The organism is Kribbella sp. NPDC056345, assembly GCF_042262745.1.
Lineage (GTDB): Bacteria > Actinomycetota > Actinomycetes > Propionibacteriales > Kribbellaceae > Kribbella.
This window is the reverse complement of sequence record NZ_JBHJQQ010000007.1, coordinates 1-56,767: the sequence shown is the minus strand read 5'-3', so window position 1 is coordinate 56,767 and position 56,767 is coordinate 1. Positions and strand designations below refer to the sequence as shown.

52 protein-coding genes and 1 tRNA gene (1 of these 53 cut by a window edge) are annotated in these 56,767 nt (G+C 68.0%); 34 read left to right on the top strand and 19 right to left on the bottom strand.

What is annotated here, in order from left to right; genetic code table 11:
* The 6 genes from pknB to ACFCV3_RS24445 all read right to left on the bottom strand — a co-directional run.
* A protein-coding gene (gene pknB, locus ACFCV3_RS24470) for a Stk1 family PASTA domain-containing Ser/Thr kinase (RefSeq protein ID WP_376033440.1) crosses the window boundary here: on the bottom strand, positions 1-65 show its 5' end (the start). It extends 1,771 nt beyond the left edge of the window; the window shows 65 of its 1,836 coding nt (coding positions 1-65); it begins with the start codon at positions 63-65; the stop codon falls past the left edge of the window.
* Between the two features lie 117 nt (positions 66-182).
* Entirely contained in the window at positions 183-1,631 is a 1,449-nt protein-coding gene (locus ACFCV3_RS24465) for a peptidoglycan D,D-transpeptidase FtsI family protein (protein ID WP_376033438.1), read from the bottom strand.
* Positions 1,628-3,013: an FtsW/RodA/SpoVE family cell cycle protein gene (locus ACFCV3_RS24460; protein ID WP_376033436.1), complete on the bottom strand. Its 1,386-nt coding sequence runs from the start codon at positions 3,011-3,013 to the stop codon at positions 1,628-1,630. The genes ACFCV3_RS24465 and ACFCV3_RS24460 overlap by 4 nt, the downstream gene beginning before the upstream one ends.
* Positions 3,010-4,392 carry a PP2C family protein-serine/threonine phosphatase gene (locus ACFCV3_RS24455; RefSeq protein ID WP_376033434.1) on the bottom strand — a complete coding sequence of 461 codons (1,383 nt, stop codon included), beginning with the start codon at positions 4,390-4,392 and terminating at the stop codon, positions 3,010-3,012. The genes ACFCV3_RS24460 and ACFCV3_RS24455 overlap by 4 nt, the downstream gene beginning before the upstream one ends.
* A gap of 10 nt (positions 4,393-4,402) precedes the next feature.
* Positions 4,403-4,885 (bottom strand): FHA domain-containing protein, encoded by a 483-nt coding sequence (locus ACFCV3_RS24450; RefSeq protein WP_132406816.1) that lies wholly within the window; start codon positions 4,883-4,885, stop codon positions 4,403-4,405.
* 10 nt (positions 4,886-4,895) lie between these two features.
* Positions 4,896-5,729 carry an FhaA domain-containing protein gene (locus tag ACFCV3_RS24445; protein WP_376033432.1) on the bottom strand — a complete coding sequence of 278 codons (834 nt, stop codon included), beginning with the start codon at positions 5,727-5,729 and terminating at the stop codon, positions 4,896-4,898.
* 169 nt (positions 5,730-5,898) lie between these two features.
* Between ACFCV3_RS24445 and ACFCV3_RS24440 the strand changes: the two genes are divergently transcribed.
* A tRNA-Leu gene (locus ACFCV3_RS24440) sits at positions 5,899-5,982 on the top strand.
* A 67-nt stretch (positions 5,983-6,049) separates the two neighbouring features.
* Here the strand turns inward: ACFCV3_RS24440 and ACFCV3_RS24435 are convergent.
* The gene (locus ACFCV3_RS24435; RefSeq protein WP_376033430.1) at positions 6,050-6,880 is read right to left on the bottom strand and encodes a carbon-nitrogen hydrolase family protein; all 831 of its coding nucleotides are present in this window, start codon (positions 6,878-6,880) and stop codon (positions 6,050-6,052) included.
* A gap of 204 nt (positions 6,881-7,084) precedes the next feature.
* Between ACFCV3_RS24435 and ACFCV3_RS24430 the strand changes: the two genes are divergently transcribed.
* The 3 genes from ACFCV3_RS24430 (at position 7,085) to ACFCV3_RS24420 (ending at position 10,812) form a co-directional block, all read left to right on the top strand.
* Positions 7,085-9,751: a BTAD domain-containing putative transcriptional regulator gene (locus tag ACFCV3_RS24430; RefSeq protein WP_376033428.1), complete on the top strand. Its 2,667-nt coding sequence runs from the start codon at positions 7,085-7,087 to the stop codon at positions 9,749-9,751.
* A 79-nt stretch (positions 9,752-9,830) separates the two neighbouring features.
* Positions 9,831-10,280: a helix-turn-helix domain-containing protein gene (locus ACFCV3_RS24425; RefSeq protein ID WP_376033426.1), complete on the top strand. Its 450-nt coding sequence runs from the start codon at positions 9,831-9,833 to the stop codon at positions 10,278-10,280.
* The gene (locus tag ACFCV3_RS24420; protein ID WP_376033424.1) at positions 10,267-10,812 is read left to right on the top strand and encodes a helix-turn-helix domain-containing protein; all 546 of its coding nucleotides are present in this window, start codon (positions 10,267-10,269) and stop codon (positions 10,810-10,812) included. Before ACFCV3_RS24425 ends, ACFCV3_RS24420 begins: the two co-directional genes overlap by 14 nt.
* A gap of 22 nt (positions 10,813-10,834) precedes the next feature.
* On the opposite strand, the gene ACFCV3_RS24415 is transcribed toward ACFCV3_RS24420, so the two are convergent.
* Entirely contained in the window at positions 10,835-14,431 is a 3,597-nt protein-coding gene (locus ACFCV3_RS24415) for a S8 family serine peptidase (protein WP_376033422.1), read from the bottom strand.
* A 153-nt stretch (positions 14,432-14,584) separates the two neighbouring features.
* Here ACFCV3_RS24415 and ACFCV3_RS24410 point away from each other — a divergent pair, with 153 nt between their 5' ends.
* The 7 genes from ACFCV3_RS24410 to ACFCV3_RS24380 all read left to right on the top strand — a co-directional run bounded on the left by ACFCV3_RS24410 (position 14,585) and on the right by ACFCV3_RS24380 (position 21,285).
* Positions 14,585-15,364, top strand: coding sequence for a PrsW family intramembrane metalloprotease (locus tag ACFCV3_RS24410; RefSeq protein WP_376033420.1), 780 nt, complete (start codon positions 14,585-14,587; stop codon positions 15,362-15,364).
* Between the two features lie 33 nt (positions 15,365-15,397).
* Positions 15,398-16,021, top strand: coding sequence for a transcriptional regulator (locus ACFCV3_RS24405; protein WP_376033418.1), 624 nt, complete (start codon positions 15,398-15,400; stop codon positions 16,019-16,021).
* Positions 16,005-17,132, top strand: a complete 1,128-nt coding sequence (locus ACFCV3_RS24400) for an aminotransferase class I/II-fold pyridoxal phosphate-dependent enzyme (protein WP_376033416.1) — start codon at positions 16,005-16,007, stop codon at positions 17,130-17,132. Before ACFCV3_RS24405 ends, ACFCV3_RS24400 begins: the two co-directional genes overlap by 17 nt.
* Entirely contained in the window at positions 17,129-18,028 is a 900-nt protein-coding gene (locus ACFCV3_RS24395; RefSeq protein WP_376033414.1) for an ornithine cyclodeaminase family protein, read from the top strand. Before ACFCV3_RS24400 ends, ACFCV3_RS24395 begins: the two co-directional genes overlap by 4 nt.
* A 210-nt stretch (positions 18,029-18,238) precedes the next feature.
* The gene (locus ACFCV3_RS24390) at positions 18,239-19,504 is read left to right on the top strand and encodes an extracellular solute-binding protein (protein WP_376033412.1); all 1,266 of its coding nucleotides are present in this window, start codon (positions 18,239-18,241) and stop codon (positions 19,502-19,504) included.
* A 3-nt stretch (positions 19,505-19,507) separates the two neighbouring features.
* A complete protein-coding gene (locus ACFCV3_RS24385) occupies positions 19,508-20,464 on the top strand; it encodes a carbohydrate ABC transporter permease (protein WP_376033410.1) in 957 nt (318 codons plus the stop codon).
* Entirely contained in the window at positions 20,461-21,285 is an 825-nt protein-coding gene (locus ACFCV3_RS24380) for a carbohydrate ABC transporter permease (RefSeq protein WP_376033407.1), read from the top strand. The genes ACFCV3_RS24385 and ACFCV3_RS24380 overlap by 4 nt, the downstream gene beginning before the upstream one ends.
* On the opposite strand, the gene ACFCV3_RS24375 is transcribed toward ACFCV3_RS24380, so the two are convergent.
* Positions 21,282-21,983 carry a GntR family transcriptional regulator gene (locus ACFCV3_RS24375; protein WP_376033405.1) on the bottom strand — a complete coding sequence of 234 codons (702 nt, stop codon included), beginning with the start codon at positions 21,981-21,983 and terminating at the stop codon, positions 21,282-21,284. The two genes, ACFCV3_RS24380 and ACFCV3_RS24375, sit on opposite strands and share 4 nt — an antisense overlap.
* 129 nt (positions 21,984-22,112) lie before the next feature.
* Here ACFCV3_RS24375 and ACFCV3_RS24370 point away from each other — a divergent pair, with 129 nt between their 5' ends.
* Entirely contained in the window at positions 22,113-23,045 is a 933-nt protein-coding gene (locus tag ACFCV3_RS24370; protein ID WP_376033403.1) for a glycoside hydrolase family 16 protein, read from the top strand.
* 258 nt (positions 23,046-23,303) lie between these two features.
* On the opposite strand, the gene cysS is transcribed toward ACFCV3_RS24370, so the two are convergent.
* Complete coding sequence (cysS, locus tag ACFCV3_RS24365; RefSeq protein ID WP_376033401.1) at positions 23,304-24,722, bottom strand: cysteine--tRNA ligase; 1,419 nt, start codon at positions 24,720-24,722, stop codon at positions 23,304-23,306.
* Positions 24,723-24,802: 80 nt separating this feature from the next.
* Between cysS and ACFCV3_RS24360 the strand changes: the two genes are divergently transcribed.
* The 5 genes from ACFCV3_RS24360 (at position 24,803) to ACFCV3_RS24340 (ending at position 28,100) form a co-directional block, all read left to right on the top strand.
* Positions 24,803-25,300 carry a SigE family RNA polymerase sigma factor gene (locus tag ACFCV3_RS24360; RefSeq protein ID WP_376033399.1) on the top strand — a complete coding sequence of 166 codons (498 nt, stop codon included), beginning with the start codon at positions 24,803-24,805 and terminating at the stop codon, positions 25,298-25,300.
* Complete coding sequence (locus tag ACFCV3_RS24355; RefSeq protein WP_376033397.1) at positions 25,297-25,968, top strand: hypothetical protein; 672 nt, start codon at positions 25,297-25,299, stop codon at positions 25,966-25,968. Before ACFCV3_RS24360 ends, ACFCV3_RS24355 begins: the two co-directional genes overlap by 4 nt.
* 112 nt (positions 25,969-26,080) lie before the next feature.
* Entirely contained in the window at positions 26,081-27,196 is a 1,116-nt protein-coding gene (locus ACFCV3_RS24350) for an endonuclease (RefSeq protein ID WP_376033395.1), read from the top strand.
* Positions 27,197-27,384: 188 nt separating this feature from the next.
* Positions 27,385-27,672 carry a type II toxin-antitoxin system Phd/YefM family antitoxin gene (locus tag ACFCV3_RS24345; RefSeq protein WP_376033394.1) on the top strand — a complete coding sequence of 96 codons (288 nt, stop codon included), beginning with the start codon at positions 27,385-27,387 and terminating at the stop codon, positions 27,670-27,672.
* On the top strand, positions 27,669-28,100 hold the full coding sequence (locus tag ACFCV3_RS24340) for a type II toxin-antitoxin system VapC family toxin (protein WP_376033392.1): 432 nt from the start codon (positions 27,669-27,671) through the stop codon (positions 28,098-28,100). The genes ACFCV3_RS24345 and ACFCV3_RS24340 overlap by 4 nt, the downstream gene beginning before the upstream one ends.
* Here ACFCV3_RS24340 and ACFCV3_RS24335 read toward each other — a convergent pair.
* Positions 28,097-30,547: an AAA family ATPase gene (locus tag ACFCV3_RS24335; RefSeq protein ID WP_376033390.1), complete on the bottom strand. Its 2,451-nt coding sequence runs from the start codon at positions 30,545-30,547 to the stop codon at positions 28,097-28,099. The genes ACFCV3_RS24340 and ACFCV3_RS24335 overlap by 4 nt on opposite strands.
* A 198-nt stretch (positions 30,548-30,745) precedes the next feature.
* Between ACFCV3_RS24335 and ACFCV3_RS24330 the strand changes: the two genes are divergently transcribed.
* From ACFCV3_RS24330 to ACFCV3_RS24285, 10 genes are all read left to right on the top strand, one after another.
* Positions 30,746-31,816: a hypothetical protein gene (locus ACFCV3_RS24330; protein ID WP_376033388.1), complete on the top strand. Its 1,071-nt coding sequence runs from the start codon at positions 30,746-30,748 to the stop codon at positions 31,814-31,816.
* 51 nt (positions 31,817-31,867) lie between these two features.
* The gene (locus tag ACFCV3_RS24325) at positions 31,868-32,911 is read left to right on the top strand and encodes a hypothetical protein (RefSeq protein ID WP_376033386.1); all 1,044 of its coding nucleotides are present in this window, start codon (positions 31,868-31,870) and stop codon (positions 32,909-32,911) included.
* Complete coding sequence (locus tag ACFCV3_RS24320; RefSeq protein ID WP_376033384.1) at positions 32,912-33,958, top strand: hypothetical protein; 1,047 nt, start codon at positions 32,912-32,914, stop codon at positions 33,956-33,958.
* A gap of 256 nt (positions 33,959-34,214) precedes the next feature.
* Entirely contained in the window at positions 34,215-35,276 is a 1,062-nt protein-coding gene (locus tag ACFCV3_RS24315) for a hypothetical protein (RefSeq protein ID WP_376033383.1), read from the top strand.
* Complete coding sequence (locus ACFCV3_RS24310; protein ID WP_376033381.1) at positions 35,276-36,334, top strand: hypothetical protein; 1,059 nt, start codon at positions 35,276-35,278, stop codon at positions 36,332-36,334. The genes ACFCV3_RS24315 and ACFCV3_RS24310 overlap by 1 nt, the downstream gene beginning before the upstream one ends.
* Positions 36,335-36,377: 43 nt before the next feature.
* Complete coding sequence (locus tag ACFCV3_RS24305; protein ID WP_376033379.1) at positions 36,378-37,412, top strand: hypothetical protein; 1,035 nt, start codon at positions 36,378-36,380, stop codon at positions 37,410-37,412.
* A complete protein-coding gene (locus ACFCV3_RS24300) occupies positions 37,412-38,434 on the top strand; it encodes a hypothetical protein (RefSeq protein ID WP_376033377.1) in 1,023 nt (340 codons plus the stop codon). Before ACFCV3_RS24305 ends, ACFCV3_RS24300 begins: the two co-directional genes overlap by 1 nt.
* Complete coding sequence (locus ACFCV3_RS24295) at positions 38,434-39,438, top strand: hypothetical protein (protein ID WP_376033375.1); 1,005 nt, start codon at positions 38,434-38,436, stop codon at positions 39,436-39,438. The genes ACFCV3_RS24300 and ACFCV3_RS24295 overlap by 1 nt, the downstream gene beginning before the upstream one ends.
* Positions 39,438-40,472, top strand: a complete 1,035-nt coding sequence (locus ACFCV3_RS24290; RefSeq protein ID WP_376033373.1) for a hypothetical protein — start codon at positions 39,438-39,440, stop codon at positions 40,470-40,472. The genes ACFCV3_RS24295 and ACFCV3_RS24290 overlap by 1 nt, the downstream gene beginning before the upstream one ends.
* A gap of 76 nt (positions 40,473-40,548) precedes the next feature.
* Positions 40,549-41,373, top strand: coding sequence for a siderophore-interacting protein (locus ACFCV3_RS24285; protein ID WP_376033371.1), 825 nt, complete (start codon positions 40,549-40,551; stop codon positions 41,371-41,373).
* On the opposite strand, the gene ACFCV3_RS24280 is transcribed toward ACFCV3_RS24285, so the two are convergent.
* Positions 41,370-42,086: a hypothetical protein gene (locus tag ACFCV3_RS24280; RefSeq protein ID WP_376033370.1), complete on the bottom strand. Its 717-nt coding sequence runs from the start codon at positions 42,084-42,086 to the stop codon at positions 41,370-41,372. The genes ACFCV3_RS24285 and ACFCV3_RS24280 overlap by 4 nt on opposite strands.
* 35 nt (positions 42,087-42,121) lie before the next feature.
* Between ACFCV3_RS24280 and ACFCV3_RS24275 the strand changes: the two genes are divergently transcribed.
* The 5 genes from ACFCV3_RS24275 (at position 42,122) to ACFCV3_RS24255 (ending at position 47,586) form a co-directional block, all read left to right on the top strand.
* Entirely contained in the window at positions 42,122-43,018 is an 897-nt protein-coding gene (locus tag ACFCV3_RS24275) for an aminoglycoside phosphotransferase family protein (RefSeq protein ID WP_376033368.1), read from the top strand.
* A gap of 12 nt (positions 43,019-43,030) precedes the next feature.
* Positions 43,031-43,489 (top strand): group II truncated hemoglobin, encoded by a 459-nt coding sequence (locus ACFCV3_RS24270; protein WP_376033367.1) that lies wholly within the window; start codon positions 43,031-43,033, stop codon positions 43,487-43,489.
* A 97-nt stretch (positions 43,490-43,586) separates the two neighbouring features.
* Positions 43,587-44,687 carry a glycine betaine/L-proline ABC transporter ATP-binding protein gene (locus ACFCV3_RS24265; protein ID WP_376033365.1) on the top strand — a complete coding sequence of 367 codons (1,101 nt, stop codon included), beginning with the start codon at positions 43,587-43,589 and terminating at the stop codon, positions 44,685-44,687.
* Positions 44,688-44,713: 26 nt separating this feature from the next.
* Entirely contained in the window at positions 44,714-46,630 is a 1,917-nt protein-coding gene (locus ACFCV3_RS24260; protein WP_376033363.1) for an ABC transporter permease subunit, read from the top strand.
* Positions 46,627-47,586, top strand: coding sequence for an ABC transporter substrate-binding protein (locus ACFCV3_RS24255; protein WP_376033361.1), 960 nt, complete (start codon positions 46,627-46,629; stop codon positions 47,584-47,586). Before ACFCV3_RS24260 ends, ACFCV3_RS24255 begins: the two co-directional genes overlap by 4 nt.
* 140 nt (positions 47,587-47,726) lie before the next feature.
* Here the strand turns inward: ACFCV3_RS24255 and ACFCV3_RS24250 are convergent, their stop codons facing one another.
* Together ACFCV3_RS24250 and ACFCV3_RS24245 are read right to left on the bottom strand one after the other, a co-directional pair.
* On the bottom strand, positions 47,727-49,178 hold the full coding sequence (locus ACFCV3_RS24250) for an FAD-binding protein (RefSeq protein WP_376033359.1): 1,452 nt from the start codon (positions 49,176-49,178) through the stop codon (positions 47,727-47,729).
* Between the two features lie 70 nt (positions 49,179-49,248).
* The gene (locus tag ACFCV3_RS24245; protein ID WP_376033357.1) at positions 49,249-49,536 is read right to left on the bottom strand and encodes a hypothetical protein; all 288 of its coding nucleotides are present in this window, start codon (positions 49,534-49,536) and stop codon (positions 49,249-49,251) included.
* Between the two features lie 131 nt (positions 49,537-49,667).
* Here ACFCV3_RS24245 and ACFCV3_RS24240 point away from each other — a divergent pair, with 131 nt between their 5' ends.
* Positions 49,668-50,264: a ParA family protein gene (locus tag ACFCV3_RS24240; protein ID WP_376033355.1), complete on the top strand. Its 597-nt coding sequence runs from the start codon at positions 49,668-49,670 to the stop codon at positions 50,262-50,264.
* Between the two features lie 24 nt (positions 50,265-50,288).
* Here the strand turns inward: ACFCV3_RS24240 and ACFCV3_RS24235 are convergent, their stop codons facing one another.
* Genes ACFCV3_RS24235 through ACFCV3_RS24215 form a run of 5 tightly spaced genes read right to left on the bottom strand, consistent with a single transcriptional unit; the run spans position 50,289 to position 55,983 of the window.
* Positions 50,289-51,500: an ROK family protein gene (locus tag ACFCV3_RS24235; RefSeq protein ID WP_376033353.1), complete on the bottom strand. Its 1,212-nt coding sequence runs from the start codon at positions 51,498-51,500 to the stop codon at positions 50,289-50,291.
* 19 nt (positions 51,501-51,519) lie between these two features.
* Positions 51,520-52,362 (bottom strand): oxygenase MpaB family protein, encoded by an 843-nt coding sequence (locus tag ACFCV3_RS24230; protein WP_376033352.1) that lies wholly within the window; start codon positions 52,360-52,362, stop codon positions 51,520-51,522.
* Positions 52,363-52,388: 26 nt separating this feature from the next.
* The gene (locus tag ACFCV3_RS24225) at positions 52,389-54,038 is read right to left on the bottom strand and encodes a PHP domain-containing protein (protein ID WP_376033350.1); all 1,650 of its coding nucleotides are present in this window, start codon (positions 54,036-54,038) and stop codon (positions 52,389-52,391) included.
* A 33-nt stretch (positions 54,039-54,071) separates the two neighbouring features.
* Positions 54,072-54,644, bottom strand: a complete 573-nt coding sequence (locus tag ACFCV3_RS24220) for a GNAT family N-acetyltransferase (protein WP_376033348.1) — start codon at positions 54,642-54,644, stop codon at positions 54,072-54,074.
* A 25-nt stretch (positions 54,645-54,669) separates the two neighbouring features.
* Positions 54,670-55,983 carry an XRE family transcriptional regulator gene (locus ACFCV3_RS24215; RefSeq protein ID WP_132401297.1) on the bottom strand — a complete coding sequence of 438 codons (1,314 nt, stop codon included), beginning with the start codon at positions 55,981-55,983 and terminating at the stop codon, positions 54,670-54,672.
* Between the two features lie 214 nt (positions 55,984-56,197).
* Here ACFCV3_RS24215 and ACFCV3_RS24210 point away from each other — a divergent pair, with 214 nt between their 5' ends.
* Positions 56,198-56,383 carry a hypothetical protein gene (locus ACFCV3_RS24210; protein ID WP_165952326.1) on the top strand — a complete coding sequence of 62 codons (186 nt, stop codon included), beginning with the start codon at positions 56,198-56,200 and terminating at the stop codon, positions 56,381-56,383.
* Positions 56,384-56,767 lie beyond the last annotated feature (384 nt).

Sequence of the window (56,767 nt, the reverse complement as noted above, 5' to 3'; positions counted from 1 at the left end):
CCGCCGCGGCCGAGCGGTTCGCCTTCTTCGTACCGGCCGCCGACGAGACGTGCCTGCGATGTCATGACCTCAGCCTTCCAACCTGTCCGGAAACACGTTCAATTTGCCCACGGTAGCTTCCGCCACCAGTGGATCCCCGTTGGAAAGACGCTCTGTGAGCGCATCATTCCGTATGGTGCTCGTCATCGGAGCACCGCCTCCATCACGGCTTTGGAGATCGGCGCGGCCAGTGCGCCACCGGCGATGTCGTTGCGTGCGACGTCGGCCGATTCGATCATCACCGCGACCGCGATCTGCGGGTCGTTGGCCGGTGCGAAGGCGGTGAACCAGGCGAACGGCGGGCGCTCCGGCGAGGTCTGCGCCGTCCCGGTCTTACCGGCCACCTCGATACCGTCGATCTGTCCCTTCTTGCCGGTGCCGTTCTTCACGACGTCGACCATCATGCCGGTCAGCTGGGCGGCCACCTCGGGGGTGACGGCCTGGTGCAGCGACTCCGGCTTGGTCTCGGAGACCGTCTTCAGGTTCGCGGTCTTCACGCTCTGGACCAGGTAGGGCTTCATCACTTCACCCTTGTTCGCGATCCCGGCGGCCACCATCGCCATCTGCAACGGGGTCGCGCGGACGTCGAACTGGCCGATCGCGGACTGCGCGGTCTGCGGCTCGTTCGGGTCGCCCGGGAAAGCGCTGGCGACACCGGACAGCTCCGGCAGGTGGCGCTCACCGAACCCGAACTTGGCGGCCTGCTCGCGCAAGGCGTCGGCCTTGAGCTCCAGGCCGACACTGCCGAAGGCGGTGTTGCACGAGTAGCGCAGCGCGATCGTCAGGGTCGCCTCGTTGCTGCCGCCGCAGTTCTTCCGGTCCTCGTTCACCAGCGGGGTGGTGGTCTGCGGGAGCGGCAGCTCGGCCGGCGAGTTGGTCTTCGTCTCCGGCGTGTACTTGCCACTGGAGAGCGCGGCCGCGGCGGTGACGAGCTTGAACGTCGAGCCGGGCGGGTAGGTCTCGCGGGCCGCGCGGTTCAGCGTCGGCTTGTCCGGGTCCGCCTCCAGCTTCTTCCAGGCGGCCGAGACCTTGCTCAGATCGTGGCTCGCCAGCTGGTTCGGGTCGTACGACGGAGTGGTCGCGAGGGCCAGGATCTTGCCGGTCTTCGGCTCGATCGCGACCACCGCGCCCTTCTTGTCGCCAAGACCCTTGTACGCCGCCTGCTGGGCCTTGGCATTCAGCGTCAAGGTGACACTCGCGCCCTGCTGCGGACGGTTGCTGATCACGTCGATGATCCGGCGGAACGCCAGCGACGGGTCGGAGCCGTTCAGCTCCGAGTTCTGGTTCAGCTCGATTCCGGCCCGGCCGAACAGGTAGGAGTAGTAGCCGGTGACGGGGGCGTAGACCGGTCCCTCCGGGTAGGTGCGCTGGTACTTGAACCGGTCGCTGGACGGATCGCTCTTCGCGATCGCCTTGTTGCCGATCAGGATCGCGCCCCGGTCGACCGAGAACTGCGAGTCCCGGACCCGCTTGTTGTCGTTGCGCCCGTTCAGCTCGTTGGACCGGAAGGCCTGCAGGTACGTCGAGTTCGCCATCAGGGCGAGCATCAGCACCATCGCCGCCACAGCCAGTCGTCGGATCGCCGAGTTCATGCCTTCTGCACCGCCATCGCGATCGTTTCGTCGGACACCGGGGCGGCAGGTGTCTGTGGTCTCCGGGCCTGGTCGCTGATCCGCAGCAGCAGCCCGATGATCGCCCAGTTCGCGACCAGCGACGTACCGCCCAGCGCCATGAACGGGGTGGCCAGACCGGTCAGCGGAATCAGGCCGGTCACACCGCCGACGATCACGAAGACCTGCAGCGAGAACGACATCGCCAGACCGGTCGCGATCAGCTTGCCGAAGATGTCCCGGCAGGCGAGCGCCGTCCGCAGGCCGCGCTCGATGATCAGGGTGTAGATCAGCAGGATCGCGATCAGCCCGGTCAGCCCGAGCTCCTCGGCGAACGAGGAGATGATCATGTCGCTGTTCGCGTACAGGGTCAGGTGGGGCTGGCCCTGGCCGAGGCCGCGCCCGAGGATGCCGCCCCAGGCCTGGCCCATCAGACCGACCGCGATCTGGCCGCCGTCGATCGAGAACGGGTCCAGCCAGTCGTTGATCCGCTTCGTGACGTGCCCGAAGGTCTGGTAGGCGAAGTACGCACCGGCGACGAACAGCAGGCCACCGATGATCAGCCAGCCGGCCCGCTCGGTCGCGACGTACAGCAGGAACAGGAACAGGCCGAAGAACAGCAGCGACGAGCCGAGGTCGCTCTCGAAGACCAGGACACCCAGGCTGACCAGCCAGGCGACCAGGATCGGGCCGAGGTCGCGGGCGCGGGGCAGGTCCAGACCGAGGAACCGGCGGCCGGCCAGCGTCAGCACGTCCCGCTTCACGACCAGGTAGCCGGCGAAGAAGATGACCAGGCAGACCTTGGCGAACTCACCGGGCTGGAACGACATCCCGGCGACCCGGATCCAGATCGAGGCGCCGTTGATGTTCACACCGAGGCCCGGGACGAGCGGCAGCACGAGCAGCACCAGACCGACCAGGCCGAGCGTGTAGGTGAAGGCCTGCAGCCGCCGGTGGTCGCGGACCACGATGACGACGGCCAGGAACAGTACGACGCCGACCGCGGTCCAGGTGATCTGCTGCGGTGCGAACGGGACGCCCTTGGTCCGGCCGATCGAGGTCAGGCCGAGGTCGATCCGGTGGATCATCGCGACGCCCAGACCGTTCAGCAGCACGGCACACGGCAGGATGACGGGATCGGCGTACGGGGCCCGGAAGCGGAGCGCGAGGTGCGCGATCAACGCGAGCAGACCGATGCCGGCGGCGTACAGGCCGGTGCTGGCCGGGACGCCGTCCTGCGCGGTGATGCCGATGTTGACGTAGGCGCCGACCGCGATACCGACGGCGATCACGAGCAGGAACAGCTCCACCCCGCGCCGGGTCCGCGGGATGATCTGGATGACCGAGGTGGAAGCGATGCTCATTTGACGCCGTCGCAGTCGTCCGGGTTGGCGGTGCCGCCCGGGGTGCTCGCCGTACCGGACGGGGTTTTCGTCGGCGCGGTCGTGGCCGGCGGCTTCGAGACCGGCGGATTGGAGGGCTTCACCGTCGGCGTCGGCGTCGGCGGCGTGAGCTTCTTCGCGCACTCCTCGGCCGTGCGCTGCAGCTCGCTGACGATCGCGCGGGCGCCGGCCAGGTCGTCAGCCTCGATGTTGCTCTCCACTTGCTGGCGGTTGTACGTCGGAAGTTTGTCCACCTGCAACTGCTGCTGCTTCTCGTAGACCTTGGTCAGGGTGACGCCGGGAATGTCCGCGTCCACACCCTGGAAGATCGCCACGAAGTCACCGTCGGTGCCGACGTAGTACTGGTCCTGGGTCCAGCGGTAGCCGTACCAGCCGGCTCCGACGATCAGACCGAGGATGATCAGCACGGCCAGGATGCGCCGGACCCACGGGAACCGCTTCGGCGGGCGGGGCGCGTAGCGCAGCTCCTCCGGGTCGAGGGGCGCGCCGCGGCCGCCGCTACCACCACCGCTGTTGCTGCCGCCGGGGACCAGCGTGGTCGCCTCACCGCGGCCGGTGCCGCCCTGGGCGAGCTCGGCCGCGGCCCCGACCAGCTGCGGGGTGCTCCCGCTGGCCGGCTCGGTCTCGACCACGTCGGCCACCACGCAGGTGATGTTGTCGTTGGAGCCTGCTTCGAGTGCGTGCGTGATCAGCTCGACCACGACCGAGTCCGGCGTACCGTCGGCCATCGAGGCGGCGATCACCTCGGCGGCGACGTAGTCGGGCAGCCCGTCGCTGCACAGCATCAGCCGGTCGCCGGCCTGGACGTCGAGGATCTGCAGGTCGGGATCGGAGTCCGGCCGGCCGTCCAGCACCCGCAGGATCAGGTTGCGGTGCGGGTGGGTGAAGGCCTCCTCCTGGGAGATCCGGCCCTCGTCGACGAGTGACTGCACGAAGGTGTGGTCGTGGCTGAGCTGGTAGAGCAGGCCGTCCCGCATCCGGTACGCCCGGGAGTCGCCGAGGTGCGCGAGACCGAGCTGCTGGCCGTCGAACATCAGCGCGGTGACGGTGGAGCCCATGCCCTCGCGCTCGGGGTCCTCCTCGACCAGCTCGGACAGCCGCTCGTTGGCGCGGTGCACGGCACCGGCCAGCGCCTCGATCATGTCCTCGCCGCTGATGGCGGCGGTGTCGAGCCGCCGGATCACCTGGACCGCCGCCGCGCTGGCCACCTCACCGGCTGCCGCGCCACCCATTCCGTCGGCGAGCAGCAGCAGGTGCGGACCGGCGTACGCCGAGTCCTCGTTGTTGCGGCGCACCCGTCCGACATCGGACAGTGCGGCGTAGTCGAGCGACAGGGTCATCGAGGCAGGCCTACTTCGCGATGTTCAGCGTCGTCCGGCCGATCCGGATCGAGCCACCGATCTCGGCCGGCACCGGGCGGGTCACCCGCTGGCCGTCCAGGTACGTCCCGTTGGTCGAGCCGAGGTCCTCGACCCACCACTGACCCTCGGACAGGAACAGTCGCGAGTGCCGGGTGGAGGAGTAGTCGTCGTCGAGCCGGATCTGGCAGTCCGAACCACGGCCGATCACCACGGGCTCCTCGACCAGGGTCGCGCCGACCCCGGCCTGCGGGCCGTCGGCGATCGTCACCGATCCGGGCAGTCCCTTGCGCTTCTTCACCGGCTTGGCCGGCTTCGGCGTCCGGGCCGCGGCCGGTACGGCGGCCGCCGCGGCCCGGCTGTCCACCTTCGCCCCGAACAGGTCGGAGCGAATCACGGACAGCACGGCCAGCACGAACATCCACAACAGGGCCAGGAACCCCAGTTTGATCAGGGTCAGCGTCAGTTCCGACATGGTGGTGCGGTCACCACCCGCTGCTCGGCGGTTGAGCCATCGGCTCGTCCGCCAGCCGCAGTGTCATCGTGGTGTTGCCGATCCGCACCGTCGAGCCGTCGACCAGCTCCTGCTCGGTGGCGCGCCGGCCGTTCACCAGCGTGCCGTTGGTCGAGCCGAGGTCGACCAGCACCACCCGGATCCCGCCGTTGCCCTCGGGCATCAGCCGGATCTCCGCGTGCCGCCGGGAGACCCCGGGGTCGTTGATCTGGATGTCCGCATCGGTGCCACGGCCGAGCACGACACCCGGCGGGTTGACCGGGCGGCGACGCCCGTTGACCTCGAGCATCACCTGCGGGTGGCCGCTGCGGCGTGGCTGCGGGGCGGGCGGTGGGGTGACCGGGGCGCTCTGCAGCACCGTCTGGCCGTCGTTCGGCGGCACGTAGGGCTCCTGCTGGTAGGGCTGCTCGTAGGACGGCGGGCGCCGTTGCGGTGTCCCGACGGTCGCACTGACCACCCGGAACTTACCGGTCGGGAGGTCGTCGGCTTGCGTCAGCTCGATCTCGATCGGCCCGGAGAACGTGTACCGCTGGATATCGGCATGGTCCCGCAGCTCGTTGGACAGCTCGTGGTTGAGGGTCCGGCCGTACGCGTTCAGGCGCTCGAAATCGCCCGGGCCCAGTTCGATGGTGAAGTGGTTCGGCACCAGCCGCCGGTCCCGGGACAGGATCCGGGCGGTGTTGTCGATCTCACGCTTGAGCGCCGCAGCCAGCTCGATCGGCTCGACATCGCCCTTGAATGCGCGCGCGAAGACACCGCTCACGATGCCCTCCAGACGTCGCTCGAAGCGCTGCAGCGGTCGCACGCCTCCTCCTCCACGGTCGGTCCACGGTCCGTATCCACCGGTCGTGGCGGACACACCGGGTACGACGATCGATCGTAACGGGAGGTTCGACCGAACCCGCAATGTGAAGCACCGGGAGATCCCGTGCTAATGTTCCTTCTCGTCACAAAGACGTCGTCTGAGTGGCAGCGCGCGGGTGGCGGAATAGGCAGACGCGCACGGTTCAGGTCCGTGTGCCCGAAAGGGCGTGGGGGTTCAACTCCCCCCTCGCGCACAGCGATTGCCAGCAGGAATCCCGGTCGAGAGACCGGGATTTTTTGTTTGTCCTGAGGTGTCCTCGCTCACAGTGCGGTCCGGTTGGTGGAGCGTGGGTCGGTGACGGCGCGGGAGCGGTAGATCTCGCCCTTGGTGGCGATGGCGCGCCAGGGGCGGGCGGCGTGCAGTGGGAAGTTCAGGGTGGGGTCCTCGCGGTCGATGGTGGCGAAGGCGAGCTGGGACTGGCCGGCCACCTGGGTGGTGTAGAGGCCGGCCGGGGTGAGCAGGCCGGACGGGGTCGGGTCGTCGGGCAGGGCCGGTAGTGAGGTCGAGACCCAGTAGCAGTTGATCGCGGCATGGGCGGCGGCCTTGGTCTCGAAGGGCTCGTTGGCGCCGTACGACGAGAGCAGCAGGCACTCGACACCGAGGCGCTCGTACTGCGCGAACAGCTGCGGGAAGTTGATCTCGATGCAGATCAGGGTGCCGAAGCGGTAGCCGTCGACGTCGAAGACGACGGGGTCGAAGCCGGGCGTGTAGAAGTGCGTGATCTCGGTGTGTGAGCAGAGGCGCTTGTCGTAGCGGTCGACCAGGGTGCCGGTGTCGGAGATCACGTACAGGCTGTTGTGCGGGCGGTGCGGCGGGGTCAGCGGATGTGCCGAGCCGAGCACGACCCAGATCTCCAGCTCGGCGGCCAGTGCCATGATCTGCTCGAGCTCGGTGCGGACGGCGGCCCAGTCGACGTCGGCCCAGTCGGCGATCTGCGCCTTCGCGTAACCGCTCAGCATGCCTTCGGGGAACTGCACCAGCCGGGCCCGCCCGGCCGCTGCCTTCCGCATCAGCGAACGGACCGTCTTCCCGTTCGCCGCCGCGTCCGCGGTGATGGTCGGCTGAGTGATGGCAATGCGAATCCCCGTCATCGCCCTACCGTCTCAGCCCGCGCCGACAGATGTGGGGACCGGCGCGGGGAATCCGTTGGCTGCAACGAATGGTCAGGAACCTTGATAGGCGGAATCTGTACGGGACATGTGCTCTCCTTCGTTCTTCCGTACCATCGCGCAGGAGGTTTGACCGCAACCTTGTGTCAGCCTTGAATCCGCAGGTCAGCGTGCTGGAGGCGGCAGATGGAGTACGGCGTACTGGGGGAGGTCGTGCCGACGGCGCTGGGGCATTTGCGGCAGCGGTCGGTGGTGGCCGTGCTGTTGCTCGAGGCCGGTCGCCCGGTGACCGCGGACCAGCTCGTCGAACGGGTTTGGGGTGACAGCGCGCCGCAACGCGCCCGCGAGACGCTGTACGCCTACCTGTCCCGGCTGCGCGCTGTCCTAGACGCAGAGATCGTCCGCCAGTCCGGTGGCTACGTTTTGCAGGTCGACCCGGACCAGGTCGACGTCCACCGCTTCCGTCGCCTGGTCGCGGCGGCCGGCGCCGAGCAGTCGGCAGCTCTCTTCGAGGAGGCGCTGGACCTCTGGCGCGGCGAGGCCCTGGCCGACCTCGACACCCCCTGGTTCGCGGAGCAACGCGAGCGCCTGCACGCGGAACGCTTCGCCGCCGAGCTCGACCTGACCGACCTGCAGCTGTCCCAAGGCGAGTACGGCGATCTCCTGCCGGTACTGCGGAGTCGCAGTCAGGCGCATCCGCTCGACGAGCGCGTGGCCGGTCAGCTGATGCTGGCCTTGCAGCGAGCCGATCGAGCTGCTGATGCACTGCAGGAGTACGACCGCATCCGCCGCGCGCTCGTGGACGAGCTGGCGATCGAACCGTCCGCCCGGCTCCAGCAACTGCAGCAGGAGATCCTCGGCACCACCCGCGCCGACCGCGTGGTGCCGCAGCAACTGCCGGCGGCACCGGCCACCTTCGTCGGACGCGACCCGGTGCTCAAGCAACTCTCGACCGCTTTGGCTGGGGATCACCAGCAGGCGACGGTCGCGGTATCGGCGGTCGGCGGCGCCGGTGGGATCGGCAAGACCTCGCTGGTTCTGCACTGGGCACATCGCAACCTGGCCCGGTTCCCGGATGGTCAGCTGTTCATCGACCTGCGCGGTTTCGACCCGGTGGAACCGCCGCTGCCGGCCGACACGGCCATGAGCGGTCTCCTCCAAGCTCTCGGTGCCGGGCGGCTTCCACCCGATCCACAGGCCCGGGCAGGTTTGTACCGGACCATGCTGGCGGGCAAGCGGCTGTTGCTGGTGCTGGACAACGCCAAGGAGAGTTCGCAGGTCGCACCACTGCTGCCAGGTACGGCCGGGTGCACGGTGATCGTCACCAGCCGCAACCGCCTGGGCGGACTGCTCACGCGGCACGGCGCCGTACCGGTGGATCTCGATGTCCTCGATCCTGCTGACGCGCGGGACCTCCTGCAGCGACAGATCGGTGCAGACCGGGCGAGTGCGGAGCCGGCGGCGTTCGACGAGTTGCTGACGCACTGTGCCGGCCTGCCGCTGGCACTGGCGATCGTGGCGGCCCGGATCGCCGGCCGGCCCGACTTCCCGTTGTCGGCCTTTGCCGAAGAGCTACGAGACACAGACGCTCGGCTGGACGCCTTCGAGGCCGGTGAACTCGACGCGGGGCTGCGCAGTGTCTTCGAGTGCTCGTACCGCTCCCTCGACCCAGATGCCGCCGCCCTGCTCGCATTGCTGGCCCACGTCCCCGGGCAAGACATCAGTACGGCGTCAGTGGCGGCGCTCGTGGACGGGAACCCGCGGCGCAGTCTCGCTCGGCTGGAGAGCGCGCATCTGATCCGTCAGCACGCTCCTGGTCGCTACAGCCTGCACGACCTGATCCGCCTGTACGCCCGCGAGCAGAAGGTCGACGACAGCCAGGCCCTATGGCGACTGGCCGACCACTACCGCCGAGGCGCTGTCGAGGCGGACCGGGTGGTCGCTCCGGAGCGCTCACCGGTGAACGGCGACCAGATTGGTCCGTTGGGTCTGAAAGACCGCGACGAGGCCGGCGCCTGGGTGGATGCCGAGGCCGACAACCTGCTGGCGACCCAGCGACTGGCCATGGAACGCGGCTGGCACGACATCGTCTGGCACCTTGCCTACGGCCTGACGGTCTTTCAGAGCTGGCGCGGGCAGGACACACTGACCGCGGAGATGTGGGCGAACGCGCTGACCGTCGTACCGCACCTGGACGAGGCTGCCGACCAGGCGATGGTCCACCGCTACTACGGCCGCAGCCGTGGGCTGTTGGGGCAGCGTGACGAGGCGTTGTCGCATCTGGAGCAGGCCCTGGTCTATGCGGCACGCAGCGGCCGGCCAACCGAGCATGCGGCCTGTCTGCAGATGCTGGCCGGGGCCCTGTGTAACCAGCAGGACTTCGCGGCCGCACTGCCCTACGGGCTCGCTCAGCTGGAGCTCTACAAGACCTTGGGCAAGCAGCGGTGGCTAGCGGACTCCTACAACGTCGTCGCCTGGATCCACGCCAAACTCGGCCACTACGACGAAGCACGCGCAGCCGGCCTGGCGTCACTCGAGATCTTCGAGCAGACCGGTGACCACGACAGCCGTGGCGACGTACTGGACTCCCTCGGCATGGCAGCGCTGGCGGCCGGCCGCTTCGACGAGGCATTGACCGCATTCGAGGACGCACTCACGTCGTACGAGCAGATCAGCAACGTGCGCCAGACAGCCGAAACCCGGAACCACATCGGCGACGTCCACCACGCCCGCGGCGACCTGGCCGAAGCACGCACCGCATGGCAGGACGCCCTGACGGCGTACCGCGACCAGGGTCGCGAACAGCAGGCCGAGAGCGTGCAACTGAAGCTGACCGCCCTCGACGCCGAGTAAGGATTTGATCAAAGCCGCGCGGAAAACGGTCGCCGTGGGCGCGTCCGGACTGGTTAGCTGGGGTGCGGGAGGTGAATCGATGCAGGACGGCTTGTTGCTCGACGCCCAGGAGGAACGGGCTTATCGGCTGCTCGTCGGCTTGTCGGCCGCGCGCTCGGCCGAGCTGGCGGAGGTCGCCCAGCTGTCGCCTCAGGAGGCCGTGGAGGTTCTGCAGCGGTTGCAGGCGAAGGGGCTGGTCGCGGTCAGTCAGTCCGCCGATGAGCCGGTGTTCCGCGCGTTGCCGCCGGATGTTGCGCTCGGGACGACGCTGCTGCGTCGGCAGGAGTCGCTCGAAGCGGCCCGCAAGACGGTGGCTGTGCTGAGCGAGGAGTTCCGGGCCAGTGCGAGCCGTCGGGACGCGCACCATCTGGTCGAGGTCGTCGTCGGCGCCGCGGCGCTGCGGGAGCGCGCTCCGGGACCTGCAGGAGTCGGCCCGCGAGGAGATCCTCTGGTTCTGCCGAGCGAACCCTCTGGCCATGCCAGGCGCTGAGAACACCGAGGAGTACGGCGCTCTGTCCCGCGGGGTCCGCTATCGCGCCATCTACGAGCGGGCGCTGCTTGAGACGCCCGGCGAGCTCGACACCATCGCCGAGGGCATCAGCTGGGGTGAGGAAGCCAGGACACTGCCCACTCTGCCGGTCCGGCTCGCGATCGTGGACAGAGCGACCGCAGTCTGCCCGCTGGTCCGCGACGACGAGCTAGGCATCGGCGAACCCACTGCTGCCGTGATCAGTCGCGGCCAGCTGCTCGACGCAGTCCTGGCGCTGTTCGAGAGCCACTGGGAGATGGCCACCCCGGTGACGATGCACTCCGGCGGAGCGCCGGCCACCGGGGTTCTCGACGACCACGAACGCTTCCTGCTCTCGCTACTCGTTGCCGGCGTGCCCGACAAGTCGATCGCCTCGCAGCTCGGGATCAGCCGCCGTACCGTCCAGCGCCGCCTGGACCGCCTGATGATGCTGGCCGGTGTGGATACCCGCACCGGCCTGGCCTACCAAGCCGCCAAACGCGACTGGCTCTGACCAGGCCCGGTGCGAGCCTGCACTACTTGACGCCGTAGGCCCTGATCACGGTCTGAGTGACCTTGCTGCCGTCAGCACCGGTCGCCTGGACCTTGAGGGAGACGGTGTTGCGGGCGTTGGGGACGACCGCGAGGTACTGGCCGAGGGCGCCCACCACGGGGAGCCGCTGCCAGGACTTGCCTTCGTCGTACGACGCCCACGCCTGCAGGCCCTTCGTCTTGGGCGCGTCGAAGCCTAGGACGTGTGTGCGCGGTGCACGGCCGTTCAGATCGGTGGGCGCCTTGTAGCCGACCTGTAGCAGGGACAGCGGGGTCGCTTTGTCCTCTGCGGTCTTGGCCGAGCGGAACTCCCAGCTGGTCTGCGTCCGCGTACCCCAGAGCCATTCACCGTCCGGATCGTTGCGTTCGGTGCTGAGGTCCAGCCGGTACGACGCGTCGCCGCTGGTGGTGATCACGTCCTGCCACGCATCGGGCAGCTCGGCGATCGTCGTACCGTTGCGCGACAGCACTGCTGACGCCGCACTGGTCTCGCCGATCGTGTAGTGCCCGTTCGAGTCGACGAAGGACGGGATGCGCAGCGAGAGCCGGTCACCTGTCCTCGTGGAGACCACACCAGGTGCAGCGGCCGGCCGGACGACCGGACCGAACCACGTCTCGTTCGACGTACCGGTGCGGTAGCTCTTGGGCTGTTCGGTCATGCCACCGCGCAGCGGGTTCATGGTGTCCCAGGTCCAGAGGTGGTGGACCCGGTGCTGCCAGAGCGAGTCACCGGAGGTCACCCACTCCTCACGGACCTTTGGCGTCTGGACGAACCGCTGGTAGTCGTTCCACGAGTAGTCCTGCCACGGGCGCCAGCCGAACCGCTGCTCCTTGGCCCAGCCGAAGCCGCCGTTGTCGTGGTACCGCGTGGTGACGCGTGCGGAGTTCTGCGGGGTCACCTTGTAGGTGATCTTGCTGGGGATCGCCCCGGTCGACACCTGCTGTACGTCGTACAGATACGGACTGGACGTCGTCAGCGTCACGTCGATGCTGGCGTGGCCGCGCCGGGCGCGGTCGATCAGCTTCTGACCGTTGCCGGCCGTGGTCACCATCGCCGGGATCGGTTCCCGGTCTCCCAGCGGTCGCCAGACCGTCCACGCGCCTTGTCCGGCTGGACGGACCAGGATGATCGCAGCGGCTCCAGCGGCAGCCGCTGCCGCGATCTGCTCCTCCTCGCTCATGTCCTCCCGAGTGCGCTCAACCAGCAGCGCGCCCTTGGCCGCCTTGAGAACGAGCGGGAACCGCCGCTTACCTTCGTACGACGGCGACTGGTGCAGCAGGTTGATGTCGAGCTCGGGCATCGAGGTCTGGACCAGCGGTGCGACCAGCTGCCAGCGGGACGAGAACTCGAATTTGCCGTCCTGGACCGGCTTGGTCGGCGTCACGTTCACCTGCTCGACGGTGCTGAAGTGCATCACCCCGTGGCTGATCGACCGGCCGTTGGGGTACTCGCGATGCACGTAGTAGCTGAGGATCGACTGCTGCTCGGACGGCTTCGGCGTCTCGATGGTGATCGGAACCGCCTTGCGGGCATCGATGACGATTTCCCGGTCCTTGTCGACCACGACGTTCGGATCGGTGAACAGGCTGACCTGCTCGTGTTCCGGGTCGTAGCTCTCGACCAGCGAGTGCAGCAGGTACGTGCCCTCCTCGATCTGGGCCTCGTAGGTCTGACCGTCACCGATCCAGGCAAGTACGTCGGAACGCGAGTTGCTGCCGTAGAGCGAGATGACCGGGACACCGGTCGGCTGGCCGTCCAGTCCGACCGCTCGCAGGGTCACCGTGTGCTTCGGGCCCTGCTTGAACGCGCCCACTGCAGTGTGGGTGAGCACTCCGTTCGGCCCGGTCGCTGTGACCCAGCCGCTGTGCAGACCGCGCTCAAGTTTGGCCGTGTCCAGGTTCAGCGAGACCTCGGTGCTTCCGCGAGCCGGAACGGTGACGGTGGCGGGGAGGCCGAGGGCGTCGGTCTCAGCCGCGCCGGTGTCGAGGTTGGTCACTGCTGTGGACAACGCCAGCGTGATCGGTGCGGTGCTGTCGTTCCGGTAGGTGATGGCCCGGCTGCTCGAGCCGGTCGTGTTCTGCAGGCCGAAGTCGGCCACACCGCTCGCGAACACCTGCTGGGCAACCGCACGCGTCAGGTCTACCCGGCCGGCGCCTTGCTCGTAGGCAGTCTGGTTCGCCTGCGTCTTCGCAGTGCTGACCAGTGCGTTCTTGAGCTGGTCGGCCTTCCAGTCCGGGTGCTGCTGGGCGAGCAGCGCCGCAGCGCCGGCCACGTGCGGCGTGGCCATCGACGTACCGGAGGCGGCCGTGTAGAGGTTGTCCACCGGGTTGCCCATGTCGGTGCCGGCTGCGCGGGCCGCAACGATCTCCACACCCGGTGCGGTGATCTCAGGCTTCAGTCCGCTGTCGCCGAGCCGCGGTCCGCGGCTGGAGAACTCGGCCAGCTTGTCGGTGCGGTCGACCGCGCCGACTGTGAGGGCAGCGGCTGCGGAGCCCGGCGTACCGACCGTCTCGTCGCTCGGGCCGTCGTTGCCGGCTGCGATGACGAACAGCGCGCCGGTCCGCGCGGTGATGTCGTTGACCGCCACGCTCATCGGGTCGGTCCCGTCGGTGGCCCCACCACCGAGGCTCATGTTGATCACCTTGGCGCCCTTCGCGGCCGCCCACTCCATCCCGGCGATGATCCACGAGTCGTACCCCATGCCGTCGTCGGCAAGCACCTTGCCGATCAGCAGGTCGGCCTGCGGCGCGACACCCTTGCGGGCACCGCCTGCCCCCGCACCGGTGCCGGCGATCGTCGCAGCGACGTGCGTGCCGTGGCCGAAGCGGTCGGCCGATCCGGTCGCGCTGTTGGAGAAGTCCTCGGCCTCTTTCACCTTCCCGGCCAGATCGGGGTGCTGCGCGTCCACACCGGTGTCCAGTACGGCGACCTGGACGCCGGAACCCTGGTAACCCGCCTTCCACGCATCCGGCGCACCGATCTGCGGGACGCTCTTGTCCAGCGCCGGACGCACCTTGCCATCCAGCCACACCTTGCTGACGCCGCTGCTCAGCGTCCTGGCACCGGCAAGTGACTTCCACAGTTGCGGGAGCTCGCCCTTGGCCGCTGACACCGCAGCGCCGCCGATCGAGTCGAGCTGCCGGGTGGTCGTCGTACCGGCGAGTGCGGAGGCACTCCGGGCGCCACCGGCGTACTTGACGATCAGTGGGAGCTGCGGTGCGGCCGAGTCGCCGTACCCGTCCCGGATCAGCTCGTCCACGTCGAACAGGTCGACGTCGAGAACGCCGGTGGAGATGTACGGGACGGCGTCACCCGGCAGCACGCGCAGTCCGCCGTCCGCCTCGACGGTGTGGAACGCCACGCGTTCGCGGCCCGGTGCAGGCTGGACGCTGGCCGCCTTCTTGCCGTTGCCGGCCTCGGTGACCGAGACGACGTCCCCGGTGATCAGGGTGACGGAGTTGGTGGTGGGCTGGGCACTCCCGCGCTGGGGTGGTGACCCCGCGCTGGCAGGCGCCACCGTGACCGCGCCGAGGGTCAGCACCGCGGCGAGGGTGACCGCGGGGATCCGTGGTGAGGGCATGGGCAGTCTCCTCGTTCGGAGTTCAGTAGTTCACAGGCTTGGGGACGGCCTGTTCCGTTTGAGTTTGCAATCTCGTCACGGTGATCCGCTCTGTCCATCACTGCCGTCCCTGCGACATGGCGCACACGCGCCAGCAACGGGCACGATCAGCACATGAGTGCGATCGCGGTCCGCAAATGGGCATGGCTGGGGACGCTGCTGGTCGGGGCGGCGTTGTACTTCGCCGTGCTGGCAGTGCTTGCCGACACCAACAATCCGAACCTGTTCCCGACGATGATCCTGCTCGGGGCGCTGGTGGTGCCGCTGACGTTCGTGACGTTCGCGGCGGGGCGGTCCGGGCGGTGGCTGATCGACGGGCCGACGCTGGGCGGGTGCCTGCTGTTCGGCGGGGTGGTGGGCGTGGTGGTCGCCGGACTGCTCGAGTACGACGCCATGCGCCGCCTGGGCGCGTTGCCGATGCTCGGAGTCGGGCTGATCGAGGAGGCGGCCAAGCTGGTCGTCCCGGCGGTGCTGGTGGTGTTCTTCGGGCACCGCTACCGCAACTCGGTCGGGCGCGGAATCATCATCGGAGTCGCAGTCGGTACCGGGTTCGCCGTACTGGAGACCATGGGCTACGCCTTCGTCGCCCTGCTGCAGTCCGGTGGAAACGTCGGCGCCGCCGAGCAGACCCTGTTCGTCCGCGGCCTCCTGTCCCCGGCCGGCCACGCCGCCTGGACCGGCCTGAGCTGCTGGGGCCTCTGGCGCTTCGTCAGCGCCCCCAGCGGCAAGCACCTAGGTGGCTTCATCGGCATGTACGCGCTGGCCGTAGCCCTCCACACCGCCTGGGACGGCATCGGCGGCGTGGTCACCTACGCAGTCGTCGGCGTCATTTCCATCGGTCTCCTACTCTTCGGACTCCGCCGCGCCCAACGAGCCGACGCCATCGCCGTCTAGACAGTTTGTCCGTGGTGGACATATCGTCCACCTATGACGCCTGAGCAGATTGCGCCGGTGGGCGAGGTGCTGGCGCGGTTGTTGTCGCCTCATGCGGAGGTGGTGCTGCATCACGCGGTGACGGATCGGATCGTGATGATCTGGAATCCGTTGTCCGGGCGGGGGCCTGGGGATGCGTCGTTGCTGGGAGAGCTTGACGAGCTGACCGCGACTGGGCGTGACGCGTACGGGCCGTATCCGAAGGTGCTGCCGGATGGGCGGCGGCTGTCGAGTGTGAGCGCCGTACTGCGGGACGAGGACGGTACGGCGGCGTACGTGCTGTGTGTGAATGTGGATCGGACCGCGTTCGAGACTGCGAGTCGGTTGCTGGCTGCTTTTGCTGCGCCGGTGTCGGGGCAGCCGCGGGTGTTCTTCGAGCACGACTGGACCGAGAAGCTGAATGAGCTCGTGGCCGGGTACGTGCAGGAGCGTGGTGTGCCGGTGGAGCGGTTGACCCGGGCGGACCGGCTGGAGCTGCTCGGTCGGTTGGACGTGGCTGGGGTGCTCAGCCAGCGGCGGTCGGTGCCGACGGTGGCGCGTGCGCTGCAGGTGTCGCGGTCTGCGCTCTACCAACTGCTTGCCGAGGCTCGGAAGGAGCCGCATGCCGACCCTGCCTGATTTCCGGCTGGAGACCCACTTCGCGCGCTGGGAGTTCACCGCGCGCTACCACCTGACCGCATCGGACGCGCAGACGCTCCCCATGTCCGAGCTGCTCGCACTGGCTGATGACGACGGTCGCGAGCGCTGGGAGTCGCTGGCCCTCGGCTACACCGAGGTGCGCGGACTGCCGGCGCTGCAGGAGGCCATTGCGGCGACGTACACGGAGGCGCAGCCGGAGGACATCCTCTGCTTCGCGGGTGCGGAGGAGGGGATCTACCTCGCCATGCGCACCCTGCTGGAGCCGAGCGACCACCTGGTCGTGCTGACGCCGAACTACCAGGCGGCCGAGACCGTGCCGTCGGCGGTTGCGCAGGTGACCGGAGTCGCGCTGCGGCCCGAGGACGGCTGGGCGCTGGACGTGGACGCGATCGAGCGCGCATTGCGGCCGAACACCCGGATGGTCTCGGTCAACTTCCCGAACAACCCGACCGGCGCGGTCGCCACGCCTGAGGCGTGGCAGCGACTTGTCGACCTGTGCACGGAGCGCGGCATCCTGCTGTTCTCCGACGAGGTCTACCGCGGACTCGAGCTCTCCCGCGATCCGTTGCCTCAGGCAACAGACCTCTCGGGTACGGCGCTCTCCCTGAATGTGATGTCCAAGGCGTACGGACTCCCCGGCCTGCGGATCGGCTGGATCGCCTGCCGGGACCACGCCGTACTGGACCGGCTCGAACATGCCAAGCACTACACGACCATCTGCAACTCGGCGCCCAGTGAGGTGCTCGCGCTGATCGCACTGCGCGCCCGCGACCAGCTGCTCACCCGGAACCGCGGGATCGTCGCGGCGAACCTGCCGCTCTTCACCGAGTTCTTCGACCGCTACCCCGACCTGTTCGAGTTCACCGCGCCGGACGGTGGTTGCGTGACCTATCCGCGCTACCTCGGGGCGGATGGCGTGGAGGCGATGTGTGAGTCGCTGGTGGAACAGGCCGGCGTACTGCTGCTGCCGTCGAGCATCTACAGCTCCACCCTCACCCCGACACCCACTGACCGCTTTCGGGTAGGTCTTGGTCGGCAGAATCCCGGACCGGCACTGGCTGCCTGGGCGGACTGGCTGGAACACCGATGACACTGCCGGTCTTCGGGATCGACATCATCAGTGAGGTTGCGACGCCGGCAGTGGTCTTCGACGCGGTGCGGTCGGCGCTCATCGCGCATGCGGACGGGCGGACGTCGGTACCAGCGCCGATGGTGCTCGAGTTCCCGCAGTACGCCGGGGACACGCATGTGAAGGCCGGTCACGTGGCCGGTGCGCCGTACTTCGTGGTGAAGGTGGCGAGCACGTTCGGCTCGGTCAACAACGGACTGGTGCTCGCAGTCGACGCGACCAACGGTCAGCCGGCCGCAGTGCTTGCAGACGAGGGCAAACTGACCGCATGGCGTACGGCGGCGGCCGGGGCGCTGATCACCGACGCGATGACACCGGTCGGGGTCGATGAGGTCGCCGTACTCGGCACTGGTGAGCAGGCGCTGCTGCAGGTGCTGTGGTTGCGTGAGTTGCGACCGCTGCGACGGGTGAAGGTCTGGGGCCGCCGACCAGAAGCTGTTGAGCGTCTCTGCACTCAGCTGCGGGCCGCCGACCTCCATGCCACACCGGACGGGCTGAGCGGTGCGCCCTGCGTGATCACCACGACGGCTGCTCGCGAACCGCTACCACTGGAGGCGTTCCATGCAGCCGTGCACATCACGGGGATCGGGACGGACATGCCGGGCAAGGGCGAGCTCCCGCCCGAGGTGTTCGCCGGGGCGTTCGTCGCCACCGACGACCACGTGCAGTGTCTCCACCACGGCGACTTCGGCAACGCGGTCCGGGCCGGCGTGATCGACCCGGACCACGACGTACCAGTGGGTGCGGTCCTCCGCGACGGGATGCCGCGGCACCAGCAGTCCGTCGCGGATCTCACCGGGGTTGGAGCGACCGACGCGGCCGTCGCCGGGGCTGTCCTGAGTCAACTGGTTCGTTAATTGGCATCAGCAGGTGCGTAAGTGGTGTGGTTGCGCCATTTGCAATCAGCGCTGCGCTACTTGACCGGTTTAGCCATTCGAGCACGCATGATCCAGCGCGAACACGCTCTCACAGAATAGTAACGGAGACTTCTGAACTATTGACCGGTCAGTCACGCCTGGGCAATTCTCGGGGCCTCTGCAGGAACAGGTTCATACCAGGGGTGATCCATGAAGTTCCGTTCGCTTGCCGTGGCTGCTGTCGCGGCCCTGTCCCTCACCGCCCTCGCGGCGTGCGGGTCGTCCGGCGACAAGAACGACGCAAGTTCCGGTCCGAAGACCATCGACGTGTGGCTGATGAAGGGGAGCGTCTCGGACGACTTCCTGAAGCGGTTCACCGACGACTTCGCCGCGAAGCACACCGACGTCAAGCTGAACGTCCAGATCCAGGAGTGGAACGGGATCGGCCCGAAGATCATCGGCGCGCTGGCCAGCAAGGACGCGCCGGACGTGATCGAGGTCGGCAACACCCAGGTCGCGCAGTACTCGGCCTCCGGCGGGGTCCGGGACCTGACCGACAAGAAGAGCGACCTGCAGGGCGACGACTGGATCGAAGGTCTGGCCGGCCCCGGCAACTACGAGGGCAAGCAGTTCGGGATCCCGTACTACGCGGCGAACCGGGTCGTGGTCTACCGCAAGGACCTGTTCGCGGCGGCCGGGATCAAGACCCCGCCGAAGACCCGCGAGGAGTGGCTGGCCGCGACCGCCAAGCTGAACACCGGCGGCAACCAGGGCATCTACCTGCCCGGCCAGAACTTCTACGTGCTGTCCGGCTTCATCTGGGACGAGGGCGGCGACCTCGCGGTCAAGGACGGCGAGAACTGGAAGGGTGCGCTGAGCTCACCCGAGGCGCTCAAGGGCATGGAGTTCTACAAGCAGATCCAGGCGCTCGGCAAGGGCCCGAAGGACTCCGACGAGGCCAAGCCGACCCAGACCGACGTGTTCGCGCAGGGCAAGGTCGCGCAGATGATCGCCGTACCGGGTGCCGCCGAGCTGATCGTCCAGGCCAACCCGGCGCTCAAGGACAAGCTGGGCTTCTTCCCGATCCCGGGCAAGACCGCCGACAAGCCGGGCGCGGTCTTCACCGGTGGCTCGGACCTGATCGTGCCGGAGGCGTCGGACGCTCCGGACGCGGCCTACACCTTCATCAAGGAGCTGGCCGGCGAGAAGTGGCAGGTCGACCTGGCCAAGTCGATGAAGTACGTGCCGAACCGCAAGGCGCTCGCGTCCCAGGTCACCGGTGACGAGGGCACCAGCGCGATGGCGGCCGGTGCGGCCAACGGCAAGGCGACGCCGAACTCGCCGAACTGGGCCGCGGTCGAGGCCAAGAACCCGATCAAGGAGTACCAGACCAAGGTGCTCACCGGCGGTGACCCGGCCGCGGCGGCCCAGGCGGCCGACGCGATCATCACCGAGGCCCTGAACAGCGGAAAGTAGACCGTGGCTGTCGCTCAACTCGAGCGGACCGCCCCCGCCCCCGAGCCGGAACCACCGGCCCGGGCCCGGCGGGGGCGCCCGCGGGTTCTCCCCTATCTGCTCATCGCGCCGACCGTCCTCGGGATGGCGTACCTGTTGATCTACCCGCTGATCCGGAACCTGGTCGTCTCGTTCCAGAAGTTCGGGATCGCACAGCTGATCCGCGGCGGCGCGGATTTCGTCGGCTTCGACAACTACCAGGCGATCTTCACCGACGACAAGTTCTGGTCGGTGGTCGGCCGGACCTTCGCCTTCACCGCGATCAACGTCGTCCTGATCATGGTGCTGGCCACCTTGGTCGCCCTGCTGATCGATGCCCTGGGCAAGTGGATGCGTTTCCTGCTGATGGGTGGCCTGGTGCTGGCCTGGGCGATTCCGGTGCTGGCGGCAACGACCGTGTTCCAGTGGTTGTTCCAGTCCCAGCTCGGGGTCGTCAACTGGGTCCTCGTCCAGCTCGGCTTCACCCAGTACGACGGCTACGCGTGGTTCGCGGACGGTACGTCGACGTTCGCGATCATCGTGATCATGATCGTCTGGCAGTCGGTGCCGTTCGCGGCGCTCACCCTGTACGCCGCGATCACCACGGTACCGAAGGAGATCTACGAGTCGGCGTCGATGGACGGAGCCGGCCCGGTCCGGATGTTCGGGCTGATCACGTTCCCGATCCTGCGGCCGATGTTCGGGCTGATCCTGTGCCTGGAGGTGATCTGGGTCTTCAAGAGCTTCGTGCAGATCTGGGTGATCAGCCAGGGCGGACCGGGTGACGCCACGCTGACCCTGCCGGTCTACGCCTACCAGATCGCGCAGTCACTGAACCGGTACGACCTCGGTGCCGCCATCTCGATGGTCACCGTGCTGCTGCTGACCGTCGTACTGCTCGCCTACTTCCGGCAGCTGTTCAAGGAAGAGGGCGAACTGTGAAGCCGAAGCGGATCGTCCTCAACGTCATCGCGCTGGGAGTCTTCGCGTTCGCGGTCTTCCCGGTCTACTGGATGGTGCTGACCGCGTTCAAGCCGACCAAGGACATCCAGGCCGAGACACCGTCGTTCTTCCCGGCGAACATCACCTTCAGCCACTTCGGTACGGCGGTCAACGCCGACGGCTTCTGGCTGTTCTGGCGGAACTCGGCGTTCGTCGCGATCACCGGCGTACTGCTCGCCCTGGTCGTTGCATGCCTGGCCGCGTTCGCGGTCGCGCGGCTGAAGTGGAAAGGGCGGCAGGCGTTCATCGTGATGGTGTTCGTCGCGCAGATGACGCCGTGGGAGGCGTTGCTGATCCCGATGTACGTGATCGCGCGCGACACCGACATGCTGGACAAGCTGCCGATGCTGACGCTGATCTACTTCATGATGACGCTGCCGTTCACGATCGTGACACTGCGCGGATTCCTGAACGCGATCCCGGCCGATCTCGAGGAGGCCGCGCAGGTCGACGGGTGCAACCAGTTCCAGGCGTTCCGGCGGATCGTGTTCCCGCTGCTCGCGCCCGGGTTGCTGTCCACGTCGCTGTTCGGGTTCATCACCGCGTGGAACGAGTTCGCGTTCGCGAACCTGCTGATCATCAAGGAGCAGGACCAGCGCACGCTGCCGGTCTGGCTCTCGTCGTTCAGCAACACCTTCGGCACCGACTGGGGCGCGACGATGGCCGCGGCCACGCTGTTCATGCTCCCGGTCCTGCTGATCTTCCTGGTCCTCCAGGGCCGCGTCACCTCCGGCGTCGCCGCGGGCGCGGTGAAGGGTTAGGCGAACGTCAGCCGCGTCGTGATCCGGTACCGGTCTCCGCGATAGATGGAGCGCGTGTACTCGATCACGGCGTGGTCCGCGTTGCGCGTCGTACGCTCGAAGAGCAGCGCCGGCGCATGCACCGGTACGCCGAGGATCTCCGCCTCCTGCGCGTCCGTCACCGTCGGCTCCGCAGTCTGTACGGCGTCCTTCGGCGCGACGTGGTAGCGCGAGCGCAGCAGCCCGTAGAACGAGCCGAGCTCGAAGTCGCGGCCGGTGATACCGGGAACGAACACGGCCGGGATGCGGATCCGCTCGATGCACATCGGCGTACCGTCGACGAGCCGCAACCGCAGCGCGGTGACCAGGTCGTCGACCGGTGACATCTCCAGCTTGTGGCCGAGGCGGGCGCCGGCCGGGCCGACCTCGAAGCTGAGCAGCCGGCTCGGCCACGGCGACCCCTCCGCCAGCGGCGCCTGGTAGTCGCCGGACGCGGTCGGCTCGAGCGACTGCTGGATCTTGCGGGCGCTGGTGAACGTGCCACGGCCGTGCTCGCGGATCACCAGACCGTCCCGCGCCAGATCCTCGAGCGCGGCCCGCAAGGTCGGCCGGGAGACGCCGAGATCCTCGCTCAGGGAGCGCTCCGACGGCAGCGGCTCACCGGGGTTGCGCTCCTCGATCAGCCGCAGCAGCTGGTCCCGCGCCTCGGTCCGTCTCATCCCGGAATCTTACCAGTGGTAAACCACTTCCGTGCATTTACGAACGTGCTTTACGCATTGACTTTACCAATTGGATAGACCACCCTCGGTTTCAGATTGCCCGCCCCGAGAAACGAAGGTGTGAACCCGATGACTCGATCGCGCACGATTCGCCTCACCGCCGCGGCCGCCGTACTGGCCACCCTCGCCGCCGGTACGGCGACCACCGCGAGCGCCCGCCCCGAGTCGGTCAGCAAGACGACGGCCTGCGGCGCGCTCTTCGACGACTTCAACTACACGTCGCGGACCGACCCGAACTTCACCGGTCACGACTGGAGTGTCCGGACCGGCGCCGGCGGCCCCGGGATCCCGAACACCTGGACCGCCGCGAACGTCAGCTTCCCGACCGTCGACGGCCAGAAGTCCCTGCAGCTCAGGGCGACCACCGACGGGACGCCCGGCGGCACCACGCAGGCGCAGGTCCAGCAGAACAGACTGCGCTTCTTCGAGGGCACCTACGCGACCCGGTTCAAGTTCAGCGACACCCCGGTCAGCGGTAACGACGGTGACCGCGTCAACCAGACCTTCTACACGATCTCCCCCCTCGACTACGACTGGGAGCCGACGTACTCGGAGCTCGACATCTCGGAGTACCTGCCGAACGGCGGCTGGGGCGAGACCGGCCCGGTCAACTTCCTCACCAGCTGGAACACCTACCAGGTGGATCCGTTCGACGGCTGGCGCAAGACCACCGTGCGGAACTTCAGTCACGCCGGTTGGCACACGCTGGTCGCCGTGGTCGCGGGCGGGCACGTGAGGTACTACATCGACGGGACCCTGGCTGCGGATCACACCGTCGACGACGAGGGTCACAACGTCTACCCGCGGCGACCGATGACGCTGAACTACAACCAGTGGTTCATCGACCTGGGCGCCCACACCGGCGGCACCAGCTCCTACGTCCAGTCGGCGGACTGGGTCTACTACGCGAAGAACGAAACTTTGACGCCTGCCCAGATCACCACTCGCGTCAACAACTTCCGCGCCGCCGGCACGAGGCACCAGGACAACATCAGCTGCTGAAGCAGCAATCGAGTCAATGCGTGAGATGGCTGCTTTGCCCATGGACAACCTGTGCCGGTTTGAGTACGGTCCGTAAACGGCGTCCGCACCACGCCACGCCGGAGGACGCCTCCGTACTCGATCGGTGAGGTACCGCCCGCCAGTGGCACCTCACTGGTGGATGGGCAAGCAGCCCGCGGTGAGAGCCGCGGCCTGATGGGGGCCCACCCACCTAGGTGGGGCGGCGAACGACACTCACTCGTTCACCGCCCCACCGACTCAAACCCGGGCCCAGATCGGGCCGTCCGGTGTGTCGGTGACCTGGACTCCGAGCTTCGTGAGCTCATCCCGTACGGCGTCCGCGCGGGCGAAGTCCTTCGCGGCCCGAGCCGCCTCCCGCTCAGCCACCAGTTTGTCCACCGCGGTCGTGTCGACGTCCGCCGTACTGGTGAAATCGAGATCGCCCAGGGGGAGGCCAAGTACCGCGCAGCTCGCGGCGACGATCAGCTCCTGGTTCAGCGCCGGGTCCCGCAATGAGTCCTGCAGTACGGCGAGCACTCGCGGCGTGTTCAGGTCGGTGCCGATCGCCTCGTCGATCTGAACGAGTACGGCGCGGGTCGCGTCGTCGCCGGCCGCGTCGTACGCCTGCTCGGCCGTAGTGATCTCCGGCAGCGGGCCAAGGGCGTTGACGCGGCGAACCAGGTTCCGCAACGTCGCTTGCGCACTGTCGAGCGCGGGCAGGGTGAAGTCCAGTTGGGTGCGGTAATGGCCGCCGAGCAGGAACAACCGGAAAGCCTGCGGGTGATAGCCCTGGTCGGCCAGCTCACTGATCGTCAGGGCCTTGCCGGCCGACTTCGCCATCTTGGCTTCACCGAGCCGCAGGAATTCGTTGTGCATCCACAGCGGTACCCACGGCTTGCCGTCGCCGAGGTAAGCCTCGCTTTGCGCGATCTCGTTGACGTGGTGCAGCTGCCGGTGGTCGACACCGCCGGTGTGGATGTCGAAATGCGCACCGAGCAGCTCCATGCTCATCACCGAGCACTCGAGGTGCCACCCCGGTGCGCCCCAGCCCCAGGGCGAGTTCCACCGCATCGCCCGGATCTGCCCTGGTGTCTCGGCCCGCCAGAGCGCGAAGTCAGTCTTTGCCCGCCGTCCCGGAACCTGCTCGACGCGGGCCCCCTCGAGCTGACCACTGGCGTCGACCAGGCCCAAAGCGCCGTACCCGGGGTCCTTGGACGTGTCGAAGTACAGACCGGACGGGATCTCGTAGGTGAAGCCGCGCTCGGCGAGCCGCTCAGCGAAGGCGATCATCTCGGGCACGTAATGGGTGGCCCGCGGGTAGTGCTGCGCGGGCAGGATGTTGAGCGCGGCCAGGTCGGCGAAGAAGGCCTGCGTGTACGTCTCGGCGATCTCCTCGACCGTCCGGCGTTCGCGATCCGCAGCCACCTCGAGCTTGTCGTCGCCCAGTTCGGCCTCGGCCACCGCGTGACCGACGTCGGTGATGTTGATGACGTGCTCGACCTGCCAACCCTTCCACCGCAGCGCGCGGCGGAGGGTGTCGGCGAACGTGTAGGCACGCAGGTTGCCGATGTGCGCATAGCTGTACACCGTCGGCCCACAGCTGTAGAGGCGAACCAGGCTGTCGTCGGCTGGTGCGAAAGTCTCGATCCGGCGCCCGAGGGAGTTGTACAGCTTCATCCGCGGATTTTAGTGCCCCAACGATCAGGCACCCTGGATCGTCTTGGTCTTCGAAAGCTGAACCGAGAGAACGGGTGCGGATGGCTGACTGGGAACGAGCCTTCGAGGAATTGCTCGCGGGCCGGGGCGGGGCTCTGCGGGCTTACGCCTACCTGCTCACCGGTGACTCCGCGGCTGCTGCGGATCTGGTCCAGGACGCTCTGCTGCGGGTCTTCAGTCGGATGCGGGTCGGCAACGACGTCACCCAGCTCGAGGGCTATGTGCGGCGGGCGATGCTCAACCAGTTCCTGGATGGTCGCCGGCGGGCCGGACTGTGGAGAGCGAAGCGGCACCTGCTGGTGCACCCGGCTGAGCATCACGACGAGGACCGGTTGCTGACCGACGTCGTACGGCGGGCCCTCGGCACCCTGTCGCCCAAGCAGCGGGCGTGCGTGGTGCTTCGGTACTACGAGGATCTCACCGTCCCTGACATCGCGGAGCAGCTCGGCTGCGCGCAAGGCACGGTCAAGCGTCACCTGTCCGATGCCCACGCCAAGCTCGCCACCCAGCTCGCCGTACCCGAGGAGACCTTGTCATGACCGATCTGAAGGACCTGCTCCGCAATGCCGCCGCTGAGGCGGAGAACGTGAGTGTCGACGGCAGCGCTCTGCTCGCCCACATCCGCCGCCGCAGGCGGGTCCGCTCGGCCGCCATCGGCGCCGGCAGCGTCGCAGCCGTGGCCACACTCGCAGTCGGCGCGTACGCCGTACTGCCGGGTCCGGCTGTGGAGGTTCAGCCGCCGGTGAGTGGCGGGCCTGCCAAGCCGATGGGCGGTCCGACGTCCGCGAAGGGTGACGAGGGCCTGCGGTGCGGCAGCAGTGTTGCTCCGACGAACCGGTCCGGCACACCGGAGTTGCTGATCTCGCAGAGCATGACGAAGGAGTCGATGACGCGGCACGGCGACGGCTGGCGCGGCACCTTGGCGACCAAGGTGACGAACACGTCCAAGGTCACGCTCTACGGAGGTAACCCGCCGCGGGGCTACCTGGTCGTCCAGGAGAACAAGAAGGGCAACACCGTGCTGGGCCGGGCGAAGGCGACGCCGGGGAACACCGGCACTGTGCTGCAGCCGGGAGAGTCGAAGTGGACGGACGACGTGCCGTTCACGGTGACGAGCTGTAACGGGAAGCAGATGCCGAGCGGGTGGTACCTGCTCTACCTGGACGGGAAGGCGCCGAAGGTCGCGGTGGGGCGCGTGCACCTCTAACCCCGGTGGTTTGCCGGATCGTCCGGCAATCTTCAGGCGGTGGGACGTTTCGCCGTACCGGGCTGACGGGCAGACTGACCTGCGACCGATCCCAACCGCCCTGGGAGTCGCTGTGGCCCGCTCGTTCCGCCCGGTCCTGATCCTCACCACCGTCCTCGCGCTGCTCGGCTTCGGTGTCACACCGTCGACGGCCGCGACCCCGATCACCGTTGCGACGGCGATCGGCAGGCAGGACGGCTCCACCGCCTCGGTCACCGGATGGGTGGTAGGTCAGCCGACCGCCACCAGCACGGTGGTCCGCAGCAACTTCCCGAACGACTACGCGCTCGCCCTCGCGGACTCCGCGAGTCAGACGAGTACGGGGTCGATGTTGTACGTGCAGATCCCGGCCGCGTTCCGCGCGTCGTACGGACTGCAGAGCAACCCGGGCCTGCTCGGGAAGCAGATCACGGTCACCGGCACGCTGGCGGCGTACTTCTCGCACGCCGGTCTGAAGGACGCGACCGCCTTCACCGGCGGCGGCTCCTCCGATCCTGGTGACCCGTCGGACTACTACGCCCCCGCCGCGGGCAAGACCGGCGCCGCCCTGAAGGCCGCTCTGCACACGATCATCGCGAACCAGACCAAGCTGTCCTACGACCAGGTCTGGAACGCCCTCAAGGACACCGACCAGGACCCGGCGAACACGAACAACGTCATCCTGCTCTACTCCGGCCGCTCCCAGAGCAAGTCCACCAACGGCGGCGGCGTCAACGACTGGAACCGCGAACACGTCTGGGCCAAGTCCCACGGCGACTTCGGTACGGCGACCGGCCCGGGCACCGACATCCACCACCTCCGCCCCGAGGACGTCTCGGTGAACTCCGCCCGCGGCAACCTCGACTTCGACAACGGTGGCAGCACCGTCGCCGAATGCCCCGGCTGCGCCGCCGACGCCGACTCCTTCTCCCCCCGAGCCGCCGTCCGCGGCGACGTCGCCCGGATGATCCTCTACATGGCCGTCCGCTACGAAGGCGGCGACGGCTTCGCCAACCTCGAACCCAACAACTCGGTCAGCAACGGCACCGCCCCCTACATCGGCAAACTCTCGGTCCTCAAGGCCTGGGCCGCCGCCGACCCACCCGACACCTTCGAAAAGCGCCGCAACGAAGTCATCTACACCACCTACCAACACAACCGAAACCCCTTCATCGACCACCCGGAGTGGATCGCATCGATCTGGCCGTAGGCCATCTGCCCCGGAATGCCCCGGGATGCCCCGAATTTCGCCGAGATCGGCCCGGATCGAGACCCGATCCGGGCCGATCGGCGCATCATCTGCCCCGATCTGCCCCGCCATCTGCCCTCCGCAGCCACCCCTCGGCGCCGTCACAGTTAGATCAGACACAAATTGTGGCTAGTATCAAAGGAGGAAAAGTGGCCACGCCAGCACTGGAAATGGATGATCTGATGGACATCGGCATCAAGGAACTCCGGGACGGACTCAGCCGGCACCTCGCCCACGTCCGCGAGGGACACACCATCACCGTCACTGACCACGGCAAGCCGGTTGCACAGATCGTGCCGGTCCGCAAAATGAGCAGGCTGCAGGAGATGATCGCGGCCGGTGAGGTCCGGCCGCCGCTGCGCCCGAAGCGGCCGGTGCCACCGCCGATCAAGACGAAGGGAACGGTCAGCGATCTGATTACGGAGGATCGCGAATGATCTGCTACCTCGACACCTCGGCGTTCGTTCCGCTCCTGATCGACGAGGCCAGCTCGCCGTTCTGTGAGCAGCTCTGGGCAGACGCCGACGATGTGCTCTCCACCCACCTTCTGTACCTGGAGACCGCTAGCGCGCTGGCCCGAGCGACCAGGCGTGGCCGGGTGACCGAGGAACAGCACACGCAGGCGCTGCGAAGGCTCGACCGGCTGTGGCAGGAAATCAATGTCGTCGAACCGACCGGGCCCCTGGTTCGCAGGGCCGCGGAGTTGTCCGCGTCAGCGGCGCTGCGTGCCTACGACGCGCTGCACTGTGCAAGTGCCGAGGATGTCGGCGAACCAGATTTGGTTTTCGCATCGGGAGATCGGCAGTTGTTGAAGGCCTGCGCGGGCCTCGGATTTCACGTCGCGGATGTGAACGATCCGAGCTAGCGGTTGAGGTGTAGTGGGCGGTCGCCTCGCTCCGGGGTTCTGGGGGTGGGGCGGCCGCTTGCTGTTGTCAGCTGTGGGGTGGAGTGGGGAGTGGTGTGGTTCAGGCGGGTTTGGAGGTAGGTGCGGAGGCCGGGGTTGGCGAGGGTCAGGTGGGTGGGGGTGGCTCGGAGGAGGCCTTGGGCTAGGGGGCGGGTGGCGGCTGATTCCACCGGCCAGCGGGAGTTTGTTGCGGGGGGCAACGGGATGCCGGGGGTGGTTTGGGCGGCTTGGGCCAGGAGGGACTTTTCGGCGGGGGTGCAGTTGTGCCAGGCGGCCTCGTAGAGGGGGCGGGAGGCTTCGTCGTGGTGGGTGGTGGCTTGTTCGGCTACGGGGGTGGTGAGGGTGGTGGACAGGGTCAGGGCGGTGGTGGCCAGGGCGCGGAGACGGGCGGGGTTGCCATTGGCGGCTCGGACCAGGTGGTCGACGGCCTCGGGCGTGTGCGGTACGGCGGCCTGGCGTAAGGGTTCGGCGAGGGCGGGGCGGAGTTCGGCGTCGGTGAAGGGTTCCAGCTTGCGGATGTCGAAGCGGCTGACGACGTCGGTCTCGATACCGGCTTGTCCGCCGGAGGCTGCGAGGAGACGGCTGGTGGTTCGGTCGCTGCCGGCGGCGATCAGGAAGACGGGCCGGCGGTTCTGCTCCAGGCGTGCGGACAGTTCGGTCACGGCGACCAGGTCGCGGTCGGAGGCGTTGTCGAGGTTGTCGACCATCAGCAGCAGCGGTTCGCCCTTGGCTGCTGCGATTTCGCCGAGGCGGTCGGCCAACTCGTTCAGTGTGCTACCGACCTCGTCCACCTCGTCGGACTCGTGTTGTTCCTTCGCCACAACCTGGAATGCGCCGGGCACCCCCACCCGCACCTCGTTCCCCGACTGCGGATGCCTCGATCGGCCCGCGAGCTGATCGAGGTCCTTCTTCAGTGTGCGCGCGGCACCGGCACCGAAGTGTTCCCGGACCGCGTCGAGGTCCTGGCTGATCGCCCGAATCAGCCGGTTCTCCAGCGGTTCCCGCGGCGACGCCTCCACCCGTACGGCGATCCACCCCTCCCGAGCGGCCAGCCCTTGCGCTCGCTCCAGCTCGCGGCTCTTGCCCATCCCGGGTTCCCCGGTGAACAACACCGTCGTCCCGCCCGGTACCCGCTGATCCAGCGAGATCGGCCGCCCCTCCGCATCCTGACGATCCACCGTGTACGACGGCTCCCGCGCCGTACCGAGGACTTGGCCGGCTGTCCGGGCGGGACCGGCCTCCAGGGACGGGATGCCGGCGGCCGGAGCCAGTGAGGGGACCTGGGGTGCTGCTTGGCTGAGGGTTTTGTTGAGCCAGGACTGCATTCCAGGGTCGGCAACCAAAGGCTGCTCGGCGCTCTCCCGGATGAGACCCCGGGCCACGAGCTCCTGGCGGGCTTCGTCGATTTGTTGCCATTGGCCCGGAATCTCGGCGAGCGGCTGACCACCAGCGACCGCCGCGAGCACAGCCTTCTGCGGATTGGTGCTCTTGTCCCATCGGGCTTGGTAGAGAACGGCAGAACGACTCTGCACCCGCTCGATCGCCGCCGCGGCACCCCCAGCAGTGATGCCGCCTAGTTCAAGCGCCGTATCAGCCAGCGTGCGCAGCCGTCCGGGATCACCGTTGGCCGAGCGCACCAACGCATCGACCCCCGCCTGTTCATAAGGAATGCCGGCGCGTTCCAACGGCACAGTCAGGATCGACGTCAGCTCGGCGTCGGACATCGGCCCGAGTTCGCGGACCTCGAAGGGCACCCGCTGGGACGCAGCCAGCAGCCGACTGGTCGACAGACTGCCACCGGCCGCGACCAGCCACACCGGCCGTCCGCTGTGCTCCAGGTGTTCGGCGAGTTCGTTCAACCCTGCCAGGTCGTACGGCGAGGCCGCGTCCACGTTGTCGACCATCAGCAGCACCGGCCGATCCGGAGCGAGCTCACCGAGCCGGTCCGCGACATCGTGCAGTGTCGTCCCGAGGTTGTCCTGTGGCGTCGCGTCCCACTGCTTCTTCGTGACGAACTGCACCGGCCCACCGCCGATCCGTACCTCGGCGCCGTGCTGGACCTTCCGCTGCCGCTGGGTCAGATCCCGAACCGCCCGCCGCAGCTTCCGGACCCGGAACCCACCGAACTCCCGCCGCAGCTTGCTGAGATCCGCACCGATCGCCCGGGTGAACCGATGCTCCAACGGCTCGCGCGCCGACGCCTCCACCCGGATCGCGGTCCAGCCGTGCCGTGCTGCCAGCTCCTGCGCGTGATCGAGTTCGCGCGTCTTCCCCGCTCCGGGCGGCCCGGTGAACAGGATCGCCCGCCGCTCAGGCAGCACCGGCGCGAGCGTGATCGCCCGGCCGAGCCGGTCCGTCCGGGCAACCGCGTGCGCCGGAAGCCGCGGCGTACCGAAGACCTGGCTCATGCCGCCCAGCCTGCGGACCGCACCGGTCCCGGATGCAGTCGTCACATGACCACGGGGTTAACACTGCCCCCGCTTCGCCCGAACAGCACCCACCGATCGCCCGTGGAGTCGCCGATCCGGTCTACTCCCCGACACCATCGCGCAGACCTCCGCCAATTCTCTTGGCGAGCGCTCGAGTTCACCTGCACTGTCGATGTCATGCGTAGACAACGAGTAGTGGCGGCGCTCCTCGCAGCGCCCCTGGGGGCGCTGTTGCTTGGCGCACCGCCGGCCCACGCCGACCCCGATCCGAAACTGACCGTCAGCGACGTCCAGCTGAGCAAGACCGCTGTCTCGGTAGCAGGCCTCGACGTGGCGAAGGTCGACGTCACCGTCAAGGCCGGCTACAACTCCGACGACCCGCGCGACGAGGGCAAGATTCTGACCGTGTACCTCGACCGAACCGCCGGGACCGGAGGGAAGTACATCAACGACATGGCATCGGTCCCGTTGAAGCGCACCGCCGGCACGCTGAAGAACGGCACCTGGACCGGTGTCCTGAACGTCAGTTCGGCGGCGAACGGGACCTTCAAGGTGACCTCGGTCAGCGATGAGCTGTACGGCGACCTGGGCGGCGGCATGCCCGACGAGCCGACGCCGTTCGACGGCCCGAGCATCGCGGTCACCGGCACCCACATTCCGAAGGTCACCTCCGTGCAGACCCCCAAGATCGTGCCGGTCGGCAAGCCGTTCTCGGTCAAGTGGACGGTGACCGACACCGCGACGGGCAAGCCGTACGGCGGGCGGGTCCCGTTCTGGGTCGGTGTCGACAGCGTCTGCGTCGAGAACGGCCAGCGCAGCACGACGCTGGTCAGCACCGATGCCGCAGGCAACTACACCAGGACCTACCCGGCCGACGACCAGGACGCAGTGCTGTGCGGCCACGTCCGGACCGAACCGTACTCCTTCGCGTACCAGGCGTTCTTCCCGCGCCGGGTCGGTGTGGTGACGGCGGTACCGGCGAAGAGCAGCGCGAAGGTCGGGACGAACGTCCCGGTCAACGGTCAGGTCACCGGCGAGGCGTACAGCTGCACGGTGAATCTGCAGCGGCTCAAGGGTGCGACCCAGTGGCGCACCGTCAACAGCGGCAGAGTCCGCTACAGCGGCCGCTACACCCTCACGGCGACCCCTGCCTACAAGGGCAAGATCTACTACCGAGCGCAGCTCCCGGTCGGCTGCGGCGGCCACGTCGAGTCCGTCAGCAAGACCTTCGTCATCACGGGTCTGTGATCCGGGCTATTCCGGTCTAGTCGATGGTTGTGGATGCCCCATCCTGGGACCATGACCATCCGACGATTCCTCGCGGGCCTGCTGGCCGCGCCACTGGTCGTCGCGGTGCTCGGGAGTACTCCGGCCCAGGCCGCGCCGGACGACAAACTGAGCATCAGCGACGTGACCCTCAGCAAGGCAGCCGTCTCGGTGTCCGGGCTGGCCACCACGACGATCGGCGTCACCGTCAAGGCGGGCTACAACTCCGACCACCCGGACGACGAGAACACCACCCTCCACGTCTACCTCGTCCGGACCGGTGGCACCGGGCATCTCGACCATGTCGCCTCCACCGAGCTGAAGCGCACTGCGGGCACGCTCAAGAACGGCACCTGGACGGGCCCGCTGAACATCGTCTCCACCGCGAACGGCACCTGGAAGGTCGCCTTTGTGGACGCCGGCCCGTACGGGATCGACAACGGCATCGATCCGACGCCGTTCGACGGACCGGCACTGCACGTCACCGGCACACACGCTCCCCGGATCAGCTACACGGTCACGCCGAAGACGGTTCCGGTCGGCAAGCCGTACTCGATCAAGTGGACGGTGTCCGACTCCACCACCGGTAAGCCGTTCGGCACCCGGATCACCGCGTGGGCCGGCATCGACTCGCCGTGTGCCGAGGGCGGCGGGCAGAAGATCCAGACCGATGCTGCCGGCAACTACACGAAGTCGTACCAGGCCTCGGACGCCAACTGGCTGAACTGCTTCCTGATGTACACCGATCCCTACCCGAGCGGGCTCGGACATGCCCAGGTGATGCGCCTGGCGGGTGTGTCGGCGACCCCCGCCAGGACCACCGCGAAGGTCGGCACGAACGTCGCGGTCAACGGCTCGGTCACCGGACCGCCGGCCCGCTGCACGATCAACCTGCAACGGCTGTACGGCGCCTCCCAGTGGCGGACCGTGAACTCGGCGAGAGTCCGGGACAGCGGCCGCTACACCCTGACCGCGACTCCTGCCTACCGGGGCAAGATTCCGTACCGCGTTCTGCTGCCGGCCTGCTACCGCTTCGTCACCGCGTCCAGCAAGCCGTTCACCATCACAGGAGTCTGAATGAAGCGACAACTACTAGCCACACTGCTCGCGGCCCCGTTGGCCGGAGCGGTCCTCACAGCGGCACCGGCGAACGCCGCGGAACCGGACATGACGGTCGACTCGGTGGTGATCGATCGCTCGAGCGTCGCGGTCGCCGGTCTGAACACGGTGCCGGTGACGATCACGGTCAAGGGTTCGATCACCAACGGTGACCCGTCCGACACGGACACCCCGCTGTACGCCGACCTGAAGCGCAGCGGCGCCGTACCGGCCAACATCAGCTACCTGTGGTCGGACTCGCTGAAGATGGTGTCCGGCAACGAGACGAACGCCGTCTGGCAGGGGAAGGTGAACGTCCCGTCGACCGCGAACGGCTCGTTGAAGATCACCGGCCTGAACATCGGGACGTTCGACCCGGCATCGGGTGGCAACATCCCGGCGACGCCGGTCGACGGTCCGTCGATCCAGGTCACCGGGCTGCACCAGCCGAAGTTCGGCGCGATCCCGACGCCGTCGATCGCGAAGGTTGGTACGCCGGTCACGATCCGGTGGCAGGTGCTGGACTCGGACACGAAGCGGCCGTACGGCACCAAGCTTCGCGTCATCGTTGCCGATGACAACGGGTGTGTCGAGCGGGTCGGCGGAGCGGGGACCGTGCTGACCGACACCAACGGGGTCATCCTCAACAAGACCGTCTCCGACGACGCCATCCACTGTCTGCTGATCCCGGGCAGCCAGGCACCGATCGGCGGCATGTCGATCCTGCTCAGGCACCCCGGTGTCGTCACCGCGGTCCCGTCGAAGACCAGCGCCCCGGTCGGCACGATCGTCCCGGTCAACGGCGTCGTGAAGGTCGCTCCGCTGTACTGCCCGGTCAACCTGCAACGCCTGTACGGCGCGACTGCCTGGCGGACCGTCGGTACCGTCAAAACCGACTCGCGCAAGCGCTACACCCTGAAGGCGCAACCGGCGTACAAGGGCAAGATCCCTTACCGTGTGCAGTTCCCCACATGTTCCAACTACGTCACGGCAGTGAGCCCGACGTTCTGGATCACCGGTACATGAAACCTCGCAACATTGTGACGGCCCTGGGCGCTGCAACCCTCGTGGGTGCGGCGCTCAGCGCTGTCTGAACACGGTGCCACCCAGTGGCGCACGCTGCGGAGCACCAAGGTTTCGGTGAGTAGCCGCTACACGCTCCCGGCAGGAGCTTCACCATCACCGGAGTCTGATCGGTTCTGGTCCACCCGCTCCGCCCGATCGCGCATTTGTTGAGCGCGGTGGTAGGCGGAGTGGGTGGTCCGGCAGCACTCTAGGCAGTATGCGGATAAGACGAGTGGTTGCGGCGCTCCTCACGGCGCCGTTGGTGGGTCTGGCGCTCGGCGCCTCCACCGCGCAGGCAGATCCGGACCCGAACCTGACAGTCACGGCGGCCCGGATCATCAGGACGACACCGGTCGCGGTGTCGTCGCTCAACACGGTGCCGGTGACCGTCGAGGTCGACGCGAAGTACACCTGGCCGGACGCCGGCCCGGACACTACGTTGTTCGGGATCCTGAAGCGCTCCAGCGGCTCGGGCCAGCTGAACTGGCTCTACACGACCCCGCTCAAGCGGTACGACGGAACCACGCAGAACGGCAAGTGGCGTGGCATCGTGAACGTGCCCTCGACGGCGAACGGCAAGTTCGAGCTCACCGGGATCATGGTCGGGCAGTACTGGCCAGGCAGCGGTGACATGACCGACCCGACGCCGGTCCCGGGTGTGCCGCCGACGTTGACGGTGGTCGGGACCAACCAGCCGAAGATCACCGCACGGGTGATTCCGGACCCGGTGCCGTTCGGCCAGGGGTACTCGATCCGGTGGTCGGTGATCAACTCGCAGACCGCCAAGCCGTACGGCACCCGGCTGAAGGTCGCGCTGGAGAACGACAGCAGTTGCGTGGAGAGCTTCGGCGGTCCGAACGCGCTCACCGACACCAACGGCTATGTCACCAAGTCCTACCCCGCGAGCCTGGCCGGGTACCTCAACTGCCTACTGCTACCGAGCAACCCGTCGCCGCTCGGCTGGCTGTCGATCGGTATCAACCGTCCCGGCATCGTCACGGCGACCCCGTCGAAGACGAGCGCCCCGGTCGGCTCGATCGTGCCGGTGAACGGCGTTGTGATGGGCGCACCGACCAACTGCCCGGTCTACCTGCAACGCCTGTACGGCGCGACCGCCTGGCGCAACGTCGGTACGGCGAAGGTGCGGCAGAGCAGCGGCAAATTCGTGCTGTACGCGCAGCCGGCGTACAAGGGTCTGATCTATTACCGGGTGTCGTTCCCGGCCTGCTACAACTATCGGGCCGGCGTCAGCAAGACCTTCACCATCAGGGGCCTGTGATGCGCCTGCGGTCGATCGCGGCGCTCCTGGTGGCGCCGCTGGCCGCCCTGGCGCTCACCGCGCCGGCGGCGAACGCAGCCCCGGATCCGGACCTGACAGTCACGGCGGCCCGGATCCTGAGGACGACGCCGGTCGCGGTGTCATCGCTCAACACGGTGCCGGTGACCGTCGAGGTCGACGCGAAGTACACCTGGCAGGAAGCGGACCGGAACACGACGCTGTACGCGTTCCTGGAACGCACCGCCGGTTCCGGCCAGGTGGACACCCTCTTCACGACCCCGCTCAAGCTGTACGCCGGAACTGCGCGCGACGGTAGTTGGCGGGGTGTGGTGAATGTGCCCTCGACGGCGAACGGGAAATTCGCGCTCACCGGGGTGAAGGTCGGTCGGTTCGGGCCCGGCGACATGATGGATCCGTCGCCGGTCCCCGGCACGCATCCGACGGTGACCGTGGTCGGAAGCAACCTTCCGAAGATCACCGCACGGGTGATTCCGGACCCGGTGCCGTACGGCAAGGGCTACTCGATCCGCTGGTCGGTGATCAACGGCCAGACCGGGAAGCCCTATGGCACGCGGTTGAAGGTCTGGCTGGCCAACGACAACGGGTGTGCGGAACAGTTCGGCGGGCCCATCTACCTGACCGACACCAACGGCTACGTGACCAAGGCGTACGCGGCAAGCACCACCGAGTACCTGAACTGCTTGCAGCTACCGGGAGACCCGGCACCCATCGGTGCTCTCGGTTTCTTCGTCAACCGCCTCCCACGCGCCGTCGTCGTTTCGGCGACGCCGTCGAAGACGAGCGCACCGGTCGGCACGATCGTCCCCGTGAACGGCACGGTCTCCGGTGCACCGTCCTACTGCCCGGTGAAGCTGCAACGCCTGTACGGCGCGACTGCCTGGCGTACCGTCGGTACGGCGAACGTCCGGCTGAGCGGCCGCTACACGGTGAACGCACAACCGGCGTACCGGGGAGTCATCCCGTACCGGGTGTTCTTCCCGGCCTGCTCCAACTTCAAGGCCGGTGTGAGCAGAACCTTCTCGATCAGGGGGACGTGAGTTCTGGTCTAGTGGAGCGTTCGGGAAGCCTCATCCTTGAGGCATGAAGAACCGACGCTTGCTTGCGGCGCTGTTCGCGACGCCGTTGACAGTTATGACACTTGGTACGGCGACGGTCGCGCAGGCGGCCGGCCCCGATCTGCAGGTCGAGTCGCTGGTGTTGAGCCGCGGGACCGTCGCGGTCTCGTCGCTCAACACCGTGCCGGTCACCATCACGATGGAGGGCTCGGCCAAGCCGAGCGACTTCGACACGTTCTACGTCGAGTTCAAGCGGTCCGCCGGCAGCGGTCCGGACGGCGAGTTGTACTCGATGCCGCTGAAGCTGATCAAGGGCACGCTCGACGACGGCACCTGGCAGGGTGTGGTGAACGTTCCCTCGACGGTCAACGGCACGATCAAGGCCACCCGGGTGATCGCGGGTGAGCACTACTACGGGTGCACGAACTGCGCCATCGACTACCCGGTCGCTGTCGACGGGCCGCCGCTGACGGTGAACGGGACGCACATCCCGAAGATCACCGGCACCGCGACGCCGGCGGTGGTACCGATCGGCAAGCCGGTCACCATCACCTGGCGGATCACCGACTCGCAGACGGGCAAGCCCTACGGCACCAGGATCAAGGCGCTCGTGGGACGGGAGAACACCTGTGTCGAAGGCTTCCTGGAGAACGTGCTCTCCGACACCAACGGCGTGGTGACGATCAAGAACAGCTCCAACTACGGGTGGTACTGCCTGGCTGTTCCGGGCAAACCGGCTCCCTTCGCCCACACGGCCATCTACCCGAAGAGCTCGACCACCGTCTCAGCCACGCCCTCGAAGACCAGTGCGCCGGTCGGCACGATCGTTCCGGTCAACGGCACCGCGCCGTACGCGGCCGGCTGCACCATCAACCTGCAGCGTCTGTACGGCGCCACCGCCTGGCGCACGGTCGGTACCGCGAAGGTCCGTACCAGTGCTCGCTTCACGCTGAACGCGCAGCCGTCGTACCGGGGCAACATCCCCTACCGGGCTCAGCTCCCGGCCTGCCACGACATCGTCGCAGCCACCAGCAAGGCGTTCACGATCCGGGGCATCTGATGCGAACACTCGCCGTGCTCCTGACTGCGCCGCTGCTGGGTGTGGCGCTGAGCAGTGCGCCGGTGGCGCAGGCCTCGCAGGTCAAGGTGACCGACGCGAAGGTGACCTTGAGCCGTACGACGGTCTCGGTGGCCTCGCTCAACACCGTGCCGGTCACCGTCACGGTCGAGGGGTCCGGGCACGGCGAGTCCGTCTATGTGCGCTTCAAGCGCCTCAGCGGCAGCGGTCCGGAGGACGAGTTCTTCTCGATGCCGCTGAAGCTCGTTGACGGAGACGGCTCGCCCGGTCTCTGGCGGGGCACGCTCAATGTGCCTTCCACAGCCGACGGCACCATCGAGCCGGATGCCGTCTACTCGGGCGAGTACATCTACGGAGCCGAACCAGGCGACCCGGATCCGGTCGTCAACGCGCCCACGCTGACCGTGAACGGTTTCCACGTCCCGAAGCTGACCGCGTTGATCACGCCGAAGGTCGTGCCGTACAACCAGCCGTGGACGATCCGCTACACCGTCACCGATTCGCAGACCGGCAAGCCCTACGGCGCCAAGCTGAAGGTATGGGTTCGTGAGGACAACCGCTGCGTCGAGAGCCTCGGTACCGAGACGAGCCTGACCGATGCCGGAGGCAACATCACCCTCAGGTACGCCGCTTCGCCGAACGGCGACTGGCTGCACTGCATGATGCTCCCGGGCAAACCCGCTCCGGTCGGCGGAATCGCCGCATTGGTGAAGCGCCCGGCCGCCATCTCGGCCACCCCGTCCCGAACGAGTGCACCGGTCGGAACCATCGTGCCGGTCAACGGCACCGTCACCAAGGGCGGCGGTTGCCCGGTCAACCTGCAGCGTCTGTACGGCGCCAGCGCGTGGCGCACGGTCGGCTCCGCGAAGGTCCGTGCCAGCGGCCGATTCACACTCAACGCGCAGCCGGCGTACAGGGGCAACATTCCGTACCGCGCACAGCTCCCGGCCTGCTACAACAAGGTCGCCGGCGTCAGTAAAACCTTCACCATCAAGGGGACCTGATGAAACGAACCGCAGCAACGCTCTCGGCCGGTGTCCTGCTCGGAGCGCTGGTCGTGCCGACCGCGGCCGCTGAGCCGGATCCGGATCTGGAACTCACCGGCGCGACGATGAACCAGACGAGCGTCGCGGTGAACGGCCTCGACACGGTGCCGGTCACCGTCACGGTGACGGGGAGCTTCAAGCAGAACCCGAAGCAGGAGCTCACCGCGGTTCTCCAGCCACAGGGCGCCCATGGGGAGAACCTCTTCGCGGCGCTCCCTTGGGTGTCCGGTACGGCTGAGCACTCCGTCTGGCGCGGTGTGGTGAACGTGCCGTCGATGGCGAACGGGCAGGAGTTGAAGCTCATCGGTGCGGTCCCGCAGACCTACGCGAGCTGGTTCTGGGTCCCGTGGGTGACCACGACACCGGTCGACGGCCCGAAGCTGACCGTGACAGGGACACACATCCCGAAGGTCGTCGGCGTCCAGGTCGAGAAGGCCGTGCCCTACAACGCCGCGTTCCACGTGAAGTGGACGATCACCGACAGCGCGACCGGCAAGCCCTACGGGACCCGCATCAAGATGGCCGCCGGTTCGGCCGAGTCCACCTGTTACGGCGGCGCCCCCGTGCTCACCGGCACGGACGGCACAGTCGTCACGACGGGCGGCGAGTTCGCCTGCCTGCACTTCCCGGGCAATCCCGCGCAGTACTACGGCGGGGTCGTGCGGCCGACCTACATCCGCACCGTCTCGGCCACGCCGTCGAAGACGAGCGCGAAGGTCGGGACCCTCGTCCCGGTCAACGGCGTCTCGGCCCACGCCAGCGGCTGCACGGTCAACCTGCAACGCCTGTACGGCGCCACCCAGTGGCGGACCGTCGGTTCGGCGAAGGTACGGGCCAGCGCTCGATTCACCTTGACCGCCCAGCCGCCGTACCGGGGCAAGATCCCGTACCGCGCACTGGTGCCGGCCTGCGGAGACTTCGCGGCCGGCTCGACCAAACCGTTCTACATCCAGGGAGTGTGATGAAGGCAGTCCGTGCAGTACTCGCGGTGTCGCTCGTCGGTGCGGCGTTCGGTGTCGCCCCGACCGCGCACGCCGAGCCCGGTGACGAGGTCACCGACGTCCGGCTGAGCCGGACCAGCGTGGCGGTGTCGTCGCTCAACACGGTGCCGGTCACCGTCGAGGTCGACGGGAAGTTCCCCGGGGAGAGCCCCGACCAGACCCTGCACGCGATCCTCGACCGTGTTGGCGGCACCGGGCATCTGGACGACCTCTACTCGGCCAGACTGACCCGGTACGAAGGCACGTCCGACAACGGCAAGTGGCGCGGCGTGCTGAAGGTACCGTCGACCGCCAACGGCACCTTCCAGGTCCGCTACGTGATGACCACCGGGGAGCTCTACGCAGAGATGGGCGACGAGCCGGCGGCCGTGGCGAACGGTCCCAAGCTCACCGTGACCGGCACCAACCAGCCACGGATCACCGTGAAACAGCTCAACGCGCCGAGCCCGGTCAGCAAGCCGTACACGTTCCGCTGGTCGGTGATCAACGGCCAGACCGGCAAGCCGTACGGCACCCGGATCAGGGTCACCCTCGATCAGGACACCGGGTGCAAGTTCGGCAGCCCGTCGACACTTCTCACCGACACGGCCGGCTACCTGACCCACACCTACGCGGCGGACAACATCGTCCCGCTCACCTGCCTGACGATCCCGGGCGGCGACCCGTTCCCGATCGCCCGCGGCTGGGGCTACCCCACGCGGATCCCCGCCGTCGGCGCGACTCCGGCCCGGACCAGCGCCCCGGTCGGCACGAAGGTCGCGGTCAACGGCAATGTCACCGGCAGCGCCGGCGCGTGCCCGATCCACCTGCAGCGGCTGTACGGAGCGAGCCAGTGGCGCACCGTCAATTCCGGGCAGGTCCGTCACGTCAGCTATCGGTACACGCTCACCGCGCAACCGGCGTACAGGGGGAACATTCCCTACCGGGTGCTGTTCCCGAAGTGCCACAGCCTGACGGCTGCCACCAGCAGGACGTTCACGATCCGCGGAACCTGAGGTTGTCTGCGGTTGGGGTGCGTGGGTTAGCCTGAGTTAGGTAGACCTAACTTCCGCTTGAGAGGACCGTGGTCCCGTGGCCAGCCCCGCACCCCGCCGCAACCGCACGTGTAAGCGGGCAGTGGTCCGTCGTTCCGAGCGGATCACTCCCCACATGATCAGAGTCGTGTTCACCGCCGACGACTTCGTCGACAACGGCACCAGCGACCACTACGTGAAGCTCCTGTTCGGCAAGGCCGGTGTCGAGTACCCGGAGCCGCTCGACATGGGCGTGATCCGGGAGACCCTCCCGTCCGAGCAGTGGCCGACGATGCGGACCTACACGGTGCGTGCCTTCGACGAGGCCACCAAGGAGCTCACGATCGACTTCGTCCACCACGGTGACGAGGGCATCGCGGGTCCGTGGGCCGCGGCGGCCCAGCCGGGTGACGTGGTTTGGTACAACGGCCCGGGCGGCGCCTACCTGCCCGACGCGGCGGCCGACTGGCACCTGCTGGTCGGCGACGAGAGCGCGCTGCCGGCCATCGGTGCCGCCATCGAGCAGCTGCCGCCGGGGGCCAAGGCGACCGTGTTCGTCGAGGTCGAGGACGAGACGGAAGAGCAGAAGTTCAGCGATGTCGACGTGACCTGGTTCCACCGCGCCTCTAGCAGTGGGGGGCGGGGTGACGGGCTGGTCGCGGCGGTCGAGGCGCTCACCTTCCCCGAAGGTGACGTACAGGCGTTTGTGCACGGCGAGGCCGGTTTCGTCTTCCGGATCCGCAAGCACCTCTTCGCCGACCGCGGTCTGAAGCGCGATCGCGTCTCGGTGTCCGGCTACTGGCGTGTCGGCAAGAACGAGGACGGCTGGCAGGCGGAGAAAGCCGAGACCGCGGCCAAGGAGCGCGCGGCGGCCGGCAACTAGGCCTTGGTACGGCGGCGGTCCAGCAGCTCGATCAGGATCGCCGCCTGGTTCGTCGGCAACACCCAGTCCTCACCGGACGCCTGCAGGATCACGGCCGGCCCGGGCGTGCCCACGATCGATAACGCGATCGGGAACTTCAGCCGCTCCGCGCCACTCAGCGACGCCTCGAACGTCCCGGTGATCGCGCTCAACGGGTACCGCCGCGACTGCTCCTCACCCCGCGCGGCCGGCGTACTGCGGATCTCGACACTGTCCGCACCGAGCAGGACCGTCGCGAGCGGCGTCCCGCGCAGCTGGAAGACCAGCTCGTACGGCGATTCCGCCAGCTCGGGCACGACCGGAACCAGCAGGGCCAGGTTCGCCCGCCTCGCTAGCAGCAACCCGGCCAGCAGTCCGACGATCGCGGCCGGAAGCGCGAGAATCGCCGGCCACCACACCCCGATCACCAGCGGATAAAGCGTCGCGACCAGCCCGGTCACCGCACCGAACAGCCCGCCGACCCCGGCCCACCACCGCGGCTGGTACCGATGCTTCGGCAGCAGGAACAGCCCCAGCCCGAGCATCGCAACCGGCACCACACACCCGATCCACGCTGCCGCCGGCCCCCGTGAACCCACCCATGCCACGATCGCCAGCAGCACCACGGGCAGCCCGACATAAACCAGGGCCACGATCCGCTGTACCCGCCGATGCCGGCGCTCCACCTCAGTCACGGGAAAGAACCTAGCGGTCCGCTAATTCCGAGCACGTGGACACCCCACCGCCTACCCTTCCAACCGTGATCGTGATTCCTGCGCAGCTGATCGAGTCGCACGAGGACGAGTCGCCGGAGTGGCTGGCCGCGCTGCCGGCGCAGCTCGACGAGTACCTGGAACGATGGAATCTCACCCGCACCGGCGACTTCCTCAACGGCGCCGCTTCCCTGATCGTCCCCGTAGCCCGGCTGGACGGCACGGCCGCGATGCTCAAGCTGCAACCGCGGAACGAAGAGAGCGAAGCCGAGGCACTCGCGCTGCGCACCTGGTCGCCCGACGACGTGGTCACCGTCCTCGAAGACGACCCGGCCACCTCCACCCTGCTGCTGGAGCGACTTCACCCAGAGACGCTGAACGCCGTACCCGATCATGTCGAGGCCACCCGCATCCTCGCCGAGTTGATGGCCCGCCTGAACCAGGTCCCCGCGCCACCTGAGGTCCGCAAACTTGCCGATATCGCCGCCGAGATGGTCGAGGACGCTGCCGACCTCGAGCTCGACTCTTCGGAGCAGCGACTGGTCAACCGGTACGCCGACCAGGTCCGCGAGCTGCTCCCGGAGCCGGGCGACCAGTTGCTGCACTGGGATCTGCATTACGGCAACGTGATGGCGTCGGACCGCCGACCGTGGCTCGTGATCGACCCGAAGCCGCTGGCCGGCGATCCGGCGTTCGAGCTGTTCCAGGCGCTCTCCAACCGCTGGGACGACCTTGTCGCCACCGGCAACCTCGAGCAGGCGATCCGCGACCGCTTCGACCTGATGGTCGAGATCACCGGCATCGACCGCGACCGGGCCCTCGGCTGGACCGCCGGCCGGGTCCTGCAGAACGTGATCTGGGCGGAAGAGTTCGACCCCACCCTGCTCACCATCGCCACGGCCCTGCGGTTGTGATTACATAATTACATGACGACTCCGACGCTCTACGAATGGGCCGGCGGCCACGAGGCGCTGCTCCGGTTGACCGAGGTGTTCTACGACCGGGTGCTCGAGGATCCGGTGCTCGCGCCGGTTTTCGCGCACATGAGTGACAAGCATCGTGAGCACGTGGCGCTGTGGCTCGGCGAGGTGTTTCGCGGGCACGACCGCTACACCGAGGAGCTCGGCGGTTACCCCGCGATGCTCTCGCACCACATCGGGCTCCAGCTCACCGAAGAGCAGCGCTCGCGCTGGGCCGCGCTGATCGCCGCGAGCGCGGATCCGGCCGGGCTGCCCGATGACCCCGAGTTCCGCTCGGCCTTCGTCGCGTACGTCGAGTGGGGCACCCGGATCGCCCTGGCCAACTCACAACCCGGCGCCACCCCACCACCGCAGGCCCCGGTCCCCCATTGGGGCTGGGGCGAAGCACCGCCGTACCAGCCTTAGGTGACGCGCTAGCTGACGAGACAAACACCCCAGGAGGACACCTCAGGACTGGTCGTTGGATACAGTCGCGGTTCACGACAAATCTCGGGAGGGACCCGTGACCGCTCAGCTCGAGTATCCCGAGATCGACGACGACAACGCTCTGTTGTCGATCCAAGGCCTGTGGAAGGTCTTCGGGCCGAAGGCCCAGCGCGTTCCCCGGCGACCGGAGCTGGCCTCGCTGGACCGCGCCGCGCTGGCTGCGAGGACCGGCTGTACGGCGGCGGTTCGCGACCTGAGCTTCAACGTGGCACCCGGCGAGGTGTTCGTGGTGATGGGGCTGTCCGGGTCGGGCAAGTCCACGCTGGTCCGCTGCCTGACGCGGTTGATCGAGCCGACCGCGGGCAGCCTGATCTTCGAGGGTGAGGACCTGCGCGCGGCCGACGAGAAGCGGTTGCGGGCGCTGCGCCGGAGCAAGTTCTCGATGGTCTTCCAGCACTTCGGCCTGCTGCCGCACCGCAAGGTGATCGACAACGTCTCCTACGGTCTCGAGGTCCGCGGCGAGAGCAAGCCCGATCGCCGCCGCCGGGCCCAGGAGGTCATCGACCTGGTCGGCCTGGCCGGCAACGAGCACAAGTACCCGGAGCAGCTGTCCGGTGGCATGCAGCAGCGCGTCGGCCTGGCCCGTGCGCTCGCCAACGACCCCGACGTACTGCTCTTCGACGAACCGTTCTCCGCGCTCGACCCGCTGATCCGCCGCGAGATGCAGAACGAGGTCGTCCGCCTGCACCGCGAGGTCGGCAAGACGATGGTCTTCGTCACCCATGACCTGTCCGAGGCACTCAAGCTCGGTGACCGGATCCTGCTGATGCGCGACGGCGCCGCGATCCAACTCGGTACCGGCGACGAGCTCGTGGGTGCACCGGCCGACGACTACGTGCGCGACTTCGTCCGCGACGTACCGCGGGCCGACGTACTGACCTTGCGCTGGATCGCGCGCTCCCCCCGCGACGGCGAACCGCTGGACGGTCCCGAGCTGGGCCCGGACACGCTGGTCCGCGAGGCGACCCGCCTGGTCCTGGAGTCCGACCGCCCGGTGAAGGTGGTCGATGGTGGGCAGTTGCTCGGCGTGATCGGGGACGAGGAGATCCTCGCCGTCGTCGCGGACCCCGCCGACTCGCACTGGTCCGCGCGTCCGTCCGACCGCCCCGCGTTCTGATGGCGGCGATTACCAGCGACGTGCAGGTGGAGGTACGTCGACCTCGGCGCAGCGTGATCATCGGCGTGCTGCTGGTTGTCTGGGTGGCGGCGTACTTCCTGCTCAGCGGGATCGACACCCTGCCGCTCGGTGGTCAGGAGACGACCGGATTCCACCGCTGGCTCACCGAGAACCGGGACTTCGTCGGCCAGGGCAACGTCTTCTTCGACGCGATCCGGACCGCGGTCGACCACCTGGTCGTCCTGCTGCAGGATTTGGTGTCGCAGCCGTCGTTCGGCCGCCCGGTACCGGTGGTCGGCTGGCTCGGGGTCGTCGCGATCTCGGCGTACCTGGCCTGGGCCTTCGGGAACTGGAAGGTCGCCCTGCTGACCGCGGCCGGGCTCGTGTTCGTCGGGCTGCAGGGGCTGTGGCAGGAGAGCATGGACACGCTCGCCCTGACCATCGCGGCCGTGCTGCTGTCACTGCTCGTCGCGATCCCGCTCGGCATCTGGGCCGGTCTGTCGAACCGTGCCTTCAAGGTCGCGACGCTCATCCTCGACCTGATGCAGACGTTGCCGACGTTCGTCTATCTCGCGCCGCTGACCCTGTTCTTCGCGATCGGCCCGGCCGCGGCCACGATCGCGACCCTGATCTACGCCGCGCCCCCGGCCGTCCGGCTGACCGCGCATGCGATTCGCTCGGTCCCACCCGAGAGCGTCGAGGCTTCCCGCTCACTCGGCTCGACCCGCGGTCAGACCCTGACCAAGGTGCTGCTGCCGATGTCGCGCAGTACGGTCGTCGTCGGTATCAACCAGACGATCATGGCCGCCCTGTCGATGGTCACCGTCGCCGCGCTGATCGACGCGCCGGGCCTCGGCCAGACCGTCCTCAAGGCGCTGCAGACGCTGGATGTCGGCGTCGCGTTCAACGCCGGCCTCGCGATCGTGGTGATCGCGATCGTCCTCGACCGGGTGACGACCGCGGCCGGCGACCGGCCCTGGCGGACAGCATCGGTCCGGCGGAAGGTCGTGCTCGGCGCGGGAGCGATCGGCGTACTGGTCGCGGTCTGGTTCTCACGCACCTACGTCTGGGCTGCGGAGTTTCCGTCTGAGGTAGGCGTTGGTTCGCGGATCGCTGTGATCGCTGCGGATGTGACTGCCTGGGTGCAGGACGTCTTCGGCGGCTTCACGTACGGCGTCCGGGACGCGGTCACCAAGGGGGTGCTGAACCCGCTGGAGGCGCTGCTCACCGGATCGCCATGGTGGTTGGTGGGCGCGGTCGTCGTCACGCTGGCCGCGATCCTCGGTCGCTGGAAGGCCGCCGTACCGGCCGTTGTCTGTATCGGACTGCTGGTCGCGACCGGGGTCTGGCAGGACAGCATGATCACGCTGGCCTCGACCCTGCTCGCCACGGTCGTCGTGGTCGCCGTCGGGCTCGCGCTGGGCGTCTGGGCCGGCCGCAACCGGCGGGTCGACCTGGTGATCCGGCCGATCCTCGACGCCGGGCAGACGATGCCGCCGTTCGTGTACCTGGTTCCGTTCCTGGCCCTGTTCGGCACCAGCCGGTTCACCGCGATCGCGGCCGCCGTCGTGTACGCCGTACCGGTCACGACGAAGATCGTTGCTGATGGCATCAAAGCGGTCCCGGTCGCAACTGTCGAGGCGGCCAACTCGGTAGGCTCCAGCAGCTGGCAGGTGATCAGCAAGGTGCAGCTGCCGGTCGCCCGGCGGGCGATCACGCTGGCCGTCAACCAGGGCCTGATCTACGTACTCGCCATGGTCGTTGTCGGCGGCCTGGTCGGCGCCGGCGCCCTCGGGTACGACGTCGCGGCCGGCTTCGCGCAGAGCGAGCTGTACGGCAAGGGCCTGGCGGCCGGGCTCGCGATCGTCCTACTCGGCGTACTGCTCGACCGCATCACGCAAGCCGCGGCACCCAAGCCGCACGGAAAAGGAGACAAGCAGTGAAGAAACTCCGGTACGCCGGTGTCCTGACGGCCGCCGCGGCACTGGCCCTGGCCGGCTGCGGCGGGGCGAAGGTCGGTGCGGATCCGAAGCCGTCCGCCGGTGGCAAGGAGTGCGGCAGCTTCAACCTGACCGTCAGCCCCTGGGTCGGCTACGAGGCGAACGCCGCCGTGGTCGCGTACGTTGCCACCAAGGACCTCGGCTGCAAGGTGGTGAAGAAGAACCTCAAGGAAGAGATCGCCTGGCAGGGCTTCGGCACCGGTGAGGTCGACGTGAACCTGGAGAACTGGGGCCACGAGGACCTGAAGAAGAAGTACATCGAGACCGACAAGGTCGCCGTCGAGGCCGGCTCCACCGGCGTCAACGGCGTGATCGGCTGGTACGTGCCGCCGTGGATGGCAGCCAAGTACCCCGACATCACCGACTGGAAGAACCTGAACAAGTACGCCGACCTGTTCAAGACCTCGGAGTCCGGCGGCAAGGGACAGCTGCTCGACGGCGACCCGTCGTACGTGACGAACGACGAGGCCCTGGTCAAGAACCTCAACCTGAACTACAAGGTCGTCCAGAGCGGCAGCGAGACCGCCCTGATCCAGGCCTTCCGCGACGCCGAGAAGACCAAGAAGCCGCTACTCGCCTACTTCTACGAGCCCCAGTGGTTCTTCAACGAACTGAAACTCGTCAAGGTCAACCTCCCCGCGTACAAGACCGGCTGCGACGCCGACCCGGCCAAGATCGCCTGTGACTACCCGCCGTACGACCTGGACAAGATCGTCTCCAAGAAGTTCGCCGACTCCGGCAGCCCGGCCTACGACCTGGTCAAGAACTTCAAGTGGACCAACGAAGACCAGAACGCCGTCGCCCGCATGATCGCCGTCGACAAACTCACCCCCGACGCAGCCGCCGAAAAATGGGTCACCGCCAACCGCGCCAAAGTAGACACCTGGCTCGGCAAGTAGCCAGCAGGCGGCGACGCGAACGACAGGTAGTAGTCGGCCGGCGGAACGTCATCCACGCTTGTGAGCAGCACCCAAGTTGTCTCACGAGGCACCACTACCTGTCCTTAGCGTCACACACGAATCGGCACAGCACTCTCGAGTTAGAAGATTCCTGGTCCTGGGGTCAGGATGCCGGCTGGGTCGTGTTTGCGTTTGAGGGCTTGTAGGTGTGGCCAGCGGTCGCCGTAGTGTTTTTGCCAGTCGGCCTTGGTGAAGGGGGTCGACTCGATGGGGTAGCGCGTGCCGCCGAGGGGGCGGGCTTGCTCGAAGAGGCGGTGGTTGCGCTTGAGCATCTCCTGCGCGAACTCCGGGCCGGCGCCCTTTGGGCCGGCGGTCATCAGGGTGAAGAGGTAGACCCAGTCGCTTCCGTCGGGTGCCGGGAGGCGCAATGAAGGGCGGGTCAGTTTGGTACGGCGGTGTGCGTAGAGCAGGACGAATCCGCCGTTGCCGACGTCGCGCGGGGTCAGTTTGCTGACTACCTCGGTGACGTACTGCTCGACCGAGCGCTCGGGGAGCCAGAGGGTCAGCCAGGGCTTGGGGAGGTTGTCCCAGTCGAGCGCTTCGCGGAGTTGCTCGACGGCTTCGTCGATCCGGGTGACGTGCGGGAGGAAGTCGTTCGTGCTGACCACGGCGTCGGCCGGGGGCTTGGTCAGGCCGCGGAGCAGGTGGGCGTCGGCCGGGGGCTTCGCGGTGGAGTGGAAGGTGAAGGCGTTGAGGTGGCTGACCTCGCCGTGCTCACCCGGACGCCACCAGTCGCCGTAGATCTCGCTGATCTCGGACCGTTTGATCAGGGTTTTGAAGTCTTGGAAGAAGTCCTTCGAGCTGGTGTAGGCGAGCTCGTGACCGCGGACCTTGGCGGGTGCCGGGCCGAGGCGGACGGTCGCCTTGGTGATGACGGCGTACTGACCGAGGCCGGCCAGGACCGCTTCGAACAGCTCGCGGTCCTGGGTCTTGGAGCAGCGCTTGAGTTCACCCGTGCCGGTGACAACCTCGAGCTCGAGCACACTGTCGATCTGACCGCCGGACTGGATCGCCGGCGGGATCCCGCCGAGTGACAGCGTCCCGCCGAAGGTCAGGCCGAGGAAGCCGGTCAGCGCGGGCGGGGTGAGCCCCTTGGCGTGCGCTACGTTCGTCAGCTGCAGCCAGTCGGCCCCGGCGTCCACGACCGCGCGATCCGCGTCGATCCGGTGAATCTTGCGCAGTGCCCGCATGTCGATGAGCAGCCCACTGACGAGCCCCTGGCCGTCCGTGGTGTTCGCCAGCCCGCGGGCCGCCACGCGCACCCGGTGCTTCACGCAGTACTTGATCATCGCCTGGATGTCCCGCACCGACCCCGGCACCAGCACCGCCTGTGGCACCTTCTGCACGTACCGCCCCGCGTCCTGCGACACGGCCTCGCGGCTCCCGGCATCCAGGAGCACCTCGCCGTCCAGCGGTGGCAACGGCTCCACGTTGTCACCTTCGGAGGTCGCCCAGGACCGCCGTACCGGGTCGAATCCAGTCACCAAGATCCCGAGTCCAACAGCTCCGAGCAGTGCCCGCCGAGTCCCCATCCACGCCTCCTGCCGATCCACCCCGCCACGCTAACCGGTGATCAGCTCAGCACACCCGGTGACCGCGTGGCTAGCCGATCATCTGATCCGCGACGAACTGACTCCAGGCCACCGGATCCGGATTCCCCGGTTCGGCGAACCAGCCGTCGACCACCTGGCGGGCGGCATTCGCCGGCAGGTGCAGCTGGCTGTGCACCACCTCTTGCCAGGTCGCGCCGGACAAGCCGTAGGTCTCGTTGAGTTTCGGCGCCATCCGTTCCAGGGACTCGGCGGTGGCTGGGTCGAGCTCACCGATCAGCGACAGCACGTAGCTGTCGACGAGCTTCAGGAAGGGGCGTCCGGCGTACCGATCGGGCACGGTTGGCTCCTCGGTGACAGGTTGAAGTTGGGTTGAGCTTGTTCAAGGGGGCCGGGGGCAATTATCACGGGTCTGTGGGGCAACGCCGACGACACGCCGGATTTTCGGCGAAACACGGTAGCGTCGGTCCCATGATCATCGTGACAGCTGCACTGAAGGGCGGGGTCGGGAAGACAACCACGTCGGTGTACTTGGCCGCGCTGGCATCTTCCAACCGTCGCACAGCCACTCTCGTCGACGCGGATCCACAAGGCAGTGCTGCCGATTGGATCGATGCCTCGGACGACGCGAACCTGCACCGGATCGAGATTTCGGAGGCGCCGACGGAGCGGCTGCTGACCAAGGCGCTGGACAAGGTGCCACCGGAGGGGATCGGCATCGTCGACATGCCGCCGTCCCACGAGCGACTGCTGAACAAGGCCCTCGAGCGGGCCCGGATCGTGGTCATCCCGACCCGCGTCGGCGGCGTCGAGACACCCCGGGTGAAGGCGGTGCTCGAACTGGTGCCGGACGGCGTTCCGTCCGGTGTGGTGATCTGCTCGGCGCGGACCTACACCCGCGCCTACCAGGACCTGATGGAGCAGTACGCCAAGGAGGGCATCCCGGTCTGGGGTTCCATCCCCGAGCGGGTCTCCATCACCGCCGGCCCCGACGGCCCCCTCGCCGCCGACGGCCTAGAGGCCTACAAGAAGGTCTGGCGCAAAATCCTCGCCGCCGCCCGCACTTAGACGCATCGCGTGGTGAGCCCGCACTCAACGGTGGAGTGGGGGCTCACCGCGGACGTAGGCGCGGATGACGGTGGCCGCGGCGCCGCGGGCCCAGTCGTCGAAGGTGTGCGAGCGCAGCATCAGGCGGCAGTCACCGGCCGCTCCGAAGGCGTGCTCGCCGAAGGCCTGGCGCATCCGGTCCTCGTACAGGTCGTACTCCGCCACGCCCTCGCCCGCGATCACCACGAGCTCGGGGCCGACCAGGTTGACCATTGCGGCCAGGGCCGATCCGATCACCTCACCAGCCCGGTCGAACGCGGCGCGGGCGTGCTCGTCACCCTCGTGCGCGAGGTTGATCGCTCCGGCCAGGTCCAGCTTCGGCTGCTTGGTGGTCGCCCGGATCCGGGTCAGGATCGCGTCCGACGACGCCACGGTCTCGACACAACCCCGCCGGCCGCAGGTGCAGACCAGGTCACCCGGGGCGAGCGGCAAGTGCCCGAGCTCGCCGGAGACGCCGTACGCGCCGGAGACGACCTCGCCGTTGATGTAGAGCCCACAGCCGATCCCGGAACCGATCGTCACCACCGCGAACGAGTCGGCATCCACACCAACCCCGAACCAGTGCTCGGCCACAGTCAGCGCGCGGACGTCGTTCGTCACGACGATCGGAAGCTTGAGCCGGCGCCCGAGCAGCTCGGCCAGCGGTACGTCGCGCCACCCCATGAACGGCGAATCGCGGACCACGCCGTGCCGCCCGTCGACATCACCCGAGACGGCCACGCCGATACCGATCACCGGCCCGACCACCTCGGTCCCGGACTTCAGGGTGCCGATCAGCTCCTTGGCCAGGTCGGCCAGCTGCTCGATCACGTTCTTCGGGTCGGTGGTGTCCAGCGGCCGGTGGCAGACCTTCCGGATCCCGGCGGTGAAGCCTGTGGTCACGCCGATCAGATCGGTCGGTGTCACCTTCAGCCCGATCACCGAGACACTGCGCGGTACGACGGTCAGCGGGCTCACCGGCCGTCCGATACCGACCATCCCGTTGGGACTGTCCAGCTCGGCCGGCGCGGCCGCCTGGTCGGTGACGAACCCGGCCTCGATCAGCGGCGCGACCGCCTTGGTGACGGCGGCCTGTGAGAGTCCGGTACGCCGTGCGATCTCCACTCGCGGGATCGGACCCTGGGTCAGAATCCTGGTCAGCACCTCGACTCCCGCGGGCGTTGCCAGCGGGAGGGGGCGATGTGGACGCAGCGGCACGAGAACAACCTACCGGCGGTTAGACCTTTACGTCGGTTTCTCCCAACGTCGGAGACGTCAAAGCCCATCGGATCGTCCGGGTGAGGCCGTCACCGGCCGCGCGGACCAGAGTTTGTTCTGTCAAAGGGAAGTAGGGCAGGCGGAGCGGCCAGCGCGCCCACCACGGCAGCAGGCTGACCGCGGCCGCGGTGAGGACGCCGTACGCCGGTCGCGCGGCCCAGGGCACTGGTGGGTGCACGAGGATGAAGCGGGCTGCCTGCCGCGCCTCGGTCGTGCCACGGAGTTCGGGCTGGTACGTCGCGAGTGTCCGGCGCAGCTCGGCCACAGTGGTCGGCGGGTCGATCACTCCGAGCTTGCCGGCCACCAGTGCGGACTGTTCGACGTACTCGTCCTGCTCGGCCGCGTTGAGCGGGTTGGCGCCGTACGTCTGGTGGGCGGTGAGGAAGCTGTCCACCTCCGCGACGTGCACCCACTTCAACAGGTGTGGATCGGAGGCCCGGTAGTTCGCTCCGCGAACCCGCTCATGGACCGACCGCACCCGTGCGATCGCCGCCTCCGCGTCCGGGACAGCACCGTACGTCGTGATGGCGAGGAAGTAGCTGGTCCGCTGCAACCGCCCCCACGGGTCTCCGCGGTACCCGGAGTGCGCCGAGACTGCAGCCATCGCGAGCGGATGCAGCGACTGCAGCAGCAGTGCGCGCAGACCGCCCGCGAACATCGACGCATCTCCGTGGACCCGCTGGATCGGGCTGCCGGGTGCGAACCAGCGCGGACCGGGTGTCTTGTGCACCCGGTCGCGCTCAGTCTGTGGGTCCGGCCCCGCGACCTTCGTCAGGATCATCCGGGCCAGCTGGTCTCTCATACAGCCAGTCTGCCCACCACTCCAAGCTAAACAACGTCAACGAAAATCGGGTTGGTGTAAAGCCAGGTGTCGAGCCACGGGTCGCCGTCGTTCGTCGGGTGCTGGATCGGGCCGGCCGGGTCGATGCTGCTGCCCAGGTACCCGACGCCGTGCCGGTTGCCGTCACTGCCCCGCACCCGGACGTAGTGCGAGCGCTCGGCCCGTCCCAGCGGGATGCACAGGTCGTAGGTCCCGGTACGGCGGTGTACGTCGACCTGCTCGACCACTCTGGTGTCAGGTGCCTTCCAGGTGTCCCGGTCGGCGACCGGACCGGTCACCGCTCCGCGGATCACGTCCACATGCGCGAGCCGCGGCAGTACGCCGTGGAAGTTCGGCCGGGTCGCACTGGTCACGGTGATCCGCAGCTCGAGCCGCTCGTGCCGCCGTACCCGCAGGCGTCCGCCGAGCGTCACCCCGCGCTGCCGGGAGCCCACAGGAGCGACCCGTACGTCGATGCCGTCGACCAGCTGACCGTGGTCGACCCACACGCGGCCGGCGCGCAGTGCGGCCATCACCTCGAGGTAGCCGTACCGGGAGACGCCCACGTGGGTCCGGCTGAACTGGCCCGGCCAGAAGTCGCTGCCGGCCTGCGGGGTGTCCGTGTTGGTCGGTGAGGGCTTCCAGCCGAGACTGTCGAAGTTCTGGCCCGGTGGGAAGACACCGTCGGTCCAGGTGTCCCAGATGGTCCGGTGGTTGTCGCTGTTCGAGGTGATCGAGAACAGGCGGCCCTCGGCCAGCATGCTGTCCCACAGTCCGCCGACAGTCGCGGTGGCCCAGTCGAAACCGCCGTACGTGCGGTATGCGTCGAGCGGGTAGCCGGGGAAGCTCGCAGCGCTCGGGGCGTTCACGTACTCGCCGCGCTGCGCGTTCGTGGCACCGCGGAACTTCACCCAGGCCGGCTCCGCGTCGCCCTGCGAGCCCGGAGCGCCCTCCATGCCGATGCAGACCCCGGTGTCGCGCCAACCGCGGATCTCGTGCGGCGCGTCGATCCCGAGCCGCAGCGGGTGGTTCGCGAGCACCAGTACGTCGTCGACGTACCCACTGCGCTTCTGAGCGGCCAGCCACTGCAGGCCCTTGATCGCGTGCTGTTCGTTCTCCGGAGTATTGCCCGAGCGGTTCGTGAGCTTGCCGTCGTACTCGCGCTCGAACTGCTGCAGCAGGGCGACGTTGTTCGGCCCCGGAGCGACCAGGAGAGTGCCGTGCTCGGCCGCCGGGATGTACCACTCCAGGCCCTGGAAGATCAGCATCCGCGGGTTCTCGGCCCGCGCCTTCACGACCTCGGCGTTCTCGGCCGCTGCGCCCTTGTCGGCGTGCCCGAAGTTGCTGTGCTCGGTGAACGCCATCCAGTCCAGCCCGAACTGCGCCCCACGCTGTGCCAGCTGCGTGAAGTCGTACTTCGCGTCGTGGCTGTAGCGGCTGTGCACATGGTGGTCACCGACCAGGTAGACCAGCTCCGGGTCACTGTGGGACGACGGCGTGGTGGTGGCGGCCGCTTCCGCCACCCCGGTAGCGCTCATGGCGAACCCGGCACCTAGAAGTCCGGCGCCCCGGATCAGGTTCCGTCGGGACACGCCCTGCGGATCCAGGGTCGCTTCCGGTACGTCGGTGTCCGCCCACTCGGGGAGTTGCTGCTGCATAGGCGACACCCTGCAGGTCAGGACAAAATGCCGTCAAGGCTCCAGATGACGCGGCGATGAACGATCGGCGTACTCGTCCTCGAGGATCGAGTAGAGCAAGGAATCCCGCCAGCCACCGTTGGTGAACACATGGTCACGCAGGTGACCTTCGTAGCTGAAACCGATCCGCTTGACGACCGCGATCGAGGCCGCGTTCTCCGGGCCGATCGCCGCGGTCACCCGGTGCACGCGCAGGGTGCCGAAGGCGAAGCGCAGCATCACCTTGGCGGCGTCGGTCGCGTACCCGCGACCCCAGTGGTCGGCGTGTACGCCGTACCCGAGCTTCGCCGACCAGGGACCGCTCGCCGGAATACCGGGTGCGATCCGGGCGAAGCCGATCATGTGGTCGTCGTCCCGGCGGGTGACGGCGAGCATGTAGTCGGGGCGGTCGTCCCGGGCCGAGCGCTCGAGGATGCCGTTCAGCACCTCGGTCGCCTTGGTCCGGTCGTAGCTGTCGAACGCCATCCAGTTGCTGACCCGGTCGTCACCGAACACGGACAGGTAGTCGTCGAGATCGCTCGCACGGAAGTCGCGCAGTACGGTCAGCTCGCCGCTGAGAGGCTCCATGGGGCGATTGTGGAAGCCGCCGGGGTCAGCGGTTCAGGGTCTGCATCGGGGTCCGGGTGAACGTTTCGATCTCTTCCTGGAGCTCACGGGCGTCGTCGGCGCGACCGGACTGGCGCAGCGCCTGGTGAACCCGGCGGGCCGAGTGCACGACACCGTTGATCCGGCGCTCGGTCGGCAGGTCCAGGACTGGAGCGATGGCGTCGGCCGCTCCGTCCAGCTCACCGGTGGCGATCCGGCTGATCGCCATCGCGGCGTGGCTGCCGGCGGCGTCGCCGAAGGCCCACTCCGGGTGGTTCTGGTCGGCGTAGGCGTCGACGGCCTGCCGCGAGTACCGCTCGGCCTGCTCGCCTTCACCCGGAAGCCACGCCAGCGCGTCGGCCGCGTAGTACAGCTGGCGGTTGCGCCCGAAGGTGCACAGACCGCCCATGTCGTCGAGGTCGTCGTTCTGAACGTTGTCCCAGGCGTCCTCGGCGCGCTCCAGCGCGGCCCGGGTGGCCTCCGGGTTGCCGAGCGCGGCCCAGGCGCGGGCCTCGCTGACCGGGAGCCAGACGCTGGTGGTGCTGTTGGCCTGCTCGGCATAGCCGGCGCCGAGCTGGGCGTAGCGGACGGAGTCGTGCGGGTTGCCCGCCCAGTACGAGACGAGGGACTGCAGGCCGCGCACCCAGGCGCGCAGGCCGTGGTGGTCGGCGTTGTCGGCACACAGGAACGCGGTCCGCGCCTGCGTCAGTGCCGCATGCGGGTTCCCGAGGTCGTGCGAGGCCTTGGCGAGCAGACCACCGGTCACCCCGCCGAGGAAGTAGAGCTGCCGCAGGTGCTCCGGGCGTTGCCGGCTCTCCAGCAGGGCGAAGACCAGGTCCTGGGTCTCCACCAGCTGACCGAGGATCTCCGGCAGCGGGCGCTGTGGGTAGGCCTTCGCGACGTGGCGAACGTCGTCGTACACCTGTTCCATGGCCTCGCTTCCGAGACCGGACTGGGCCGCAAGGGCAAATGCCCTCGCTCGGCTGGCAGCCATGTCGAGAACCTCCATCTCGTTACCTGTCGTGATCCGTCCACCCGTGGCAGCGACCGGCACCATCTGCCCGCCCGCGTGTTGCGGAGCCACCTGCTCGGGGACGTACGGCGCGAGAAGCTCCTCGACCGGCTTTCCGAACATGCGTTGCAGGGTGCGCCGGGTCTGTGGAGTGGTTCCTGCCCGCTCGCCCGATGCGAGACGCCGCAGGTGCCGCTCGGTGATGGTTCCACCCAGCTCGACGAACTCGGCGACGATCTCGGAGTAGGTCTGGTTCCGGCGCTGGATCAAGTGCGCCAGGACCGTCTTAGGCGCCAACCTCGCCGCCATCGTTCCTCCCGTTCACGTCAGAACAGACGTTGTCTCGACTCATGCCCCACGACAAGGTGCTGTCCTCCAGATGTCCGCCAGAGGTCCGGAAGAGGTCCGGCAAAGGTCCTCTTCAGGTCCTAGAGCGGTCACGTTGGGCTCGTGCACCATTACTGCCATGACAACCAGTAAGTCCAACTGGTTGCAAGGGCTGAGAGTTACGGGGTGAGAGGCAGTGAGCATCGCGGAAATGACGGCGCGACAGCATCGTCGCCGGGTTCGGGTCTGGTTCGGCGAGCATGTGATCGCCCAGTACGTCGCGGAAGCGCCCCTGGCGGCCCGCTACGAGCAGGCGATGCGGCGCCGTTTCGCCGGCCTGAAGGTCACCAACGACCTGCTCGGACCGCTCGACAGCAACTGATTCAAACAGTCGATTGAAGCTTCCGGGTCCTCCTCAGACTCGGTGTGCTGCACCCTGGAGTCTCCTCACGTTCAGGGTTCAGCTTTCTGGAAGGTTCGGGACCCTCCTCAGTCCCGAACGAAACCCAGGTGCGGTCCGGGGCACTCCTCAGCCCCGGACCGCACCGCCCGAAGCCCGGCTGGGCCTGGCGGCTGAGTTCCCTGTATCGCCGCCGCCCAGCCGTTCCAACCACCACCTCCTGGCCGACACCTCGGGCCAGGCCGGGGCTTGGTGTCCTGGGCGGTAGGACACCACCGGTGGTTCCTGACACCTCACCAGGAACCACCCCCCGAGGTGGCCGGCTCCGCTGGTGGTCCGCCGCGGCGGGGCGGGGCCACACCCTGT

Bases quoted from the DNA above. Each gene is read 5' to 3' on its own strand.
- ACFCV3_RS24465 (WP_376033438.1), bottom strand. From the start codon at position 1,631: ATGAACTCGGCGATCCGACGACTGGCTGTGGCGGCGATGGTGCTGATG.
- ACFCV3_RS24460 (WP_376033436.1), bottom strand. From the start codon at position 3,013: ATGAGCATCGCTTCCACCTCGGTCATCCAGATCATCCCGCGGACCCGG.
- ACFCV3_RS24455 (WP_376033434.1), bottom strand. From the start codon at position 4,392: ATGACCCTGTCGCTCGACTACGCCGCACTGTCCGATGTCGGACGGGTG.
- ACFCV3_RS24450 (WP_132406816.1), bottom strand. From the start codon at position 4,885: ATGTCGGAACTGACGCTGACCCTGATCAAACTGGGGTTCCTGGCCCTG.
- ACFCV3_RS24435 (WP_376033430.1), bottom strand. From the start codon at position 6,880: ATGACGGGGATTCGCATTGCCATCACTCAGCCGACCATCACCGCGGAC.
- ACFCV3_RS24430 (WP_376033428.1), top strand. From the start codon at position 7,085: ATGGAGTACGGCGTACTGGGGGAGGTCGTGCCGACGGCGCTGGGGCAT.
- ACFCV3_RS24425 (WP_376033426.1), top strand. From the start codon at position 9,831: ATGCAGGACGGCTTGTTGCTCGACGCCCAGGAGGAACGGGCTTATCGG.
- ACFCV3_RS24420 (WP_376033424.1), top strand. From the start codon at position 10,267: ATGCCAGGCGCTGAGAACACCGAGGAGTACGGCGCTCTGTCCCGCGGG.
- ACFCV3_RS24415 (WP_376033422.1), bottom strand. From the start codon at position 14,431: ATGCCCTCACCACGGATCCCCGCGGTCACCCTCGCCGCGGTGCTGACC.
- ACFCV3_RS24410 (WP_376033420.1), top strand. From the start codon at position 14,585: ATGAGTGCGATCGCGGTCCGCAAATGGGCATGGCTGGGGACGCTGCTG.
- ACFCV3_RS24405 (WP_376033418.1), top strand. From the start codon at position 15,398: ATGACGCCTGAGCAGATTGCGCCGGTGGGCGAGGTGCTGGCGCGGTTG.
- ACFCV3_RS24400 (WP_376033416.1), top strand. From the start codon at position 16,005: ATGCCGACCCTGCCTGATTTCCGGCTGGAGACCCACTTCGCGCGCTGG.
- ACFCV3_RS24395 (WP_376033414.1), top strand. From the start codon at position 17,129: ATGACACTGCCGGTCTTCGGGATCGACATCATCAGTGAGGTTGCGACG.
- ACFCV3_RS24390 (WP_376033412.1), top strand. From the start codon at position 18,239: ATGAAGTTCCGTTCGCTTGCCGTGGCTGCTGTCGCGGCCCTGTCCCTC.
- ACFCV3_RS24375 (WP_376033405.1), bottom strand. From the start codon at position 21,983: ATGAGACGGACCGAGGCGCGGGACCAGCTGCTGCGGCTGATCGAGGAG.
- ACFCV3_RS24370 (WP_376033403.1), top strand. From the start codon at position 22,113: ATGACTCGATCGCGCACGATTCGCCTCACCGCCGCGGCCGCCGTACTG.
- cysS (WP_376033401.1), bottom strand. From the start codon at position 24,722: ATGAAGCTGTACAACTCCCTCGGGCGCCGGATCGAGACTTTCGCACCA.
- ACFCV3_RS24360 (WP_376033399.1), top strand. From the start codon at position 24,803: ATGGCTGACTGGGAACGAGCCTTCGAGGAATTGCTCGCGGGCCGGGGC.
- ACFCV3_RS24355 (WP_376033397.1), top strand. From the start codon at position 25,297: ATGACCGATCTGAAGGACCTGCTCCGCAATGCCGCCGCTGAGGCGGAG.
- ACFCV3_RS24340 (WP_376033392.1), top strand. From the start codon at position 27,669: ATGATCTGCTACCTCGACACCTCGGCGTTCGTTCCGCTCCTGATCGAC.
- ACFCV3_RS24335 (WP_376033390.1), bottom strand. From the start codon at position 30,547: ATGAGCCAGGTCTTCGGTACGCCGCGGCTTCCGGCGCACGCGGTTGCC.
- ACFCV3_RS24330 (WP_376033388.1), top strand. From the start codon at position 30,746: ATGCGTAGACAACGAGTAGTGGCGGCGCTCCTCGCAGCGCCCCTGGGG.
- ACFCV3_RS24325 (WP_376033386.1), top strand. From the start codon at position 31,868: ATGACCATCCGACGATTCCTCGCGGGCCTGCTGGCCGCGCCACTGGTC.
- ACFCV3_RS24320 (WP_376033384.1), top strand. From the start codon at position 32,912: ATGAAGCGACAACTACTAGCCACACTGCTCGCGGCCCCGTTGGCCGGA.
- ACFCV3_RS24315 (WP_376033383.1), top strand. From the start codon at position 34,215: ATGCGGATAAGACGAGTGGTTGCGGCGCTCCTCACGGCGCCGTTGGTG.
- ACFCV3_RS24310 (WP_376033381.1), top strand. From the start codon at position 35,276: ATGCGCCTGCGGTCGATCGCGGCGCTCCTGGTGGCGCCGCTGGCCGCC.
- ACFCV3_RS24305 (WP_376033379.1), top strand. From the start codon at position 36,378: ATGAAGAACCGACGCTTGCTTGCGGCGCTGTTCGCGACGCCGTTGACA.
- ACFCV3_RS24300 (WP_376033377.1), top strand. From the start codon at position 37,412: ATGCGAACACTCGCCGTGCTCCTGACTGCGCCGCTGCTGGGTGTGGCG.
- ACFCV3_RS24295 (WP_376033375.1), top strand. From the start codon at position 38,434: ATGAAACGAACCGCAGCAACGCTCTCGGCCGGTGTCCTGCTCGGAGCG.
- ACFCV3_RS24290 (WP_376033373.1), top strand. From the start codon at position 39,438: ATGAAGGCAGTCCGTGCAGTACTCGCGGTGTCGCTCGTCGGTGCGGCG.
- ACFCV3_RS24270 (WP_376033367.1), top strand. From the start codon at position 43,031: ATGACGACTCCGACGCTCTACGAATGGGCCGGCGGCCACGAGGCGCTG.
- ACFCV3_RS24250 (WP_376033359.1), bottom strand. From the start codon at position 49,178: ATGGGGACTCGGCGGGCACTGCTCGGAGCTGTTGGACTCGGGATCTTG.
- ACFCV3_RS24240 (WP_376033355.1), top strand. From the start codon at position 49,668: ATGATCATCGTGACAGCTGCACTGAAGGGCGGGGTCGGGAAGACAACC.
- ACFCV3_RS24230 (WP_376033352.1), bottom strand. From the start codon at position 52,362: ATGAGAGACCAGCTGGCCCGGATGATCCTGACGAAGGTCGCGGGGCCG.
- ACFCV3_RS24225 (WP_376033350.1), bottom strand. From the start codon at position 54,038: ATGCAGCAGCAACTCCCCGAGTGGGCGGACACCGACGTACCGGAAGCG.
- ACFCV3_RS24220 (WP_376033348.1), bottom strand. From the start codon at position 54,644: ATGGAGCCTCTCAGCGGCGAGCTGACCGTACTGCGCGACTTCCGTGCG.
- ACFCV3_RS24215 (WP_132401297.1), bottom strand. From the start codon at position 55,983: ATGGCGGCGAGGTTGGCGCCTAAGACGGTCCTGGCGCACTTGATCCAG.